The following is a 57,671-nucleotide window of genomic DNA, read 5'->3' on the forward strand; positions in this document are numbered from 1 at the left end:
TTTCTTTTTTCAAAAGCTTCCCTACCTTTACTCTCTCAGCCAGTTCTTAGAACGTCGCTTCGTTTTCAAAGCGGGTGCAAATATAAAACTACTTTCGCTCTCCAGCCAAATAAAATTTAAAGAAATTTAATTTTTATTTTTTTTGCCTTAGACCAACAATAGCCTACCCTTTACATATCTTTCAGTGAACTTTCGCCTTGCTCTCAAAGCGGCTGCAAATATACACTAACTTTTTTCTTTCCACCAAACTAAAATTTGAAAAATTTTAATTTAATTTTTGATCAGTCAATATCTATCAAACACCCCATCATCACTACTCTCAACGAACATTCGCCTTGCTCCGAAAGCGGCTGCAAATATACACCCCATTTTTAATTACACAATGACTTTCAGAAGAAAGTTTTCGATTTGCGATATTCCTAAACATTTCAGTCAAACACCAGCTAAATCAGCTTAAATAAATTCCTTTTAGATCGGATTCAGCAATAGAAACTGCAAATAGTCCTTAAATCTTCAGCAGTGATCTCGGATATCTTAAAGAAAAAGATCCCAAACCAAACCAAAACGCACGAGAAAATCGGTGTATGGATAATCTGGAGCAGCGAAATTATTATTGCCAGTGACCAGGGAGTTTAAATGTTCCAGTTTAAAAAAGATCCTCGCCTTGTCCACTTTTGCATTAAAAAAGTAATCTACTATTGGAAATCCACCAATTTCCTGCTCATTTTGAACATAGAATTCAGCAAGAATCGGATCATAGGCATTGGCTTCATACTTCGTAAAGTATTTAAAGGTAAATCCTGTTTGAAGATATAACGCCTTATCAAACCAGAAGTCTTTATAGTAGAGAGAATTTCTGGTAATTAAGTCTGGTACATTCAGCACACCCGCTCCTTCAAGCACATTCTGATACATCACGGTATTATAACTTCCGAATAGACCAAAATCAAATTCCTTTTCGGCTCTGAGTTTTAAGTGTCTTACCGGCTGATCATATTGAAAAGGCTTAACAGATCCCATTTCATTCTCTGCAAAGTATGTATAGTTATCGATTTGTGAGAGAGAAAAATTGATGTTTGCGTATTTTTCAGAAGAAATACTGGCGTATAATCTTTGTGAACTAACATTATCGAAATCGTTCTGCCAGTTATAATTGATATAGTCATTCTGATACAGTAGGAAATTAAAGTTAGGGAGACTACTGTTTTGATCGAAACCGAAACGAATACTATTTCGATCATCAAATTGATATCCGGCAGAAAGATTTAGAAAGTTACCTGAAAAAACATCATCCAGGTTCAACCTTCCTGCAGCTTTGAGATCAAAATCACCGATGCGTTCTTCATAACTGGCTCCAAGATGCAAAAGGTTTCCGAAGAGTTTATTCCCTACTATCGATTCTTCCGTAATATATACAGCGTTGTACCCGTAATCATAATTTGTGTGTCCGGCCTTAACGGAGAGTTTTCCCAGCAGATCATTTTTAAAATTTACAGCGGCTTCATTAAAGGTGGTATATAGTCGGGTAGATGTTTGCAAATTTGTTGCCTCGAAAGAATTTCCGTAGAGCTCATTCTCCGCAGATTCCTGATTAAAGACAAACTTTTTGTAACTGTAATCAAAAATATGTGAGATAGTGAGACTATTAGTGGAATCACGGGGATTCGTAATTTGATATTCGTGATCGATAAAAAGTCGTTTTCCGAAGAGAGTGCTTTCAGCATCTTCATATTTAACATCCAGGACAGATCGATCATCGAATTCTTCTTCCTCCGCAATGTATTGCAGTACTGCAAGACTGTCCAATCCACCATTTTCCTCATTCAACAGATCCTGAGAAACGAAGTGGGCTTTAATGCGGTATTTATCGCTGTTGGTATGATATGAAAATCCCATTCTTAGATTTCCAGTACTAGTCAAAATATTTTGATATTTGCCTAAAGCCCTGGTGCCCTTGTATGAGATAAACATATTCAAGTTCCTATAGGTATTTATGGTAAACAGCGCGTCCAGCTGCTGACCCTGTTCCGGGACGGTCTTAAAATACAGTTGAGTCCAGGGAGTTGGAACTTCATAGTAATTGATATCATCGACTTCCATAAAGTTAAAATGCCTTGCTCTTGCACCAAATTCAGGAAACGCCTTTTCATTTTCACCATTATAGCTAAGTGAGTTATAGGTTTGACCAGTATTCGAGAATGGCAATAACTCAAAATTGTCCCTTCTTAAATAATTGAATTTGTAATCCTTAAGTATAGTAAGTGTGGTATCGAGATGAGTTGTATCATTTTTTACTGAAATGATCTTATAAAGATCTACCGGAGGTATGCTATCCTGTTTCTCATCCTGTGATTTGGAGTCCTGTCCAAAATTTTCCTGGCTTAAAGCTGAAAAGGAAAGTAATAACGTTAATAAGGCGAAAGCTCTATACATATGGAATTAATAGTCTCACAAATTTATAATTAATAACGTAAGTATCTCTCTGAAATTGGGTAATAAAAAAAGCCGCTCTAAAAGAGCGGCTTTGAAATTGTCTAAGTTATAGAACTAGTAACCCTGGTTCTGAACAACGTTAGCATTTACACCAACTTCCGAAGTTGGAATTGGCAAAGCTAATCTAAAGTCTCCGTAAGGGATACCACTATGTAATTGTAGCACAGGATCTACTGCGTCTACACCCATACCAGTTCTCACCAAATCATGAAATCTGAAGCCTTCAAAAGCAAGCTCCTTACGTCTTTCAAGTAAAATATTATCTAAAGACGCATCATCGTAAGATTCAGCACCTCTGTTTTCAGGGATCATATTTAACCAATCCAATGCATCATCACCACCTGTTGCCAAGAGAGCTTCAGCGTAGATCAAAACAACTTCTTCGTAACGGATTACCGGTACATTATCCTCATACGGTGCAAATGATGGATATTTTCCAACGTTTCTAAAAGCACCATCAGGATGTAGTCCAATAACTGTTGAAGGCGTCACTGTGGTTGCAGGATCGTAATCACTAACACCACGTACATCATCTTCATCGTAAATATTGGCTAAATTTGGAAGCGCAATCACGTCTCCATAAGCACCTACCTGGTAGATATTTGCCAAACCATTGATTCCTGGGTTATCTGTAGCTGTGTTAGCAATCTCCCAGATCACATTTACACCACCATCTGTAGAGAAAGTACTTAAGAAAGCATCTTCACTTGCCACAGAATAATTACCTGAATCGATTACCATTTTAGAAGCTGTTAAAGCTCTATCATGATCACCAAAGTAATTAGCGATTCTAGCTTCAATCGCATAAACCGCGTTGGTAGAAATATATTCTTTAGCAGGGTCGTCTAGTCCAGCTGTCATAAGTGAAGCTGCCATTTCAAGATCTGCATATGCAAGGTTCTTAACTTCTCCAACAGTATTTCTTGCTGGGAAAAGATTTTCAGAATCTCTAAAGCTAGTTACATAAGGAACACCTAAGGCAGACTCCCCACCAGAAACATTTTGCTGACCGTAAAAAGTTACCAGATCAAAATGAGCTAGTGCTCTAATTGCGTAAGCCTGACCCTTCAGGTGATTAATTGTAGCTTCATCACCATCAATACCTTCAGCACCAATAACAATGTTAGCAGAACCAATAACCTGGTACCAGTTCGTCCATAAAGTTGCTGCAATTCCAGCTTCTGGAGTTAAAGAAAATTGAGCTTCGGTAACAAAACGGTTTGAATTAGCGTTCGAACTTGTATTGTCAGACATGATCTCTCCCATAACGATCTTGTCACGACCGTAATATGACGATTCCTGTAGTCTTTCGTAAGCACCAATTAATACTGCTTGAAGATCACCAGTAGCATTGATACTGGTTTCTATACTTTTGGACTGTGCCAGTGTTGGCTCAAGATCCTCTTCAGAACAGGATGTAGTCGCAAGACCAAGTCCTAATCCAAAAACAAATAAATATTTTAATTTCATTTTCATTTTTTAAAATTTAACATTAACGCCTACAGAGTAAGTCTTTACAGGTGGAGTAGTCAAAGTAGTATAACCATTAGCTCGAACCTCAGGATCTAATTTCAATCCATCTTCTTTAACCCAAGTATACAAGTTAGTACCTCTAAGACTAATCGTCAAAGCATCAATTCCTATGCCATCTGTTAAGTTAGAAGGCAGACTGTATCCAATAGTTGCATTTCTTAGACGAATATAATCTCCATCGTAAAGATGTCTTGAGCTCGTAGCATGGAAGTTATTGTTCGTAGCATAGTTTACAGCAGGAACGTCTGTAACGTCACCTGGCTGCTGCCATCTGTCTAATAATTCCTGAACCCCATTAAATGAACCTAAAGTAAAGCTATTTGTTCTAAGGTAGAATTGTGCAAACTGCTCGTAGATCTTGTGACCTCCAGCGGTGTAAAGAGTAGCATCTGCAAATAAACCTTTGTAGCTAATTCTTGTACTAAAACCTCCAGAGTAGGTAGGTAATGCACTCGCATCGTCTTGGAATACTCTTGCTGCAGAGTTATAATCTGAAGTTACCTCACCATCTACACCATTAACGTACCATGTTGGAAGTCCAGTCTCTGTATCTACACCAGCCCATGTTCTCATGTACCAAGCAGCAGCAGGCAATCCAGTAACTGTAGACTTGTATCCACTTCCTGCAAGAGGATCGATCTCATTTCCATCAGCACCAATAGCAAGTTCAGTAACCTCATTGTCTACAGTCGCATAGTTAGCAGATACATTCCATACGAAATCATTCGTTCTAATCACATCTACAGATAATTCTGCCTCAATACCAGAGTTTGTCATCTCTCCAAGGTTTCTAGCCTGTGAAGTAAAAGATGAAGTTGGAGATAGCGGCACATCCTGAAGAAGATCATATGTTCTTCTGTTAAAGTAAGTGAAAGTACCATTTACTCTATTATCTAGAAGTCCAAAGGTAACCCCAACGTCAAAGTTCTCACCTTTCTCCCAGGTTAGATCTGGATTACCAAATTGAGATGGTTCTGCACCACCATTATTAGAGTAATCTGCCCCATAAGCAAGTAGCGCCTGGTAGTTATTTAAACCTACAGCGTTGTTACCAGTAAGACCGTAAGAAGCTCTCAATCTCAAAGTGTTAAATAATCCACCTTCCATGAAAGACTCACGGTGAATATTCCAGGCGGCACCTACAGATCCAAATGTACCGAATCGATTTTCAGGAGCGAATCTTGAAGATCCTTCACGACGAATAGTAGCGTCTATTACATAGCGACCATCGTAGTTATAGTTCAACAAACCTAGGTAACCAACGTTCACCCAGTCTGTAAGACTTGAAGAAGCATCGAAGTTAGCTGAAGCTGAAGCGATATTAGTTAAACCGTCTGCCGGGAAGTTTTCACCATAAGCATAGATATAGTAGTTCTGGTTTTCCTGGTATTCGAATAAAGCTGTAAGATCAAAATTATGCGCATCGCCTAAAGTAAAACCATAGTTTAATGATCCCTGATACACATAGTTATAGTTTTTCTCATCACTAACAGTCGATGAACCATTTACTGGTGCAGAATCTCCCTCATATCTATTCTCATAGTTTCTGTATTCTGTCAACTGGTAGTCTAAACTTAAAGTATTTCTAAAAGTGAAACCTTCAAATAACTCCCAGTCCAATTGAGAATTAGAGATACCTCTAAGAAGCTTATTACGAGTAATGTTATTATCTAACACATAAAGTGTGTTGTGCAATGAACCATAAGACAACTCAGTATTTGGAGTTCCATCCTCATTGTATGGATTGTTCAATGGATTCATTAAGAATCTTGTGATGAATGGGTTTGAGAAAAATGAACCCTGCTCAAGAATTGGATTTCCCTGCTCAGTGTTAGAAACATTCACACTAGTAGAGAATTTTAGGTTATCTCTAAATTGTCTGTCAAAACTAACAAGACCGTTAATTCTTCGGAAATCTGACTTGATAACTGTAGATTCTGTATCATTAAATCCAATAGAGGCGTAGAAAGAACCTTTCTCACTACCTCCAGACGCAGAAAACGTATGATTTTGCGTTAAAGCATCATCATTACGAATGATCCCATCCCAGTCATAGTCAGTTCCGTCAAAATCCAGGTAACCAGCTGGAAGAAGACCAAAATCAACACCTAACTGGATTGCGTTATCCCGAGTAAATCCAAAATCACCGTTGGTTCCATTTGCTCCATAAGCATTAACGAATGCTTCACGAGTTAGATCCAATCTTTGAGCACCTGTTAAAGACTCTCTTTCATTGAAAGCGTCATTTTGAACACCAACTTGAGAAGTAAAAGTAAATTTAGTATCTCCTGAAGTTCCACTCTTAGTAGTAATAACGATAACCCCGTTAGAACCACGCGCCCCATAGGCAGCAGTAGCAGATGCATCCTTCAATACTGTAATACTCGCGATATCCTGGCTATTAATAGCAGCCAATGGATTCAAGGAACTACGGTTTGCACTACCTGAATTGTTATTGTTAACAACCGGCACTCCGTCAATAACATCTAGTGGTTCGTTCGAAGAGGCTAAGGAACTAAGACCACGAATACGTACATCCTGAGTAGAACCAGGTGTACCAGAAGAAGTAGAGATCTGAAGACCTGCAACTTTACCCTGTAATGCCTGATCTGCTGAAACTACAGGAACATCTGCAATTTCCTCACCTGTTACCTGAACCGATGAACCAGTTACTTCTTCAACTCCCTTTGTACTGTATCCCAATACAACCACTTCGTCTAACGCAGCAGCATCAACTTCAAGAGTAACATTCAATTGGTTTGAACTTCCTACAGGAATTTCCTGACTTTTAAAACCAACATAACTAAAAACTAATGTTTGAGTAGGTTCAACGAGAATACTGTAATTTCCATCGAAATCAGTCTGTTTACCGTTATTTGTACCTTTAACTACTACATTAACACCTGGCAATGGCAAGCCATCACCATCCACAACCGTACCTCGTACAGTTTTTTCCTGTGCAAAACCAATTTGCACGACTAACACCAGTAATAGTGTTAGAAATCCATGTAATCTTTTTTTCATTATTTCGTTAAATTTGAATTAGCCTGCGCCAAAAATGCTAATAATTCCTTAACATTCCAAAAAATCTTACACTTTAACTTATTAAAATTTTAACAGGGTCTAAGAAAACGTTGTAATTCACTGCATCCTTCAACCCTCAATTTGTTAAAAGATTAGAATCTTGAACCTATATGCTTAGATCTTATGATAAATCAAAACTGGTAGCAGGCACCGATGAAGCAGGTCGCGGTTGTCTCGCAGGGCCTGTCACAGCTGCTGCCATCGTTTTACCTAAAAACTTCAAAAACAAAGTTTTAAATGATTCCAAGGTCCTGAGCCATCATAATAAGATTTTATTAAGACAATTATTTGAGGATAATGCATTCGATTTTGCAGTAACTCATATATCTATGGAAGAAATTGATCGTATTAATATTTTGAATGCCTCTATCCTGGCAATGCAGCGTTCCATAAAGAGATTAAAGAATAAGCCCGATTGCATTATTGTAGATGGAAACAGATTTAAACCGGTTGGCTCCATCCCGCACAAATGCATCATCAAGGGAGATGCGAAATTTCTTAGCATCGCAGCCGCTTCAGTCCTGGCGAAAACACACAGAGATGAATACATGGAGAAAATTCATCAGGAATTTCCCATGTATAATTGGATCAAAAATAAAGGCTATCCAACCAGAGAACACAGGGCAGCCATTGAGAAATACGGAATTAGTAAATACCATCGGAAAAGTTTTAAACTACTTCCTGATCAATTGAAGATTGAATTCTAAGTTTATACTTTTGTAAGCCTACCTAATTACCATGAACAAGTTTTTGAGTCTTTTCCTTTGCCTGATCCTGTTTTCCTGTGCAGAAGAATCTGAATCCAACCTGACCCCTAGGGATCTTATTCCACATTCTTCGGAAGTGATCTTCGTTTCTCCTTCGAGCCAGCAACTTAAAAATGATCTTGCGAGGCACGTTGCGACTTTCAACAGCGCCAATCTGAAGGATATCATAGCTGAATCCATAGATATTCTACATCATATCAATTCTGATAAAGAGCTCGTCCTTTATTTTGATAAAGACAGCACTAAGGATAAAAAGCCAGTATTGATCATTCACAGAGACTCCACTTCCTTACTCCTTGACAGTATTCAAAATAAAGTAGTCGAAACTTTTACCGCCAAAGAGATCCAATACAAAAAGCTCAGGCTGGAAAAATCTGAATTTTATCAGCGTGATATGGCAAACCTAAGCATATTCAGCCATAGTAAAGAGGCGATTCTTCAGGTGAGGCCAAATGACAATCCTGGCAACCAACAATTCCGGAAAGCGCTCAATGCTTCAGATCGAACGAAGACTTCTATAGTCTATTCAGAAAATAATGAGGTGACCCTCTTTTCTAAAATGGATGCTCAAAATAAATTTCCGAAGAAAGAGAACCGCTGGAACGTGCTGGATATGGATGCGACCGAATCCAAACTTGTTTACAACGGAATTTCCATATATGCCGATTCTGAAAGTTCCGGAAAAAATCCAAGCCCATCTTATTTTAATCAGGAAGTCGCCAGGTTCTGTCCTGAAGACTTTATATCTATGATCTCCATAAGTCCCGCATTAAAATTTCAGAGCAAAGACACTATTGCCACATCCGGCATCTTAGACCAGGTTGTTCATTGTTCCAAAATAGAACTTAAGTCTGGAACTATTCATATCTGGAACAGTATTGAAACCGAAATAGTAAAAAATCGACTGTTCCCAGAATACGAGCTTCAGGAACGATTCCGCGAAGTGGAGATTCATAAGGGCTCATTCAGAGTTCCGGAGTTATTGCTAAGCCCAGATAGCGCGAGTCCGGAATTTCTCTTAACTATCGATCATTTTATAATTGCTTCTGAAGAGATCTCAGTTCTAAAGGAATTACTCGTAAGTTTTCAAAATGGCAAGACGCTTCTGGAAAAGGCGCAATATATAAGAATGATGAATTCCTTGTCATCAGAATCCAGCATGCTTAGCGTCACGAATATTTCAGCAGCCAGCGAAAGTTTGGGGATCGCAAAACAATCGAACTTTAAAAAAGGGAGCCTGGCCGCTTTCCAGATAATTTCAGAACAAAATTATAATCATTTACATGCTGTGATCGCTGAACCTACGGAGGCAGAACGACTTACCAAAGGCGCTGAGCAGATTGCGACCATTACTACCAGCAAACCCATCTCAGGAATTCTTCAGTTCTTCCGGAATCATGAAACAGACCAGATGGATATTCTGGTGGAAGATTCAGAAAATCAACTCAGCCTGTTTTCCAACAATGGCAGCATGTTCTGGACCAAACAACTGGACAGCCAAATTTCAGGAAAAGTACACGAAGTGGATCTCTTCAAAAATGGGAATAAGCAACTGGCATTTTCTACTGGTTTTCAGCTTGAAGTGCTGGACCGCAAAGGCCGCGATGTAAAACCCTTTCCTAAAAAGTTTAATGATGCGCTCACGCAGCCCCTGGCAGTGTTCGATTATGACAACAATCGCAAATACAGGTTTGTGCTTACCCAGAAAAACAAAGTCTACATGCTTGGACCAAAAGGCAACAGTGTTACTGGTTTTGATTTTGACGGAACAAAAAGTGACATCAGCAAAGCACCAAAGCACATCCGGCTGGGAACAAAAGATTATATCCTGGTTCAGGAGGAATCGGGGAAGCTTCAAATCCTGAGTCGGCAGGGTAAGGTTCGCGTTCCAACCTCAAGTAATTTTAATACTTCTGAAAATGAATGGTACGGCTACCAGTCTGATTTTATCACTACTCAACCTGAAGGCAATTTGATTGAAGTCGATCAAAATGGAAAAGCTGATTTAAAAAACCTCGATCTTGCAGAAAACAATCGTTTAGTAGCAAATACAAAACATCTGGTCTACCTTAACGAAAATGAACTTGTGATCGATGATTCCAGTGTCAATCTTGATTTCGGACTCTACACAGATCCTCAACTATTTGAAATTGGCCGGAAGACCTATATCAGTATTACCGACACCCAGGCGAAAAAAGTCTATGTATTTAATGCTGATGCTGATTTGCTTCCCGGTTTCCCGGTATATGGAACTTCAGAAATAGATCTGGCCAATGCAGACCTGGATAAGCGCCTGGAAATGATCGTTAAAGGCGAAGATAATGAGATATTGCTTTACAAATTGTGATCCTGAATTAACTCAGCTTCGAACAATTCACTAAAATGTTTCATCAGTTTCTGCTGAACTTCAGCCATATCAACTTCTTTTTGTCCAAGCTCCACATTTAAGGAAGTTACGGCCTTATCCCTGATTCCGCAGGGAATGATATGATCGAAATAACCAAGATCTGCGTTTACGTTCAGCGCAAAACCGTGCATGGTTACCCACCTGCTGGCCCGTACACCCATGGCACATATTTTCCTGGCAAATGGAGTTCCCACGTCCAGCCAGACACCAGTCTCTCCAGGACTTCTTTCAGATTTAATTCCGTATTCAGCTAGCGTGAGAATTACCATCTCTTCCAGAAGCCTCAGGTATTTATGAATATCAGTAAAGAAATTATCGAGATCTAGAATTGGATAGCCTACTATCTGTCCTGGCCCATGATAGGTAATATCCCCTCCTCTATTGATCTTATAAAAACTAGCATTCTTTTTCTCTAATTGCTCTGCAGATAAAAGTAGATTGGAAAGATCACCGCTTTTCCCTAAAGTATAAACATGAGGATGCTCGACCAGCAATAAGTAATTGCGAGTAGCGATATTTTCGTTCTGTCTCCGGTTCCTTATCTTTTGGTCCAGAGTATCCTTAAACAGCTGTTCCTGGTAATCCCAGGTTTCCTTATAATCCTTGCGGCCCAGGTTTCTAACTTCAACTTCCTTATTCATACTTTATGACTTGGGATTATTTAAAATGATGAGGGCTGCGATGACTCCGGGAACCCAACCCAGCAGCGTAAGAATTAATACGATCAAAATTGAACCACAACCGCGATCATAAACGGCCAGTGGGGGAAATAATACTGAAAGAATTACTCTCCAAATACTCATATTCACTTATTATATTAGCAAAGATAGAATTAATATTTCGGCTTTTAATTGCGTTGTATGGCAGGCTGATAGTCACTATATTTGCAGCTGCATTTTTGTTGAATGCATAAAAAAATTAATATGCAGCAGTTATCAGAACAAGAACAAATTAGACGTGAGAAATTATCGGCGATACGAAAAGCCGGAATCAATCCATATCCAGCCGATCTTTTCCCGGTTGATCATACGACTAAAAAGATCAAGGAAGAATTTGCTGAAGGTAAAAAGGTGGTAATTGCCGGAAGATTGATGTCGAGAAGAATCCAGGGAAAAGCATCTTTTGCTGAACTTCAGGATTCCAACGGTAAGATACAGGTATATTTTAACCGTGACGAGATTTGTACTGGTGATGATAAAGCGAAATACAACGATTTTTATAAAAAATGGCTGGACATTGGCGATTTTATAGGAATTGAGGGAGAACTTTTTAAGACTCAGGTAGGAGAAATGACCGTGATGGTGAAAGATTTCCAACTCCTAAGCAAATCTTTGAGACCATTACCACTCCCAAAAACAGACAAAGATGGAAATACCTATGATGGTTTTACAGATCCCGAGCACCGTTACAGACAACGTTATGCAGATCTCGCGGTTAATCCCAAGGTAAAGGAGGTTTTCGTGAAACGCACAAAGCTTTTCAATGCTATGCGTAACTTCTTTAATGACAAAGGATATTTTGAAGTGGAAACTCCAATACTTCAGCCAATTCCAGGTGGAGCCGCTGCAAAGCCATTTATATCTCATCACAATGCGCTCGACATTCCTTTGTATCTAAGAATTGCGAACGAACTTTACCTTAAAAGACTTATCGTAGGCGGATTTGATGGTGTCTATGAATTCTCAAAAAACTTCAGAAATGAAGGGATGGACAGAACTCACAATCCTGAATTTACGGCAATGGAAATTTACGTGGCGTACAAGGATTATAACTGGATGATGGAATTTACTGAAAACCTCCTAGAGCATTGCGCCATGGCGGTGAATGGTAAAACTGAGGCTACCTTCGGAAAGCATACCGTAGATTTTAAAGCTCCGTACAAGCGAGTAACGATGACCGACGCCATCAAGCAGTTTACAGATTTTGATATTACCGGAAAATCTGAAAAGGAACTATACGAGGCTGCCAAAAACATGGGGATCGATGTAGATGAAACCATGGGGAAAGGAAAATTGATCGATGAGATCTTTGGAGAAAAGTGCGAAGGTAACTTTATCCAACCAACGTTCATCACAGACTACCCGAAGGAAATGAGTCCGCTGTGTAAGACTCATCGTGATAATCCTGAACTTACAGAACGTTTTGAATTGATGGTTTGCGGTAAAGAAATTGCCAATGCCTATTCTGAGCTCAATGATCCTATCGACCAGAGAGAGCGATTCGAAGAGCAATTAAAACTTTCAGAAAAAGGAGATGACGAAGCGATGTTTATCGATAATGATTTTCTTCGAGCCCTGGAGTATGGAATGCCTCCAACATCTGGACTTGGAATCGGGATGGACCGGTTGATCATGTTTTTAACCAACAACCAGTCGATACAGGAAGTGTTATTCTTCCCTCAAATGAAGCCAGAAAAGAAACAGGTAGAACTTTCAGAAGAGGAGAAGTCGGTTTATACCCTACTAAAGGATGACCAGGTGCATGATATGAATTTAGTGAAGGAGAAAAGTGGTTTAAGCAATAAGAAATGGGACAAAGCATTAAAATCTCTCCGGAAACACAAAATGATCGAAGTTTATAAAGAAGGTGATGTACTTAGCATCAAGATCGCTTAGATCTGAAAATTATAATAATTAAAAAAAGAGGCTTTTCAGCCTCTTTTTTTGCATTGGGATACTCCAGAAGTTCCTATTTTCCAAACATTCCACCAAGCTTTCCAGCCATATCGCTAAGATTCCCAGCATCTCCATCGCCTTTCAAATAAGAATCAAGATGTTTAGACATTGTTTCAGGCATTCTATCCTTCAAAATTTCAGAAACCACCTGTACAGCAATCTTTGCCTGCGATTCAGTAATTCCAGCCTTTTCTGAAACCATCTTTACTATTTCTTCCATAATTTGAGTTGTTTTAGTTTTAAAATCACCTAAATATAAGAAAACGTCTAAAAAGTGATTGTTTCAAAAATATTAATTCTTTTAACTTAAATTTAAACCTTTCAGGAATCTGTGAGTCCTACCATCGCTGAACGTTGTAGATTTATTCTTTTCAGAAAAAGTAAATCTTCATCTTCAGCTCAACTTATTAACTAAAAACAAACTATTTATGATTAAGAATCAGAGCTTTAAGCTTATGCTTATCGCCCTTTCGTTATCGGTTTCCAGCTGTGCTGTTTTTCAGAAGCAGGATAAAAAGGAAGCTAAAACCGCTTCATCTGAAGAATCTAAAAAGGATAAAGATGGAATGAAGCCTTACGCAAAGGTGATCACCAAGGATGCGAAATCAGACGAAGGTCTGTTCACCGTTCATAAGGTAGACGAAAAGTATTTCTACGAAATTCCGGATAGCCTTTTCAACCGTGAAATGCTTACCGTAACCCGAATTGCAAAAACTGCCAGCGGAATTGGTTTTGGTGGTGGAAAACAAAACACACAGGTCCACAGATGGCAGAAAAAAGGAAACAAAGTTCTCCTGAGAGTTGTTTCTTATGACATCTACGCGGCAGATTCTCTTCCGGTACATGAAGCAGTAGTAAACTCCAATTTTGAGCCCATCATAGAATCTTTCGATATTCAGACTGTTGGTAAGGACAGCCTTTCAAAATCTACGGTAATTGATGTTACGAACCTGTATACAAAGGATGTTCAGGCTCTTGGCTTACCAGACAGAACCAGAAAACAGTACAAAGTTTCCAGGTTAGATGATAACAGGTCTTACATTGATACGATAAGATCCTATCCTGAAAATATTGAAATTAGACACGTAAAAACTTACAATGCCGGTGACCCGCCATCTAACGAAAGTCTTGGTTCCATTTCACTGGAATTCAGCAATTCAATGATTCTTCTTCCAAAGGTTCCTATGGAAAGAAGGTATTTTGATGAGCGTGTGGGATGGTTTACCACAGAACAGACAGATTATGGTCTTCCAGCTCAAAAAAGTGAAACCGTAGAATATCTTGATCGCTGGAGACTTGAAGTGAAGGATGAGGATATTGAGAAGTTCAAGAACGGTGAACTTGTTGAACCAAAAGAACAGATCGTTTATTATATCGACCGTGCCACCCCAAAACAGTGGGTTCCTTTTATCAAGCAGGGGATTGAAGACTGGCAGGTTGCATTTGAGGCTGCAGGATTCAAAAACGCGATCATTGCGAAAGATGCTCCAACAGTAGAGGAAGATCCAGACTGGAGTCCGGAGGACGTGAGATATTCCACGGTAAGATACCTGGCTTCTCCAATTCCAAACGCCAATGGACCTCACGTAAGTGATCCACGTTCCGGAGAGATCCTGGAATCTGATATCAACTGGTATCACAACGTAATGACTCTTCTTAGAAACTGGTTCTTTGTACAAACTGCAGCGATTAATGAAGATGCGCAGGGAGTTGCTTTTAAGGACGAAGTAATGGGAAGACTTATTCGTTTCGTATCTTCTCACGAAGTAGGACACACTTTAGGTTTACCTCATAACATGGGAAGTAGTGTCGCTTACGCGGTAGAGGATCTTAGAGATCCGGAATTTACGAAGGAGTTTGGAACAGCACCATCTATTATGGATTATGCACGTTTCAACTATATCGCGCAGCCAGAAGACGGCGATGTAGCTTTAATGCCTGAAATTGGACCATACGACAAGTATGCCATCAAGTGGGGATACAGACCAATTCTGGATAAAGAAGGTAAAGAAGAGAAAGAAATTCTTGACCAGTGGATACTTGAGAAAGCAGGAGATCCTAAGTATCGCTTCGGAAGACAGCAAAGCGGTGTGATCGATCCAAGTTCTCAAACTGAAGATCTTGGTGATGACGCGATGCTTGCCAGTGAATATGGTATCAAAAACCTAAAGAGAATCGTTCCAAAATTGATCGAGTGGACAGCTGAAGATGGTAAGGATTATGATGATCTGGATGATCTTTATGGCCAGGTTCTATCTCAGTACAACCGCTATATGGGTCATGTAACTGCTAATATTGGTGGTGTGTATGAATATTACAAAACTTACGATCAGGAAGGTGCTGTTTATACTCATGTTGACGCTGAAAAGCAGAAAAGAGCCATGAAATTCCTTCAGGAGCAATTATTCACAACTCCAGAATGGATGATTAACCAGGATATTTTCAATAAAATTGAATTTGATGGAAATATTGAACGAATCCGTGGAATGCAGGAGAGAACTCTTTCTAATCTTCTTGACTTCGGAAGAATGGCGAGATTGATGGAAAATGAGGAGATCAATGGCAAAAGCGCTTATTCCTTACTGGATATGATGACCGACCTTAGAAGAGGCCTTTGGAGTGAGATTTACAATGGCAGATCCATAGATCGTTACCGTAGAAATCTCCAACGTGCTTACGTTGAGAAAATGGGTGAGCTAATGACTGAAGAGCAGGATGAGATCCCGGCACGTTACAGAAGCTGGGTGACCAGAAGTAATTTGAACGTTTCGCAGAGTGATATTAGACCAGTTGTTCGAGGAGAACTTACCACGCTGCAAAGACAGCTTAGAAACACAGCAAATTCTGGAGATACGCTTACGCGTTACCACAAGCAGGATTTATTGAAACGAATCGATCTTATCCTTAACCCGATAAAATAGATTCATATTTCAATTTAGATAAAAAAGGCAGGATTATTGAATCCTGCCTTTTTCTATTTAAACCTTTTATAAAGAAGTAAGTCTTAATTGTATAACTAAAATTTTTGAAGATGAAAAAGATAATCACCGTATTATTCCTGGCACTGGGCTTGAGCACTTTTGCACAGGAAAGAGGCGAAGGCCGCAAGGATCTAAGCAATGAAGAGATGGCGACGCTTAGCGCGAAAAGACTGGCTATGCAGCTGGATCTTAATGAAGATCAGGAAATGAAGCTTAAAACGCTTTACATGTCCAGAATAGAGACTGCAAAAGATGCCCGCAAGGAGAATGCTGAAAAACGTGAGGAAATGAGAGAGAAGCGTGAGGAGATGAGGGAGAAGCGCGAAGAAATGCGTGAAAACGATGTGGAAGAGATGAAAACCGAGTTAAAAAAGATCCTTACTGCAGAGCAATACCAGAAATGGGAACAACTACAGGAAAAAAGACGTAAAGGCCGTAGATCTGGTAATGTTAGGATTCGGAACTAAAAGTTTAGGTGTTAAGTTAAGTGTTAGTTAGTTGAGAAAACGGGATCTGTGAAGATCCCGTTTTTGCATTATTATTCTTTCAGATCGGCTGTTTTTAATCTCAAAGCATTGGCAATCACTGAAAAACTGCTAAAGCTCATCGCCAGAGCTGCGATCATGGGAGAAAGTAATATTCCGAAAACAGGATATAGTACACCCGCCGCGACTGGAACACCTACCGTATTATAGATAAGAGCGAAAAAGAGATTTTCCTTGATGTTCCTCATTACTTTCTGGCTCAATAAAATCGATTTCCTGATACTGCGCAGATCTCCATTAACCAGTGTTAAGGCAGCACTTTCAATGGCGACGTCTGTCCCGGTTCCCATAGCTATTCCAACATCAGCTTTTGCCAGAGCAGGCGCATCATTAATACCATCGCCGGCAACCGCCACGATCTTCCCTTTTTTCTGAAGTTTTTCAACTTCTTCAAGTTTGTTCTGGGGAAGCATCTCAGCTTTGAACTTATGTATCCCAATGGCTTGTGCCACCGCAGCTGCAGTATTTTTATGATCTCCGGAAATCATGATCACCTCAACACCATGATCTTGCAGTTCCTGTATCACTTTCTTTGTGTCTTTCTTGATCCTATCGGTGATGACCACATAGCCCTTGACCTCTGTATCAATGGCAATATAACTTACTGTATTTCCTCTTTGCTGTTCTTCGGAAACACTGGCAACAAGATCTGAACTAATTTTTATTTGATTCGCGTCCATAAGCTTTTTGTTGCCAAGAAAGACGCGGCTCTTTTCGAGAGTTCCGGTTACCCCCTGTCCTGTTTCCGATTCAAAATCTGAAATTGCTAAAAGTCCAATTTCGTGCTTTTCCGCATAATCGACAGTTGCCTGCGCGAGGGGATGTTCGCTATGAGTGTTCAAACTGGCAATGATGGCTGTAAGCTTTCCTGAAGTATATTCCGAAGAAACCGACACTACCTTATCCACACTTGGTTTGCCTTCTGTAAGCGTGCCAGTCTTATCAATAATGAGCGTATCCACTTTGTTCAGCCGTTCCAGAGATTTCGCGTTTTTGATTAATATACCATTACTCGCACCGCGACCAATACCCACCATTACAGACATTGGAGTTGCCAGACCCAGTGCACAGGGGCAGGCGATGATTAATACAGCAATAGCATTTACCAGCGCGTACACTAATGCTGGTTCCGGACCGAAGATGGACCAGATGACGAATGTAACCGCTGAGATGATTACTACTACCGGCACGAAATAACCCGAAATCTTATCTGCTAGCTTCTGAATTGGCGCCTGTGATCTACTGGCTTCATTTACCATTTTGATGATCTGGGCGAGTAGGGTATCATCCCCTACCTTCTGCGCTTTCATGATAAAAGATCGATTCCCATTGATGGTACCTGAGCGCACTGCATCTCCTTTTTGCTTATCTACCGGAACAGGCTCTCCAGAGATCATCGATTCATCGATACTGCTTTCTCCTTCTATAATCTCGCCATCCACAGGAATCTTATCTCCTGGTTTTATTTTTAACAGATCATCTTTTTCGATTTTGCTGGCGCTAATTTTTTCTTCCTTTCCATTTTTGACTCTAAGTGCAGTATCGGGTTGTAATTTCAATAGTTCCTTAATGGCAGAGTTGGTTTTGCTGTGTGCCCGGGCTTCCAGGACCTGCCCCATCAGGACTAAGGTAAGTATGACAGTGGCGGCTTCAAAATAGACGTGCACGGTTCCCGATTCTGTTCGAAACTGCGCTGGAAAAAAATCTGGCACCAACATTCCGAAAACACTAAAAGTCCAGGCTACACCTGCCCCTATCCCTATAAGCGTAAACATATTCAGATTCCAGGTAATGATGGATCGCCAGGCTCGCTGGAAGAACATCCAGCAGGTATAGAACACAACTGGCAGCGAAAGTCCAAATTGTATCCAATTCCATGTTCTGGCATCAAACCAAGTTTGCAAGGTATTATTTGGCACCATATCAGACATGGCGATGATAAAAATAGGGATTGTAAAAGCCAGGGATAGCCAGAATTTCCGAAGTAGTTTTTGATAGCCTTTTTCCTCGGTAGAAGGTTCTGGCTGCTTGGGTACAAGATCCATCCCGCAAATTGGACAATCTCCGGGTTCATCCTTACTCACTTCCGGATGCATGGGGCAGGTAAATTCCACAGATTTCTTATTGGTATTGATCTCTTCGACCAGGTCCATTCCGCAAACCGGGCAGTCGCCAGGTTGATCATAAGTTTTATCCCCTTCGCAATGCATGGGACAATACCAGACACCCTTCCCGTTCTTCGCAGGATTTTTTGTTTGTGTTTTATCTTCAGGCCTGGTAGTCCCTGGTCTATGAATGGTATAGTTCCCTCCTGCCTGCTCTAGCGCTTTTTGTAATTCCTTCAGCGAAACTGGTTCTTTCATTTCAAGAATTGCTTCTTCATTATGAAGATCTACTTCTGCTGAAGCAACTTGATTCAGATTCCCAAGTGTTTTTTGCACATGCATTTTACAACCATTACAGGTCATTCCATGAACATCATACGTTTCAATGATCATCCCATCATCATTCCTTTGGAATTCCTCAATACCATAATTTCCGCCTTCCGACTCCAGTTTATTTCTGAGTATCGACATATGAAAATCCTGTTCTGCCGCTATAGTCGCAGTTTCATTCTGCAAATTGACTTCCACGAAATCAACACCGTCCACCTCTGCAAGTGTTTCTTCCACATGTTTGCGGCAGCCGTTACAACTCATTCCTGTAATCTTGTAAGTTTTTTTCATAAAGCATCAATCATTTACATTTCGCAAAAATACGGCTAGGTGTCGAACCTGAGCTTCAATGAGATGGGAATAACTTTCAAAAAGTAAAAAAGCTCTGTGGGATACAGAGCTTTCAATTTATGCCGCATAAGCCTCACAGGCTTCCACGCATTCTTTACAGGCTTTTGCACAATCCTGGCAATGTTTGTGTTCATGCTTTCCACATTCATCGGCACAGGCCTGGCAAACTTTTTTGCAATAATCTACTAAACCCTGCACGTCCTTATAATTAGTGGCAAGAACCTGGTTTAGGGTAGAACAAACTTCCGCACAAACCCTGTCGGTTCTAATACAGTCTTTCATCATTTTCACATTGTCTTCATCAAGACATGCATCAGCACAGTAATTACAATGGTTAATACAATTTCCAAGTGCGCTGATTAGCTTCTCATTTCTCATAACTTATTGATTTTATTGGTTTCCAACTAATTTAGTCAAGAGAAACGTTTAGCGGTTTTAAAATTATGCTAAGATCTTTCAGTTTTAAGATTACTTAAACAGAATCAAGTCGCTTTCTGTCCTTAATGTGAAGATTTTTATATTCGGAAGGAGTAAATCCTGTGGTTTTCCGGAAGGAAGTAGACAGATATGCCGGAGTTGAGTAGCCTAGGTTATCGGCGATCATGCCAATACTCCAGTCGTCATAATTAAGCAATTCCTTTGCTCTTTCTATGCGCACCGCGTTGTAGAATTTCTGAATGCTTTGCCCTTCACTTTCGGTAAAAGCATGAGTAATATGACTGTAGTCGTAATTCAATTCTGAACTGAGCAGACTAGATAGTTTTTGATTCGAAGAATTTTCAGAATAAACTTCCTCGATAATAAGGGATTTAATGTTATTGATGAGTTTTTCATTGCGATCCTGGATGATCTCAAATCCAACTTTTTCAAACTCCTTCTGAATTTGATGCCTTTCAATACTGCTAATTTCCCGCTCAAGAATGGCCTCACCAAGATCTACTTCAGAAAAAGGAATATCCAGCCTGTCAAGAATCTCCTCCACCGTCATGATGCAACGCTGGCAAACAACATTCCTGATATTCAACTTAACTTTTTCCAAATCTCAATTTTATCAATTAAATGGATCAGGCCGAACTGATTCCGGCCTGATCCTATGTATTTTTACATGATGGTATTATCAACTCTACCACATTTTAGCATCTTATCTCCAAAATAAGGATTTCTGATCTCTTCTGAATTAGAATACCAATAATCTCCTTTTCCTTCGAATGCCATCGGGCAAAATTGCTTGTAGATCTTCCCGGAAGAAATGGCTTCCTTCAGAACGGGTTCCATTGCTGCCGTTAGTTCTGAAAAAATCTCTCTTTGTACATTTACATCTTCAGTTTCTACCAGCTTTCCTGCGATTTCAGCGATCTCTGGCTGAGCTTCGGTTAGTGTGTTCTGAAGGTTCTGAGCAGATTTACCCGCAGCAGCAGCATTAGTTCTAACCAACGCATCTTTTACTGACAGGTATTCCTCGTAAGCCTGAGTTACATTCTGATCACTGAACTCTGCATTAGCCTCTTCAGAAACTTTTTCAGATTTCATATCTTCAGAATGATCGCTCATTTCAAGTTTCTCTTCAGAAACCTGCTCATTATTTTCTTTCTTATCATCTCCACAGGAAGTCAAAATTAAACTCCCGGCGATCAAACTCATAGTAATTAAACTTCTTACTTTCATTTTCATATTTATAATTATTAGGTATTGATATTTGACGTATCTAAACTGTTTATATAACAAATTACTTTTTCTCCAGTTTCTCAATTAGTTTTTTCATTTCGGCAATCTCCTTTTCCTGCGCTTCGATAATTTCTTCTGCAAGTTCTTTAACTTCCGGATCATCAATATCTGCTCTTTTACTAGTTAAAATCGCTATGGAGTGATGCGGAATCATCGCTCTCATATACATTACATCATCTACGATAGGTGCCTGCGCACGTACCAGTCCCAGAGCACCAAGAAAAAGAATCACACTTCCGGCATAGATCGCGATATTCTTTTTCCTGTTCTTATACATTTTTAGCATTAAAGACAGCATTATTACGGCCATCGTTGAAATCCCGAGACAGGTCATGTAAAATCTGGTCATACTAAAATACACGTGATCGACCTCATAGGTATTTAGGTACATGGTGATATACATCGCCATAAAAGAGAGACCTAACATCAGAAAAAATCTGGTGTAGTTATTACCGCTATGTTTCATTTGACTTTCTTTTGAATCCATTTTTTTAGTTTTTGATTAGTATTTATTTGAGTTCTGAAGTCACTTCCCCGCAGGTAAGCATCGCATTACCGTAATAAGGATTTTTAACTTCTGAAGATAGGCTTAACCAGTCGGCACCCCGATTATTATTAGCCATTGGGCAATGCTGAACATAAATAGTTTTGTCAAGATTATCCATATTACCAGCGATCGCTATCATTTGCTGAGATAAGATCCTGAAATTCTCCCGCTGGCTCTCCAGATTTCTATTTTCGGAAATCTTTTCAAGCATTTCTGTGATTTTATTTAGATGAGACTGAATTATTTTAGTTGAATTATTCAGATTAATTTTTTTGGAACTATTATACAGTTCTGAAGCTATTTCTGAAGTTTTCTCGGGGTTAGAAGCTATAAGTGCATCTTTCAATTTGAAATAGTCGCTCAGTAATTCTTTGAAGTCCTCCTGAAAAGATTCTGAAAGTTTCTTATCCATCTTCATTTCAGAAGATTTAGAGTAAGTCTGATTCATCATCGATCTTTTTCCCTGCAGTTGTGCCGCAGCATCTACCGTAAAAGTCCCGTTGGTCACAATCTCTTCTCCTGAAGAAAGTCCGTCAAGAACCTGGTAAGTTTCTCCGCTTGTATTTCCCAATTTCACCTCTCTCATTTCGAAAACTGGCTGAGATCCGGCTGCTTTTACGTAAACCAGCGATCGCTCACCTGTCCACATCACGGCACTTTTAGAAATTTCCAAACTTTCAGTTTCTGAAGCGGTCAAATTTTCTACCTCAGCTTGTACGAACATTCCGGGTTTTAGATCATTATTTCGATTATTCAGCACCACGCGGACTTCCACTGTTCTGGATTCCTGATTCAGAATAGGGTCGATAAATGAGATTTTTCCGGTGAAATCTTCATTTGGCAAGGCACCTACCGAAATTTCAAGATTCTGACCTTCTTTCAAATTCGATATCTGAGATTCGTAAGCATCAAAGACAGCCCAGACAGAATTCAGGTTCGAAACCTTTAAAATCGGCATCCCATCATTAATATGAGAACCTTCCTCAATCATGATCTCGGTAACCGTCCCGTTTACATGAGAATAAATAGGAATGGAATTTCTCACGTTTCCTGAACTTTCAATCTCATCCAGCATTGTATCGCTAATCTTCCAGTTTTTGAACTTATTTCGCACTGCATGATATAATTGAGGTTGAGAATTTTTCAGTTTCGCCGCAGTGATCAATTCCTGCTGTGCTGCTACAATTTCCGGAGAATAAATATTTGCAATGGTTTGTCCCGTACTCACTTTATCTCCAACAGTGTTTACATAGAGCTTTTCTACCCGACCATCGAAATGTGCCGGCATCGCTGCGTTCTGATCGTCGTTCACTTCGATCTTGCCAGAAAGATCTATTCTTCCATCCGTTCCGTTTCCTTCGCCAACTATCGTGGTCTGAATATTGGCAAGTTTCATCGCATTTTCGGTCATGCTGAATTGATCTGTACGCAATCCGTCTGAAGTTGCATCAGCAGGAATAAGATCCATACCGCAGATAGGGCAATCTCCCGGCTCAGGTTGCATAACTTGCGGATGCATCGAACAGGTCCACATTTCATTAGTTTCAGCTTCCTGGTGATCATGAACTTCTTCCGAAGAATTATTAAAAATCACGTATCCCAGTAACAGTCCGGCGATGATTAGCAGTAAATAAATTGTATATTTTTTCATCTTATTGATTATTAAGAGTAAGGTATTTCACAACGGCATCATGCTTGAACCAGCTGCTCACCGCTACAATGAGATTTATCTGAATTTTCAATCGTATTTCCTGAATATCCAGAACATCATCAAAATCTATGGTTCCGGTTTCATATTGTTTTAAAAGCAATTCTTCGACATCTTGAGCCTGAGAAAGGTTATCTGACTGTGTTTCGAATTTGATCCTTGCTGAAGTTCTTTCATTTAAAGCTGAACTTAATCTACTGTCCAGATCGTTTAAAGCTGCATCACGATCAAAAGAGATCTGTTCTTGCTTCAGTTCATTTTGCCTGGAAACTGAGCGATACTTTTTATTAAAGATAGGCACCGAAAACGAGACCATCGGCATCACAATGTCTTTTCCGTTATCTGAGAAATCCATGTCCGGTCTTTCCTGAACACTCACATAATCAAGACCAAAGCCCAATTTTGGTGCAGATTCCTGCTGATTTAGTGCTTCAGAATTGCTGATACTTTCAGCAAATTTATCATACCTCTGTAATTCGGGATGCAGGGTAATATCTATATTTTCGGTTTCCTGCATCGGAATGATCAAGGTATCCTGAACATCCACATTTTCATCATCAGTATTCAATAACTTATTGAAACTTATCCTCAACGCATCCAGCTGAAGCCTGATTATTTTAATTTGTTCCTCTAGATCATTCTGGCGCATTTTAAGTCTTAAAACCTCTACCGCCGAAGCTTTCCCGACTTCTATTGAATTTAGCGCAATCGTTCTATAAACTTCCAGCAGGTCGATATTCTGCTGTAAAACTTCCAATTTTTCTTTCAATTCATAGATATCGAAATAGACCTGCGAAACATTCAGTTTCAAATTTCTTCTGGCGATTTCAAGATCTGCTTCTTCCACGCTTACCATAGAACCTGCATAATCTTTTCTGGATTGAATAGTTCCAAACCAGGGAATCATCTGTCTAACAGAAACTCTAAATTTCTGGGCACCAGTCCTGGTTTCCGGCTCACTAATAAAATATCCAATACCGAATTCTGTATCAGAAAGTGCATTTACTTCATTGATCCTTTCCTCGGCAATTTCGATAGAAGAATTCATGGATTGAATCTCCGGATTGTTTTTTAAAGCGCGGTTTTGATAATCCTCCAATTTTTGGGCCTGCACTAGAACCGGAAGAAATAGTAATATTGCTATTATATTTTTCATGATCTGTGTCTTTTTAATTGAGCTTCTTTTCTCCAACTGAACAGCACCGGCACTACGAATAAAGTGATCAGCGCAATCAACATTCCTCCAAAAGCAGGGATCGCCATTGGGATCATAATATCGCTTCCACGACCTGTTGAAGTCAAAATTGGCAGTAAAGCGAGAATGGTTGTGGCCGTAGTCATCAAACATGGTCTGATTCGCTTTTCTCCTGCTTCAATCACCGATTGCCTGATTTGCTTTCTATTATCCGGAGAATTTGCATCGAAAGTCTGAGTAAGATAAGTTGCCATCACCACTCCATCATCTGTAGCAATACCGAAAAGTGCGATAAAACCGACCCATACCGCAACACTTAAATTAATCGTTTTAATTTGAAATAACTGCCTGATGTTTTCTCCAAATAAACTGAAATCCATGAACCAGTCCTGTCCATAGAACCAGATCATAAGAAATCCGCCACCAAAAGCAACTGCAATTCCGGCGAAAACCATCAGTGAGGTTGATACCGACTTGAATTGAAAGTAAAGGATCAGTAAAATGATCAATAAAGATAGTGGTACAACCAGTGATAGTGTTTTTTCAGCTCTCAACTGGTTTTCGTAATTCCCGGTAAAGCGATATTTAATACCGGCAGGAACTTTCAATTCTCCGGAATCTATCCTCTCCTGTATAAGATCCTGCGCATTTTCAACCACATTCACCTCAGCAAATCCATCAAGCTTGTCGAATAACACATAACCGGTGAGAAATGTGTTCTCACTTTTTATCACCTGAGGACCTTGCTCATATCTTATATTTACCAATTCGCCTAATGGAACAGGCGCTCCATTTTCTACAGGCACATAAATATCTTTTATATTTTCGGGGCTGGCACGAAGTTCCCGAGGATATCTAACCCTTATGCCATAACGCTCTCGACCCTCAACCGTTTCGCTCAATTGCATACCGCCAACAGCTACCTGGAGCACTTGCTGGACCTCATCTATGGAAATCCCATAACGAACCAGTTTTTCACGTTGAATGTCGATTAATAAATAAGGTTTTCCTACAATTCTATCGGCAAAAACTGCCTCTTTTTTAACACCTTCGGCTTGTTTCAGAATATCTTCTAGTTGCATTCCAAATTCCTGAATTTGTTTAAGATCCTGCCCCTGAACCTTAATTCCCATTGGTGCCCGCATACCGGTTTGCAACATAATCAACCGGGTTTCTATAGGCTGCAGTTTTGGTGCTGAAGTAACGCCTGGCAGTTTTGTGACCCTGGCGATCTCATTCCAGATATCTTCAGGAGTCTCGATCTCAGGTCTCCAGTTTCTGAAATATTCACCATCTTCATCTGGAATCAACTGCGCCGAATTTATTTTCAACGGATTTATAACTAAAGATTGCTGGTATTTCTCGCGATTTTCAACTTCAGAATTAGGATTAGCCGCCAGTTTTCCATTTTTCAGCACAAAGAATCCATTCTCGTTAACCTGATATTTTTGCCTTTTCCCATTCTCATTCTCCATGTATTCTGTCTTGTACTGGATGATATTTTCATACATGGACAATGGAGCAGGATCTAGGGCAGATTCTGTTCTTCCAGCTTTTCCAACCACGGTTTCAATTTCCGGAAGACTGGCCACTGCCATGTCCAGTTGCTGAAGAACTCTCTTATTCTCTTTAACTCCGGAATGTGGTAATGAAGTTGGCATCAGTAAAAAGGAGCCTTCATTGAGGGAAGGCATAAATTCTTTCCCGGTATTCTTCATAATAAAGAATCCGTTAAGGATGATCGCTGCAGGAATGGCCAGAAACAATGCTTTATTTTCCAGCGTCCAGGTTAATATCCGCACATAAAATCTTTTAAATAAAAAGAACACGGCAAGAAGTCCGAAACAGATAACGCCTACAAAAATTAGATTAAACAGAACACTGTTTTGAAGACCGAGTGGTCTCCAGTAGACTGACAGCAAAACTACAATCGTAACAATAGCAACAATGATCTTGAACATTTTACTCTGTACTTGATCTATCTTATCTAATTTCAATAATAGGTCCATAATTCCGAAAGCTATCAAAGCAAGACCTATTAGGTATCCGAAAATTATCGCTGCGATCCCCAATGTGATCAGAACAGCAGGAAATATGAAGCTGATTTCCTTTCGGAAATTTCTTTTCTTAAATAGAATAGCCGCAAATGGAGGGATAAGAAATAAAGCAACTAGTATTGAAGCAGTCAAAGCCATGGTTTTCGTGAACGCCAGCGGTCTGAATAATTTTCCTTCAGCACCAACCATGGTGAAAACCGGAATAAAACTGATGATCGTCGTTAATACCGCGGTAAGAATCGCTCCGGAAACTTCAGCAGTAGCTTCATATACTACCTGATTCACCGGTCGGTCATTTTGCATGTCCAGATGCCTTATGATATTTTCGGAAAGAATGATTCCCATATCCACCATGGTCCCAATTGCGATAGCAATACCTGAAAGAGCAACAATATTGGCAGAAACCCCGAATATTTTCATCGATACGAAAACCATCAACACGGCAACTGGTAATAATCCTGATATTAGGATCGACGCTCTTAAATTGAAAACCATGATTATGATTACCAGGATAGTGATCAGGATTTCCATAATTAAAGCCTCGTTTAATGTTCCTAATGTTTCCAGAATGAGTTCAGTCCTATCATAGAATGGAACGATCGTAAGTTGCGATTCGGTTCCATCGCTTAAAATTTTAGAAGGTAAACCTGAGCTGATCTCATTAATTTCATCTTTTACATTGTTGATCACTTCCATTGGATTTGCACCATAGCGAGCCACTACTAATCCCCCAACAACCTCAGCACCTTCTTTATCAAGGATTCCACGGCGAGAAGCTGGTCCCATGGAAACATTGGCAATGTCTTTGATCCTGATAGATGTAAAATTTTCTGAAGTCACCACGGCATTTTCAATATCTTCCACAGACTTTACGTAGCCAAGTCCTCGCACGAGGTATTCCGCCTGATTGATCTCCAGAGTTTGTGCACCTATCTCGCGATTACTTTCCTTAACCGCCATGACTACCTGATCCAAACCGATATTATACTGCCGCATCAATTCTGGCTTTACATCGATCTGGTATTCCTGAACATAACCTCCAATACTGGCAACTTCTGAAACCCCACTAACTCCTGATAGGGCGTATTTCACATAGTAATCCTGAATACTTCTTAATTCCTGAAGATCCCAGCCACCAGTCACATTACCATCTTTATCACGACCTTCCAGCGTATACCAGAATATCTGGCCCAGCCCTGTTGCATCGGGTCCAAGCTTTGGATTTACTCCTTCAGGCAATAGGTTGTCAGGAAGAGAATTCAACTTTTCGAGGATTCGGCTTCGACTCCAATAAAACTCTACATCCTCTTCAAAAATGATATAGATACTGGAAAACCCGAACATAGAAGAACTACGAATCGTTTTCACCCCGGGAATTCCGAGTAAACTCGTGGTTAAAGGATAGGTAATCTGGTCTTCGATATCCTGCGGAGATTGGCCAGACCATTCGGTAAAAATGATCTGTTGATTTTCACCAATATCAGGAATTGCATCTACGGCAACCGGATCGTTCGGAAGCAAACCCGTGTCCCAGTTAAAAGGTGAATTCATGATTCCCCAACTAACCAGTACTGCCAGTAATATAAAGGCAATGAGTTTGTTTTCGATAAAATATTTAATGCATTTATTCAGCATATAATAAGAGTTAAAAATTAGAATTTGGCGCATAAAGCGAGAAGCCACGGCAAAATATGCGTGGTTTAAAAACTAAAATCTAACTATCAAATAAGGAAAACCTGGTCTTCCAACTGAATATCGGAAACCAGTAAAGGAGGGGAATAATCTTTAAATGGAATGATCTGCTTTGGCAGACTTTCAAAAAGATTGAGATAAGCAAAAGAAAAAGTGGTAATGAATAATTGCTCATGGAAATCGAAAGAATCAAAAGATATTTTCAATTCATCCTGACCTTCTACCGAAACCTTTTCATTGGTACAACAATGAGATTCAGCATCAGCAGACATTTGCATTCCACAGGTCTTAGCTTTTGAAAATACGGCTTTATCAACAAGATGACTTCCGCAGAAATGTTTATCTACCGTAAAAGACATCGTAGATAGCAGGACCATAAAGGCCATGCTTAAAGAAACGATATGTTGAAAAGCTTTATTCACTAACGGCAAAGGTACAAATTTCTAAACATCGAACGTTTACTTCCTAATATTCAAATATTAATGGTAAAAATAAAACCGAAATTCTAGAGTAGATTTCAAAATTCAGGTTAAAACTTTCAACTTAATTTTTTATTGATTCTATAATAATAGAATGCGGGAAGCAATACCAACAGAAATAAAGGATGAATGAGAAATCTCCTAACATAAAACAACGCAAGATAATGTTCTCTTTCAATATTAAGCACCAGAAATATAAAAGCGCTCACAGCTCCTACATAAAGCAATGCATATAGAATCACAGAAAATTTGATCATGCTTCTGTTTCTAAACGCGATATAGATAATAGCGATCGAAATAATACTATTAAGTGTGAAACGTATGCTGAGATGTATCATGAGCTTTGCCATATTCATAGGTGGAATGATACCAAGCAGATAATCTGACCTGAAAAACGCTATTAATGGATCGTAGAATAGACTATCTTCAAAAAAACGTATCGCTGCAAGTAGCAAAACCATGAAGCCAATAAGAATTATCTTATATCTTTTCTTCATGCTTTTTTGTATTTAGTGAAGATGCGTATCCATACCAGCCAGAGCAGGAAAACCATTCCGTAGATCGCCAGTGGAAAAAATACGGTGTGCATAAAACCAGAATACTGCGGGTATTCAAGAATACTTACCGAAAGGATAACAATTCGCAAGATGTTAGTTGCATAAATAAGTGCCGAGCCGGCTAAAATATAGATCAATGTCGTGGAGGTCTTTCCGAAGAAAGCAAGAATAAAGGAAGTGAATAATATAATAATACTTGCCGAATTGCATCCTTCCACGATACCGGCCAGAAAATGACCTTCCACCATTAGTTTCATGGATAGTCCTGTATAATGCATTACCACTTCCACATTATCGTAGCCCAACGCATGCATGACATCTCCACTCTGGTAAGCAACCAATCTCGTGATGGCGTCTGGTACTGGCTGAGTTTGCTCATAAAACAGCAGAAATGCGTTGTAAGCACTGGAAAAAAGAAAATAGCTCCCCAGGAACACAAATATAAAACGCAATACCGTTCTGTATTTCTTGATGAGTTTCAGCAAAGTAGGACTCGGTTTTTAACAAATTTATAGATTTACATTCCATGCTGAACACAGCAAATTGAATACTTTTGCACCAAATATTGTTAATATGAATGTGCAGGACTTAAAACCGCAGGTAGAACAAATTCTACGCGACTCGAATAAGGATGTAAAACTAAGAATGACAGAGGTTTGTGAACTTCTTGAGAAAAATATCGCTTACTATGATTGGGTAGGTTTTTACTTCAGAAATGGCGATAAAGAAGAATTGAAACTAAAAGCATTTGCCGGTGAGCCAACAGATCATGAGATCATTCCGTTTGGCAAAGGTATTTGCGGGCAGGTAGCAGTAAGCAATCAGAATTTTGTGGTGCCAGATGTAAAAGCTCAGGATAACTATATCGCTTGCAGTATCAATGTAAAAGCTGAAATCGTAATTCCGTTATTTGTAAACGGTGAGAATGTAGGCCAGATAGATATTGACAGTCACACTGCAGATCCTTTTACTGCTGAAGATGAGGAATTCCTGGTATGGGTGAACGAGAAAGTAGCAGCAATCCTGTAGATTACATTAAACTATAAGAACAAAAAAACTCCTGATTTACCAGGAGTTTTTTTGTTCTTGTATCGAGTTCAAAATTACATTTGAAGTGCGATAATAAAGAAAAGAAATGCAAAAAAACCTACTAATTGTAGTATTGATAGCAGGTAGTTCTTTTCGATCTCATTTCCCATTTCCATAGCTTTTTGTTTTAAAATTACACAAGCTATGTCTTCGCAATCAGATCTTTAACGAACTTTAATTTATTTTACTATAATTTATGTGAAATAAACCTTCGTATACTGTTTTTATTAAGAAAAGTTTTACATCCCGGTACGAATAGCCTCCACAGGATCCAATTTTGAGGCTGACATGGCAGGAATAATACCCGACACCAATCCTATGACCGCTGACACTAGTGTTCCTATGAACATATTATATGGCGAGAGGACAAATTCAAAGTCACCCGTAAACTGTGAGGCTACGATTGAAACCAGCCACACGAAGAACAACCCAACCAATCCACCAATCACAGAAAGTATTACGGCTTCAAACAAAAATTGGGACAGAATAAATTTATTCTTTGCACCCAATGATTTTTGAATTCCAATAAGATTGGTTCTCTCCTTTACACTAACAAACATGATATTTGCGATTCCGAAGCCTCCTACCAGTAAAGAAAATCCACTAATTACCAGACCTATCACATTCAGCTGGCCGGTTATATTATCTACGAATTCTGTAAGACCTTTCAACTCATTCACAAAAAAGTTATTGATCTCCCCTGGCTTGATCCCACGCATATTCCGCAGGTTTTGCTCCAGTAAGGCAATGAATTCATCACTATCTGCTCCGCTTTCTGGCTTCATGACCAACTGCGGAAATACCATTCCCTTGGTGGTCCCATAAACCAGACGCGCAAAATTCGCCGGCACAAAAGCCTGCCCGTCCCTGGAACCTGTAAACAGGGATTGTCCCTGTTTTTTCAGGACTCCGATCACTGTAGCCCTACGTCCAAAAATTCTTACTTCTTCACCAATTCCGTTAGATCCACCAAACAGGGTTTGCGCCACTTCGTGACCAAGAACGACGACTCCAGAACCACTTACAGATTCAGATTCGTTGAAAAAACGACCTTCTTCCAGTTCCATTGCTTCAATATCATAGTATTCATGAGTCACCGCGCCAATGTCTACACCGCTACTGGTAACATCCTGGTATTTAATTGCTGCTCCGCCGGGAATGCCCAGGACGAAGCTAATTTCATCCAGGTCTGGAAGGCTCTTCTTTAGATTCTGGTATTCTTCATAAGTGACGTCTGGAAATTGCTGACTCTTCCACCTGGGAACATCACTAGGTCCAAAATTAAATCTCATCACGATCACCGTACTATTGTCCAGGGAACTCAAACTTCCGGTAATATCTTTTTTAAGGGAATCTACCGCTGCAAGAACGGCGATAATGGAGAAGATACCAATGGTCACCCCGAGCAGGGAAAGAAAGGTTCTTAGCTTATTATTGGTTAGAGCGCTAATCGCGAAATTAAAACTCTCTTTAAGTACCCGTAAATAGATCAGCATAGTTGAAAATCTGCTATTAACTCATGAATTTCAGATAGGACGCATAATCCAAAATTTCGTTACAAAATTTATCGATAATTCATTAGTGCCACTTTCAAATTTTTCGCTTTATTAATTACTTTTGCAGCTTTAACAAACACAACACAATGAGCGAATTAAAACAAGCAAAGTCTGCTTTGATTTCAGTCTTCAGTAAAGATGGTCTTGAGCCAATCGTAAGAAAGCTGGATGAACTGGGCATCACTATTTATTCTACAGGTGGTACCGAGAAATTTATCAGGGATCTTGGGATAGAGGTCGTTCCAGTAGAGGATGTTACCTCCTACCCTTCTATTCTGGGTGGCCGGGTAAAAACTCTTCATCCAAAAGTATTTGGTGGGATCCTTAACAGACAGGATCATGAAGGTGATGTGAAAGAGCTGGAACAATATGAAATCCCGCAGATAGACATTGTAGTTGTGGATCTATATCCTTTTGAGAAAACCGTTGCTTCAGGTGCTTCGGAACAGGATATTATCGAAAAGATCGATATTGGAGGAATTTCCCTTATACGAGCTGCGGCCAAGAATTTTAAAGACGTTACCTGCGTTTCTTCCGTAGATGATTATGCTGAATTTTTAGAACTGCTAAATGAGAAATCTGGAAGCACTGACATAGCCGATCGTAAAAAATTCGCTGCCAAAGCTTTCAATATTTCTTCTCACTACGATTCAGCTATATTCAATTATTTTAATGCTGAAGGAGAAATTAATTCTTTCAAACAAAGTGAACTGAAAGGTAAAGAACTACGATACGGAGAAAATCCTCATCAAAAAGGAACGTTCTTTGGCGATTTCGAAGCGATTTTTGATCAGCTGCATGGAAAGGAATTAAGCTACAACAATTTGCTGGATGTGGATGCCGCAGTAAATTTGATGAGTGAGTTCAAAGGTGAAGCTCCAACATTCGCGATTTTGAAACACAACAACGCCTGTGGTCTTGCGCAAAGAGATTCGATTTACCAGGCTTATGTAGATGCCCTTGCCGGAGATCCGGTTTCAGCTTTTGGAGGAATTTTAATTAGCAATGTGGAAATAGACGCCGCTACTGCTGAAGAAATCCACAAACTTTTCTGTGAAGTGGTCATCGCCCCTTCATTCTCTGCGGAAGCTGAAGAAATTTTAAAAGGCAAAAAGAACAGAATTCTGCTGGTACAAAAAGATGCCAAACTTCCGAAGAACCAGGTAAGAACCTGCCTGAACGGTGTTCTTGTTCAGGATAAAGATCTTAAAACCGATGCTATCGAAGATCTTAAGTTGGCAACTAGCAATAAAGCGACAGATTCTGAGTTATCTGACATGATATTTGCTTCCAAGATTTGTAAGCATACAAAATCAAATACGATCGTTCTGGCAAAGAATAAACAACTATGCGCAAATGGTACCGGGCAAACCTCCAGAGTAGACGCCCTTACCCATAGTATCGCCAAAGCAAGATCCTTTGATTTTGACCTGAATGGTGCTGTGATGGCCAGTGATGCATTTTTCCCTTTTCCAGATTGCGTGGAAATCGCCGGTAATGCCGGAATTACTGCTGTCATTCAGCCTGGTGGAAGCGTCAAGGATGAACTGAGCATCAACTATTGCAACGAAAATAATATCGCAATGGTGATGACCGGGACACGCCATTTTAAACATTAAATTCATTACATTTACCCAACCTCAACACTTAAAATAGACTATGGGATTTTTTGACTTTCTCATTGAAGAAATTGCAATCGACTTAGGGACCGCGAATACATTAATCATACATAATGATAAGGTCGTTGTGGACAGCCCTTCGATCGTTGCCAGGGATAGAACCTCTGGCAAAATTACCGCAGTTGGTAAGGAAGCTGCAATGATGCAGGGGAAAACTCATGAGAATATTAAGACCATTAGGCCTTTAAAAGATGGGGTGATTGCCGACTTTGATGCCAGCGAGAAAATGCTCACAATGTTCATCAAAGAAATTCCGGCACTTAAAAAGAAACTTTTTACTCCGGCATTGCGAATGGTTATCTGTATTCCTTCCGGAATTACCGAGGTTGAGATGCGTGCTGTAAAAGAAAGTGCAGAAAGGGTAAATGGAAAAGAAGTATACTTAATCCATGAACCAATGGCTGCGGCCATTGGTATTGGTGTAGACATCATGCAGCCAAAAGGTAACATGATCGTTGATATTGGAGGTGGTACAACTGAAATTGCGGTGATCGCTCTTGGAGGTATCGTTTGTGACAAATCTGTAAAGATCGCAGGGGATGTATTTACCAATGACATCGTGTATTACATGCGAACGCAGCATAACCTGTATGTTGGTGAACGTACTGCGGAAAAAATTAAAATCCAGATTGGTGCTGCGACTGAAGATCTTGAGGTTCCACCAGACGAAATGAGCGTTCAGGGACGTGATTTACTTACCGGTAAACCAAAACAGGTAAACATTTCCTACCGTGAGATTGCCAAAGCTCTGGATAAATCCATATTGAGGATCGAAGATGCTGTTATGGAAACTCTTTCTCAAACGCCTCCAGAACTGGCTGCCGATATTTATAATACGGGAATTTATCTTGCCGGTGGTGGTTCGATGCTTAGAGGACTGGACAAACGACTTTCTCAAAAAACAGACCTTCCAGTGTATATCGCTGAAGATCCCCTTAGAGCTGTAGTTCGTGGTACCGGAATTACCTTAAAAACACTGAATCGCTATAAAGGCATTTTGATCAAGTAGGAGAAGCTTAGTTTATGCAGCAGATTTTCAATTTTCTTATTAGGAATAAGAATTCAATTCTATTCCTGTTCCTGTTTGCTGTTTCTATTTTTCTCACAGTACAAAATCATTCCTTTCATAAAAGCCGGTTTATTAGTTCTGCGAACTGGGTTACCGGTGGCGTGTATTCGTGGTCCAATGGCATCAATACCTACTTAAATCTGGAAGAATATAACGAACGCCTTATTGCTGAGAACAACCAGCTTCGAAATATCATTTCTAACATGAATGATAGCATTTCGATCTCAAAACAACTGGACAGCACTTCATTTGAAGGTGATTATATTTTCCGGCCTTCTCGTGTGATTAATAACAACTTCGCCAAGATCGATAATTACCTTACTCTTAACCGCGGAGAGAATTCTGGCATCCAGAAGGAATTTGGTGTCATTACCAGCCAGGGGATTGTTGGAATCGTAGACAGAGTTAATAATAAATATTCCCGCGTAATTTCCATACTTAACAGCAGGTCCAGGATCAATGCGCAATTGAGTAGCACCAATCATTTTGGGAGTCTGGTCTGGAACGGGGAAGATCCAAACATTGTGCAGTTAATCGATGTGCCACGACAGGCACCGGTTCAAAAAGGAGACACGATCATTACAGGTGGACGTTCGCTCATTTTTCCTGAAGGTTTACCCATTGGAAGCATTAAGGATTTTACACTTGATCAAACGCAGAGTTATTATACTATCAACATCAAACTATTTAACGACATGACTAATATTGGTTATGTTTATGTAATAGAGAATATCAATAAAGACGAAATCAAGGAATTGCAGGAGCCAGATGAACAGTAAACTAGTATCAAATATCGCCCGCTTCGTGATCCTCATATTTCTGCAGGTTCTAATTCTGAATAATATTAATTTTCTGGGTTATATCAACCCCTATTTATATGTGTTGTTCATTCTGCTTTATCCCTTTGCCGGAAATCAAAGTTTATTTCTTCTTCTATCCTTTTTGCTCGGGCTGAGCATCGATATATTTGAAGATAGTGGCGGGATCAATGCCGCCGCATGCCTGGTAGCAGCTTTTGCCAGACCTAACCTGCTTCGATTCTCATTTGGTATCAGTTATGATCACCAGAATATCAGGCTGGCCTTTACTCCATTTGGAGCGAAATTTAGTTATGTATCACTGCTCGTACTTATCCATCATTTCGTGTTTTTTTCCTTGGAAATGTTCAGTGTAAATCATATACTTCTAATACTCAAGAAAACTCTTTTTTCAAGTATCTTTTCAGTAATTCTAATATTGCTGTCGTTAACACTTTTCAGTAGAAAACATCGATGAGAAAATTATTGCTGTATATCACGATCCTTACCACAGGAATCATATTCCTGGGGAGATTGTTCTATTTACAGGTGATCGATACTTCTCTGGCCATACGCTCCCAGGATAATGCCATCAAAGTGATCTACGATTACCCGCAGCGAGGTTACATTTACGATCGCAACGGAGAATTGATGGTTAGCAACCAGCCTTCTTATGATGTCATGGTTATCCCAAGGAACCTTAAACCTTTCGATACGACCGAATTTTGCAATATTCTGAATCTTTCCCGCGAAGACCTGGAAAAGAAACTGGATAAGGCAAAGATCTATTCTCCCATGTTACCTTCAGTAGTTATACCGCAGCTTACCAAAAGTGAGTACGCGATACTTCAGGAGAAAATGAGGAATTACCAGGGGTTCTATATTCAGAAGAGATCATTGAGGGATTACCAGGTAGACCACAGCGCCAATGTACTGGGTTATATTGCCGAAGTAAACCAGAAGATCGTAAATGATAATCCTTACTATATATCTGGTGATCTTATTGGCCGGGCTGGTGTTGAGAGCTATTATGAAGAACTTTTAAGAGGTGAAAAAGGCGTAAAATACATTCAGAAGGATAGATTCAATAGAGATATTGGACCTTATAAAGAAGGTATTTTTGACTCTTTGCCCGAAAAAGGAAAGGATATTACTTTGACTATCGACGCCGTGTTGCAGGATTACGGCACAAAATTAATGGAAAATAAGCGAGGTGGTATTGTGGCACTTGAACCTAATACCGGCGAGATCCTAACCCTGATCACGGCTCCAACTTATGATCCGGCAGATTTGGTAGGTAGAAAACGCTCTCCAAATTTTACGAAATTATACCTTGATGAAGATGCAAAACCGCTTTATGATCGTGGCCTTTTAGCCGAATATCCTCCAGGATCTCCTTTTAAAACTCTAAATGCATTAATCGGACTCCAGGAAGATGTTGTGGATACAGATGATGCATTTTCCTGTAATCATGGTTATCCTTATGGCCGCGGTAGAAAACTGGGCTGCCATGCGCATAGTAGTCCGCTGAGCATGATTCCTGGCATCGCGCAATCCTGTAACGCCTATTTCGCCAATGTCTACCGAAGAATTATTGAGAAGTATCCAACTCCGCAGGAAGGAATGGATGCCTGGAATGCACATTTAAAGAGTTTTGGACTTGGAGATTACCTGGGGTCCGACCTAAGTACAGGAAGATCAGGTAAAATTCCGGATTCTGAGTATTACAATAAGATCTACGACTATCCAACTTACAAATGGTATGCTACAGCGACTCTCTCAAATGCGATCGGGCAGGGAGAAGTTCTTATGACTCCAATTCAACTGGCAAATATGGCAGCAACCATAGGAAACAGAGGCTGGTTCTATACACCTCACATTTTGAAGGAGGTAAATGGGCAGCCAATTAAGGATGAGAAATACACCACGAAAAAAGTAACCACTATAGAAACAAGGCATTTTGAACCAGTTGTAGAGGGAATGCATGAAGTGTACAAGAGTGGAACAGCTTCTGCTCTAAGAATTCCGGGTATTGAAATAGCAGGTAAAACCGGAACCGCTGAAAACTTTACAAGAATCGACGGAAAGAGGGTACAGCTTACAGATCACTCGATCTTTGTAGCATTTGCCCCCGTAGACAATCCTAAGATCGCCATCGCGGTATTTGTTGAAAATGGATATTGGGGCGGTCGTTATGCCGGAAGAATCGCGAGCCTCATGATCGAGAAATATCTAAAAGGCACTATTACCAGAACAGATATGGAAGACTGGATCCTGTCGCATAGTCTTGAAGATGAATATGCCAAGCCATTGAGTGGCGAACCTTTCACAATAAACAGATAAATGGCGAGAAGCACTGGAGCCAGTTTTGACTGGATAAGTATTTTAATCTATTTAGCACTTATACTTTTTGGATGGGCCAATATATACTCAGCTTCATTAGGCTCTACCAGCGGTTCTTTTTTTGACCTGGATCAACCTTACGGAAAGCAGGCTCTTTTCGTAGGTCTAAGCATTTTTCTCGTTATAATTATTTTGTCCATTGAAGCAAAATTTTATCAGCGATTCTCCAGTATCATCTATTTAGTATCGCTACTATCCCTTGCCGGACTTTTTGTCTTCGGAAAAACAATTTCAGGAGCTACCTCCTGGTACTCGTTTGGAAGCTTTGGATTGCAACCATCTGAATTTGCTAAATTTGCCACTGCCCTGGCGCTGGCAAAATATCTAAGCGACATTCAAACCAACATTAAAAGACTCGATCACCAGGTCAAAGCTTTTATCATTATCGCCATTCCAGCGATCTTAATTGTACCTCAACCGGATCCCGGAAGCGCCCTTGTTTATGCCGCTTTCTTTTTCCCTTTGTACCGGGAAGGTCTTTCCGGGTTCTACCTGGTTACCGGGCTATCTGCGGTTACTGTCTTCATTTTAACGCTAATTATTGGACCTGTCTGGGTTGCTGCCCTGGTAGTGGCTATTGCAGGAATCATGTTTTTTATGAAATCGCGTAAAGGACCGGGTAAAGTATTGATCAGCATTTTCGCGATCATATCCATTGCCTTGAGTTTTTCAGTAAACTATATCTTCGAAAATGTCTTTGAACAGCGTCACCGGGATCGTTTCAACATTGTACTGGGAAAAGAGGTAGATTCCAGAGGTATTGGATACAATACTAACCAGAGTGAGATCGCGATCGGTAGCGGCGGATGGTTTGGAAAAGGCTGGACCGAAGGAACGCAAACTAAAGGACATTTTGTTCCAGAACAACATACAGATTATATATTCAGTACCGTAGGAGAGGAATGGGGTTTCCTTGGCAGCGCCATGGTTGTATTTCTATTCGTTGGTTTATTGCTGAGACTTATTGTACTTGCTGAGCGACAAAGAAATCAATTCTACCGCATTTATGGCTACTCGGTCATTGGTATACTATTCATTCACTTTCTGGTGAATATAGGGATGGTGATAGGTATTTTTCCAACCGTTGGTATTCCTTTACCATTTTTTAGTTATGGTGGTTCAGGTCTTTGGGGATTCACCATCTTACTATTTATATTTATCAAACTCGATAGCGACCGGCTATCCTACTAAGAACACTGTTCTGTCATAAGCAGGAGTGCTGCTACTAACAGAATGATAAATGGATAGATATACTTTCGTTTCATAGTATCAATTATATGCATAAAAAAACCCGGAATTTCTCCCGGGTTCTAATCATTTAGCTGAATTAGCTTTTCACTCTTTTGGACTTGTCTACACCTGCCATTTTGTTTCTGGTGATGTTATTCATTTTCATATCTGAAAGTACATTCACAGCTTCTTCGATATAAACATCTTTACTCAGGCTTTCATGCCATCTCAACCTCTTTTCCTTCAGAATGGTATCTGTAGCAAATAGCTGTTCTTCAAAAGGCAGGGAGTTGTAGGTGAGATCTGTTTTGTAATCTCTGATGGACTCAAATTGCTTGGCCATCTCTTTATCTTCCGTAGCCTGCGCAGCATATTCAGCATAGTTTAACGGGTAACTGCTTTCATCACTTTGGGTCTTCACCCATTTTGCATTCTCTTCAATCATTTTTAGCTGAGAGTTAGAGCTCATACGTTGCTTGCTGGCAGCAATCGCTTCATCATAGCCCACATAGCCGTCCCAGATATCATAATCTGCAGCATCGATCTTATCCCATGGTAATGGGTTTTCCTGGTCTTTTTCACCAATATCCACAAAGCTATAACGATCTGGAACTACGACATCACTCTTTACACCTTCCAACTGAGTAGAGCCACCATTTACACGATAGAATTTTTGCGTAGTGATCTTTAAAGCACCCATATCACCCATTTCATTATTTCGCAGCCATCTGTTCAGGTCGATCACATTTTGCACCGTTCCCTTACCATAGGTTTGCTTACTACCAATAATGATCGCTCTCTTGTAATCCTGCATTGCAGCGGCCAGGATTTCTGAAGCTGAAGCTGAAAGTTCATTCACCAGGATCACGAGTGGTCCATCCCAAAGCACCTGAGGATCTTCATCCCTAAGCACTTCCTTTCTCTGTCCATTTGATTTCACCTGAACAATAGGGCCTTCTTCGATAAACATCCCGGCGATGTCCACTACCGTCTTAAGTGATCCTCCACCATTATTTCTAAGGTCAAGAACCAGACCTTCCATTCCTTCCTGTTTTAATCTTATAATGTCTTCCTTGATATCTGAAGCAGCATTCCGGCTACTATAATCCTCCATATCAAAATAGAATTTTGGAAGATTTATGATTCCGAAGTTCTTACCATCTTTCTTTACCATGGAAGTTTTTGCGTAAGTTTCTTCGATCTCAATCACATCTCTAACCAGGGTGACATCTTCAATATTACCCATTACTTTCTTACGTACTGTAAGCGTTACTTTAGTGTCTTTAGGGCCTTTGATAAGGTCTACTGCATCATCCAGTCTCATTCCCACAATGCTTACCGCATCCTGTTCATCTTCCTGCTTTACCTTAAGAATCACATCACCTTCAGTGATTTCATCACTTCTCCACGCGGGACCTCCAGAGATTACTTCAGTAATAGTAATATTATCGCTATCCTTTACCAATCTTGCTCCAATTCCTTCCAGTTTTCCAGACATGGCAATGTCAAACCTGTCCTTTTCCTGAGGGGCAAAATAAAAAGTATGTGGGTCAAATTCTTCAACGATAGCATTGATGTATACTGAAAAGTAATCTTCTCTTTCAAGATCATCTGTAAAATCATAGTAGCGCTCCATATTGGAAAGCGTAGACTCTCTTGCCTCTTTTTCCAGTTCAGCATCAGATTTTATAGTATAGGAATCATCTGCTTCCTTTTTTGTTTCTTCATCCTGCTTAAGATCATGATACGTGATCAAAGTATTAAACTTCAGTTGTTCTTTCCATCTTTTGGTCAATTCGGCCTTGGAAGAAACATACTTCAGGTTATCATAATCTGTATCGATCTTCTCATTTTCAGTAAAATCGAATGGCTCTGCAAGTATTTTCTTGTAAATGGACCTGGCCTCTTCCATTCTTTGCTGAAGTCTTCCGTAGGTAAGATTAAAGAATTCGATATCTTTTCCTTTAATTTGATCGTCGATCTTATCCTTAAATGAACTGAAGTCTTCAATATCCTTTTGATAAAAGAACCTTTTTGAAGGATCCATTCCTTCAAGATAATCCTCATATACGTTCGCAGAAAATTCGTCATTGATCTCCTTTGCATCATAATGTCCCTGGTTAAGAACATAGGTGATAAGATCTATCAATAATTTGTCTTTATCTGGATCGTCAAAAGTCTTGGTTGTAAAACTACAGGACGCAGCTGCCATAAAGACCATGACCGCCAGTAATTTAAAATTCCTTTTCATAATTCTTTTTAATTTCGTCATCGCGTGGTTACATCTAGTACAGTAAAAACTATGCCAACAGACACTTAGAAACCTCCTAATTTGTCAAACCACTAATATAACGTTTCCTTATTTAAATTCTTATTTTAGCTGAACCAAATAAAACAGCATGAACAAGAAGAAACCACTGATTCTGGTTACTAATGACGATGGAATCACCGCTCCCGGAATTCGTACTCTAATCGAGGTCATGAAGGAAATTGGTGACGTGGTAGTGGTCGCTCCGGATAGTCCCCAAAGCGGAATGGGTCACGCCATCACCATTAGCGATACTCTTTTTTGCGAACAGGTGACTATCAAGGAGTCTTATAAACATAAAGAATACAGCTGCTCGGGAACTCCGGCAGATTGTGTAAAGATCGCAACCCAGGAGATACTTGACCGTAAGCCAGATCTTTGTGTAAGCGGTATCAATCATGGATCTAATAGCTCCATTAATGTGATATACTCTGGAACGATGAGCGCTGCGGTAGAAGCTGGAATAGAAGGAATTCCTGCAATTGGCTTTTCACTACTGGATTACTCGTTAAACGCCGACTTTGAGCCTGCCAGGAAGTATGTTAAAGCGATCGTTAAAAATACACTGAAAAATGGTCTTCCGGAAGGTGTTGTTCTCAATGTAAACATTCCCAAGCTAGGTTCTGCTGATATTAAAGGCATGAAAGTATGCAGACAGGCCAATGCTCATTGGGAAGAAGAATTCGATAAAAGAACGAGCCCGCAGGGTCGTGATTATTACTGGTTAACCGGAACTTTTGTAAATAAAGATGAAGGTAAGGATACAGATGAGCAGGCGCTGGCAGATGGTTATGTCTCCATTGTTCCTGTACAATTCGATCTTACAGCACATCACTTTTTAAAAGAACTGAATAACTGGGAGTTTGATGATTAAACAGGATATTCTAACTGGTTTTATTACCGGGCTGGCGGCCAACATTGCCGGAGTCCTGGTTTATACCGGATTATTCTCAAATGCCGGGATAGACGCTACCCTGGCCGATGCTGTCGCCAACGATTATTTAGGAAAGGTCTTTGCTCTGGGTGCTATTCTCAACTTCCTGCCATTCTATATTTTTCTACGGAAGAAACAGAATTACCATGCACGCGGAGTACTGTTGGCAACCATTATTGTAGCCGTCGCTGTAGCGATTTACAAATTCGTGTTATGAAGTATTATATTATAGCCGGCGAAGCTTCCGGAGACCTGCACGCATCCAATTTGATGAAAGCGCTGAAAGAAGAAGATCCTGATGCAGATTTCAGATTTTGGGGTGGTGATCTTATGCAGGCCCAGGGTGGAACAATGGTGAAACACTACCGGGAACTGGCCTTTATGGGTTTTGCTGAAGTTATTATAAACCTGCGTACGATCTTCAGCAATATTAAACTCTGCAAAACAGATATCAATGAATATAAGCCGGATGTAATTATATATATCGATTATCCTGGCTTTAATATGCGAATTGCTGAATGGGCTAAAAAACAGGGATATCAAAATCATTACTATATTTCCCCGCAAATCTGGGCCTGGAAAGAAAACCGAATTAAAAAGATCAAAAGGGATGTGGATCACATGTATGTTATTCTGCCATTTGAAAAACAATTTTATGAGCAGAAACATAATTTCCCTGTAGAATTTGTAGGTCATCCATTACTCGATGCTATTCAGAACAGGCAGGTGCCGCCACCTGAAGTATTTAGAAGAGAACATCATTTAGATAACAAGCCTATCATTGCGTTATTACCGGGAAGCAGGAAACAGGAAATAGAAAAAATGCTGAGTATCATGCTTAGCGTTACAGATCATTTCAAGGATTACCAATTTGTGATCGCTGGCGCACCCAGCCAGGACAAAGAATTCTACCAGGATTTCACCGACAGGAAGAATGTGAGCCTTATCATGAATAAAACTTATGATATCCTCAGTTTTGCGCATGCGGCTCTAGTGACTTCCGGAACTGCAACCCTTGAAACCGCACTTTTCAAAGTTCCCGAAGTAGTGTGCTACAAAGGCAGTTATATCTCTTATCACATTGCTAAGCGTATTATTAACCTGGATTATATATCACTCGTTAACTTGATCATGGATCGCGAGGTGGTAAAAGAATTGATTCAAAGTGAACTCAATACTGAAAATCTGAAAAAAGAACTATCTAAGATACTTCAGGATGAAAAACGAGAAGAGATCTTTAGAGAATATCATGAACTGGAACAAAAGCTTGGTGGAGCTGGTGCCAGCAAGAATACAGCCAAACTCATCATCAATAAAATGTAGGGAATGAAAACAGCGGTTTTTCTAAAATTAGTGTTGGTCTGCATGCTGCTGGCCATTCTCAGTTCCTGCGGAAGCAGATCCAGAGTCATCACAACCAAAGAAGCGCAATCCAGGGTTTTAAGAAACGAAAATAAGCCGGAAAGGCTGGTGAATGAGCGAGAGCATAAAACTGATGCCAAAGTCGCTGAAAAGATCGTAAAGCATGCCAAAGGTTTTGAAGGCACCAGGTATAAATTTGGTGGCACCACCAAAAAAGGAATGGACTGTTCAGGGTTGGTTTATGTAAGCTTTCTGGAAGAAGGTTTGTCGCTACCAAGAACATCACGGGCAATGTCCCTAAAGGGAAGAAGATTATATTTAAAAGAAGTCAGCACCGGTGATCTGTTATTTTTTGAAACGGACAAGAACAAAAAGGTTATCAACCACGTTGGTCTGGTTGTTCAGGCAGACAAAGACCATATTTATTTCATACATTCATCAACTTCCAGAGGCGTTATTATCTCCTCACTTTCAGAAACTTACTGGAAAGATAATTTTGTGCTGGCACGTCGCGTGATTTAAAAAATTAATTACTTTCAGGCGGTTAATTCTACAGCTTGAAAAGTTCAGGATTCGTTTTTATACGGCTTAGTTTGTACCTGTTAGCGGGAATTCTGCTGGGCTTCTCCATTTGGGTAGATCTGGTTCTAAGCCTGTTAATCAGCATGGGCTTCCTGCTCCTCTTTTTCATCGCCTATCACAGAAGTACGAAACCAGTATTTCCAGATAACTTCTTCGGAATACTCACCTTTTTATTAATTGCCAGCCTGGGATTTACTGCAGTTCAGCTTAGGCAACCGGAAAACATATCCTCACATTATACCAATTTTGAACTTGAAGATGGGCAAATTCTTAAAGCTGAAGTTTCAGAAGAATTAAAACCGAATCAGTATAGTTCCAGATATATTATTGAAGCCAGATCACTTCAGACTACAAATAAATCTTTCAAGCTTACCGGAAAAATCCTGCTCAGCATCAATAAAAACCCAGAGAAGCTGATAATTTTAAGGCCTGGTGATGTTTTATTGCTCCCGTTTAAGCCAGAAAACGTCAAACCACCATCGAATCCTTTTATGTTTAGTTACAAGGACTACCTGGAGGGTTTGAAGATCCATCGGCAGTTGCAATTAACTTCTTCAGAAGTAGAGGTTCATTCTTATAATAAGAGTTTGCATAGTTATTCCAGGTCTTTACGAAGGGACCTTATCGGCAAAGTTCGAAAACATGATTTTTCGCAAAACGAGCTGGCGGTATTTCAGGCATTAATACTTGGTCAACGCAGCGATTTGAATGACGAACTTTATAAAGACTACTCTGCGGCAGGAGCGGTGCATATCCTGGCCATTAGCGGACTCCATATTGGAATCCTTTTATTGATACTCAACTGGCTCTTACAACCTCTAAAAAGATCTAGATCCGGGAAATTCGCAGGCTTGCTTCTATCGCTTCTAATTTTATGGGCTTTTGCCATACTCACAGGGCTGCAGCCATCGGTAGTAAGAGCAGTAACCATGTTTAGCTTCCTGGCTGTGGGTTTAAATTTAAGAAGGAAAACCGGAGCTTTTAATAGCCTTGCTCTATCATTCTTCTTCCTCCTGCTTATCGATCCTTACTATATACTACAAGTCGGCTTTCAGCTAAGTTATCTCGCGGTATTCAGCATTTTGCTGATCCAGCCAAAACTATATAAATTAGTAAACATCGATGATAAGTTCCTTGATTATTTCTGGAAATTGAGTTCCGTGAGTATTGCTGCGCAGATTGGCGTCCTGCCCTTAAGTATTTATTATTTCCATCAGTTCCCGGGACTGTTCCTGCTTACGAACTTATTTATCCTTCCTTTTCTGGGTGTATTGCTCATTTCAGGTATTGTAGTGCTGGCGTTGGCATATTTTGGCTACTTACCAGATCTTTTTGTACGGATATTCAATGAAATGCTGGCAGGCATGAACTGGATTGTTACAGAGATCGCTTCTCAAAAGCAATTCGTGCTAAGTAATATTGACCTCGATCTTTATCATATGATGGCTCTGTACGTGGTTTTAGCAGGTTTATTGATGTTCTGGCAAAAAGCGAGCTTTAGAAATAGTACAGTTTTACTAATAGGAATCATATTTCTTCAGCTTAGCAGCATCGCCACTAGAATTTCAAATCCTTCAGCTGAAGTTATGATCATGCATCGCTACAAAACAAGCGGCATTACTTTTAAGGAGAACGACCATTTGTTAGTTGCTACAAGCACTTCCGAAGCACCACAACTAATCGATTACATACGCGAACGTAAGATCAAGAGACTCGAGCGAAAGGCGATAGAAAAGGCCTATACGACTCCGCGTGGTTTACTGTATGTCCAGAGTGATAGTATCATCCTGCCAGAGCTAGAGATTTCCCCTGAGTTACTTTTGCTTCGGAATTCTCCTAAAATCAATTTTGAAAGGTTGCTAATGAATTCCAAACCGAAACAGGTCATAGCCGATGGAAGCAATTATCCCTATCTGGTAAAAAAGTGGAAAGAGACTGCGCGTAATAAAAAAATCCCTTTCCATGCTACTGCTGAAAAGGGAGCTTATATCCTGAAGTAACTGGCTTGCTATCCAGAGAATTTGTTTTCAAAATTCTCCTGGTAGGCTTTCCAGTCTTCCTCTGTAGTAACAGTTTTATAGTCGTTGGAGGCAAAAACTTTTAAGAATATTTCGAGCTTTTGAGGAGTGAGATATCCCTTGAGTGGAGAAAGAAACTTGCCTTGTTCATCGAAAAACACCATCGTTGGGTAGGCATTTACGCCCATAGCCAGGGCAAACTCATGCACAGAATTCCTTCCTTTCCTGTCGGCTTGATAATTCGGGTTCTTAAATACCTTGTCTTTGTATCTCACTACCTCATTACCTTCTGCATTAAATTTTACAGCGTAGTAATGTTTATTGATATAATTCGCGACGTCCTTATTACCAAAAGTGTTTTTATCCAAAAGTTTACATGGACCACACCAGGTAGTATAAGCATCTACAAAGATCTTTCTTGGCTCTTTCTTTTGAGCTGCCAAAGCTTCATTCATACTCATCCACTTAATTTCCTGCGCCTGTACCGCTGATACAGCCATGATGAGAATGAGAAAAAAAATCAGTTTTTTCATATGCTAAAATTAATGAATTTAGCTAAGAGCAAAAAGCGTTCCTAAGCTAATAGAAACGCTTTAATATGGCTTTAATTATTTGATTCCGTGCATCAATTTCTTGAGCAATGGATTCAGCAAGGCTACCAGCAATCCACCTGCAATCGGAACTATGGTGAATATGAGGAAGAAGGTAGAAAGGTCATACTGTTCTGTGACAGATTCGATCATACCTCCAAGTGATCCGGCAAGTTTGTTTCCAATGGCGATCGCCAGGTACCACATCCCGAACATAAAGGCGATCATTCTTGCTGGCACCAGCTTACTTACGTATGATAATCCAAGTGGTGACAGACATAATTCACCAAGAGTATGAAGCAAATATGCCAGAATAAGCCAGATCATGCTCACTTTCGCTCCTGCTGCAAGTCCGCTTGACCCAAGAGCTAGTAGTCCAAAACCAAGACCGAGCAGTACAAGCCCAAAACAGTATTTGTAGGCTGCAGAAGGATTGTATTTACTTTCCCACCATTTCGAGAAGAAAGATGCAAAAACAATAATAAAGAAAGAATTCAGAATGCTAAACCACGACACCGTGATCTCGGTCGTAGTTGCTGAAAATTCACGCACTAACATCCAGATCACCAAAGCCCAGATCCCCGCAAAGCATATTCCCAGGATGATATTAGAACCTGGGATTTTAGAAAAAGTCTGCTTCCATAGTAGATACAGCACCCAAGTGATGATTGCCAGCGGCACTACGGTAAGCAGTGCATTCATAATATTGAAAACCATGGCAGAGTTTCCAGTGAGCACTCTGTCTACATTATCCCTGGCGAAAATGATCAGGGAAGATGCTCCCTGTTCGAATGCCAGGAAAAAGAATACTGTAAATACAGCAAAAATAATCACTGCGATCAGGCGGTCACGAACAATTGGCGCATATCGGGCAATTCTGGATATTACCAGAATCAAAAATAGTATTAAACCAATCAAAGCCATTCCAATAGGGCCGGAAAAAGGTTCGCCACCAAAATCGAAAGGCATCACCACGGGAAGTAAATTGAGATCTCCAATCCGGGACAATGGATCGTTGATCAAGTATAAAAATCCAATGCACGCAGAAGCAAAGACCAGTATCTTATCTAGTAGCGTAAAAGGATTTGGCTTGTGCTGTACTCCTTTGCTTTCCTCTTCTTGTAAATGTTTTGCCGCCAGTTCTTTATCTGGAACCCCACCAATCTTTCCGAAGAGAGGTTTCGCGAGCCAGAATTGTAAAGTCCCGAGAAGCATGAAGATTCCGGCAAGGCCAAAGCCCCAGCTCCAGCCAATCTTTTCGGCAAGATAACCGCAGAGCATCATTCCGAAGAATGCCCCTGCATTTACACCCATATAGAAAATGGTATAGGCACCATCTTTTTTATCGGTTTTACCTTCATACATTTCAGAAATGATGGAGGTGATATTTGGTTTAAAAAAACCGGTTCCAATCACTAATAAACCAAGTCCCAGGTAAAGAGAAGTTTCAGTCTCCAGTGCCATGGATGCATGACCCAGGGTCATGATCGCAGCACCTATGATCACTGCCCAGCGATAACCAGTAAATTTATCTGCGATGAGTCCGCCCAGAATTGGAGTGAGATAAAGCAATCCGGCATAGGTTCCGAAGAGAGCTCCGGCATTTTCAGCGGTCCAGCCCCAACCGGGATTATCGACGCCTACGATCGCCATGGTAAGAAAATTTACCAAAAGCACCCGCATTCCGTAGAAAGAGAAGCGTTCCCACATTTCAGTAAAGAAGAGGACAAAAAGTCCTGCAGGATGGCCTAATACTTTACTCTTAAAGAAATCATTTTCCAGGTTCACTGTTCCCTGCACACTCATAACCGGATGAGTTTAAGATTTGGTATTTGCCAGATCATACTCTTCCTGCTCAGGCAATTCTCTTTCGTTGTCTTCCACGCCGTGAGTAAGCCTTTTTAGTGGCTTTAGCATAATAAGAACAATCGCTGCAAATATCACAGTGAAAATGGTGATTCCTGAGAAAATAGCAATATCTCCTGCTTCTGAAGCAAATTCACCAATGATCCCAGCAACTTTGTTTCCAAGTCCTGTGGCCGCAAAGTAAACACCCATCATAAGCGATGCGTATCTTACCGGAGCCAATTTCGTGATAAAGGAAAGTGCAACCGGAGATGAACACAACTCACCTATGGTGTGGAATAAATAAGCCAGTACCAACCAGTACATGGCAGATGAACCATTAGACTCGAATTGTAGAGCTGCAAATACCATGAAAATAAAACCAAGCCCCATGATGATCACCCCTGTAGCCATCTTGAAAATGGAAGAAGCCTCTTTACTTTTAAGTTTACGCTTAGCCCAGTAATTTGCCACCACGAGACCAAAAACAATAATAAACAGGGCATTTAAGGACTGGAACCATGATGCTGGCACCTCATTTCCAATTAATGGTAAACTAAATGGCAATGATCTATCTGTATTATCCAGAGCGTAAATATTCATCAATCCACCGGCCTGCTCAAAAGCTCCCCAGAATACAATTACCAGGATAAAAGATAGTAACATTACCACATAACGGTCTTTCATCACCTTGGTTGTAAGATCTTTATAAACCATCATCATCATACTGATCACAAGGGTTAGGAAAATGAACAGCAGGCCGTAACCTATTCCTATAAAGAAAAATCCTGCAATTGAAGCTACAAGTAGAATTCCGGTGATTGCTAATTGAACCGGAGACTTAAATAAGTCGGCAAACAAATTACCAAGAGAAGCACCTTCATCCCGCTCCACTTTGGAAAGCAGGTTTCCAACGTTCACCAGGTGTTTTTGTCCAACGAGGTAAACAATCAATCCAAGTGCCATTGCGATCCCGGCCAGACCAAAACCATAATGCCATCCTATGTTTTCTCCTACATATCCCACAATCAAACTTGAGAGGAAAGCTCCCAGGTTAATACCAATATAGAAAATCGTAAATCCTTTATCTCTTCGAATATCACCTTCTTTGTAAAGACCTCCCACCATGGTTGAGATATTCGGTTTTAAGAAACCAACACCGGCAATAATTAAACCCAGACCTGTATAGAATGCCCACATTTCTTCCACTGCCAGTATACCATGTCCCGCAACCAGCACAATACCTCCTATAAGGACGGCTCGTTTTTGCCCAAATACTTTATCGGCCAGGATTCCTCCCGGTATCGATGCGACATATACCAGCATGGTGTACCAACCGTAGAGCGCCAGGGCCTCAGCCTGGGTCCATCCCAGTCCTGCGTTACCTTCAGTAGTTGCACTTACAAGGTAGAGTACCAGAATAGCACGCATTCCATAATAGGAAAAACGTTCCCACATTTCAGTGAAAAATAAAATATAGAGACCTACCGGGTGGCCAAATAATTCTTTTTGTTTAACGCGTACGTCTGTAGTTGCCATTTATTAGAGGATATTAAATTAAAGTTTTTCGAGTATAAAGTCTGTCATCATCTGGTATAGATGAAGTCTGGTGTTTCCACCATAAATTCCATGATTTCTGTCTGGGTAGATCGCCCAGTCAAATTGTTTGTTCGCCTGCACGAGTTCTTCCACCATGCGCATGGTATTCTGCACATGTACGTTATCATCACCGCCACCGTGTATCAACAAATAATCACCTTCGAGTTTATCTGCATGGCTTAACGGGGAATTCTCATCGTATCCGGAAGCATTCTCCTGCGGAGTACGCATATATCTTTCAGTATAAACCGTGTCGTAAAATCTCCAGCTGGTAACCGGGGCTACGGCAATCGCCATAGAGAACACATCATTACCTTTTAATATTGCGTTGGTAGACATAAATCCACCGTATGACCAACCCCAGATTCCAATACGATCTGCATCCACATAACTCATTTCAGCTAACTGTCTGGCTGCTGCGATTTGATCTTCCACTTCAAATTTTCCAAGTTCCTGGTAAGTTACTTTTTTAAATTCAGCTCCTTTGAAACCTGTTCCTCTACCGTCAATACAAACGATCATATATCCTTTGTTCGCCAGTAATTGATACCAGTAATCATTACTTCCAAAGTATGAATTGGAAACCGACTGTGATCCGGGACCGGAATATTGAAACATTAAAACCGGGTACTCCTTATTCTCATCAAAGTTTGCTGGTTTGATCGTCCACATGTTCAGCTCATTTCCATTCACATTGATACTGGAAAGTTCTTTTGGTGAAAATTGATAAGCTTCATTATTTTTTAGGAGCTCGTTGTTATTAAGGATCTCACGCACCTGCTTACCATCTTTAGCCTGGTGCAGCGTATAAACCGGTGGCGTATTCACATTCGTAAATGTGTTGATGAAGTAGGTGTAATCTGCACTGAAGTCGGCTGAATTTGTACCATCTTTCCTGGTTAGCCTTGTTTTTGATTTTCCATTGGGCTTGATAGAATAAATATCCCTGTTCACACTTCCATTTTCAGTACTTTGAAAATAGATGCGTTTAGCCTTTTTGTCAAAACCATAGTAATTGGTCACTTCCCATTCTCCTGAAGTAATCTGATCGATCAACTTTCCATCTTCAGCATAGTGGTAAATATGATTCCAGCCATCTTTTTCGCTGGTCCAGATAAAACTATTGTCTTCAAGAAACGTTAGATTATCTGTGATATCCACATAAGCCTCATCAGTCTCGTTCAGGACCACTTTGGCTTCATTGGTTTCAGCATTTACAAAGATAAGATCCAGATTATTCTGATGCCTGTTTAAAACCTGAACGCTTAGCAGCATCTCTTCTGAAGACCATTTGATTCGTGGGATATAGAAGTCTGCATAATCTCCCAGTTTAATTTCTTCGGAAGAGTTCGCTTCTACATCGTACATATGCAGGCTAACTTCTGAATTGGACTCACCCGCCTTTGGATATTTAAAAACCTGTTGTGTTGGGTAAAGGTCTTTTCCGAAGAGATCCATAGAGAATTCCGGTACTGCTGATTCATCAAACCTTAAGTAAGCGATCTTTTCACCGGTTGGGTTCCAGGCAAAGGCTTTTACAAAAGAAAATTCCTCTTCATAAACCCAGTCTGTAATACCATTAATAACACTGTTGATCTCCCCATCCATGGTCACTTGTGTTTCTTTCATAGATTCAAGATCCAGCATATAAATGTTGTTTTCGAACACATAAGCAAGCTTGGAATTATCTGGGGAAAAAGAAGCTTCCTGGATTTTCTTGTCGCTAACTTTTGTGAGTTTTTTAGAAGCTATATCATAGACGTGAACGATTTCTCTCGATGAACGCCTGTAAATAGGCTCAATTTCAGTAGAAAGTAAAATTTTATTCTCGTCTTCGCTGAATTTGAAACTTTGAAAACTTTTAATTTCGGTAAGGTCTTTACTGTCCAGAAGTGTACGGGTTTTTTTACCAGTCTTATAACTGTAAATATCGATGCTCACCGTACCGGTCTCGCGATCGCGGTTCATCACCACATATTCTTCTCCGTTATTGAGAGATTGCAGGGATTGAAGCCTTTCCTGGCGGAAACTACCATTCCAGATCTCTTCAAGACTAACTTCCTTCTTTTGTGCAGATAGCACTGAAGTCGCCATGAGTAAAAAGGCAACAAAAGTATAGGGGAATTTCATAAAATTTGTAGAATAATTAATGCAGGCCAAGTTTACTAAAATTTAACCAAAAAATGACTATCATATCTTGTAAATTACTAAGTAAGTGTTAAAGAGACAGGGCTATCCCGGGGCATGAAACCACTTTATACAGGTCTTAAATTAGCTTCGTATCTTTGTGCTCCTGAAAACTACTCAAATGACCAAACCCGTTAACGGATTCTCCAGGCTCAGTAAGCAAGAAAAGATCGACTGGCTGGCAGAAAACTACCTGTCAAAATCTCCTGAAGCTGTAGCTATACTCCAGAATTACTGGAATACAGACGAAAGCCTTCAAAAGCTGCATGACGAATTTATAGAGAACACGATCTCCAACTACTATCTTCCCTTTGGGATTGCTCCAAACTTTAAGATCAATGACCGGCTATACGCCATACCAATGGCGATTGAAGAAAGCTCGGTAGTTGCTGCCGCGAGCAAAGCGGCGAAATTCTGGGGAGAACGTGGAGGGTTTAAAGCTGAAGTTTTAAATATGACCAAAATTGGCCAGGTTCATTTCATGTTCAGGGGCAGTAAAAAAAATCTGGAACGTTTTTTCGAGGAAAATCGTCAAAACCTGCTCGATGCTGTAGCTCCTATCACCAAAAATATGGAAAAGCGTGGCGGCGGAATTCTGGATCTTGAGCTAGTAGATAAAACTTCAGAACTCGAGCATTATTATCAGCTATTCGCAAAGTTCGATACACGTGATTCCATGGGTGCGAACTTCATTAATTCATGCCTCGAGAAATTCGCAGATGTCCTGCGGAACCAGGCGCGAGTCACCAACTATTTTTCAGAAGATGAAAAGCAGCTGGAAATTGTAATGAGCATACTTTCCAATTATGTTCCTGAATGTATTGTAAGAGCAGAAGTTTCCTGTCCTGTAGATCAATTATCAGACAACCCAGAGATACAGGGAAGAGATTTCGCAGAGAAATTCATACAGGCGATTAAAATTGCTGAAATTGAGCCCTATCGCGCAGTGACACATAATAAAGGAATCATGAACGGGATCGATGCCGTGGTACTGGCTACCGGGAATGACTTTCGCGCGGTTGAAGCTGGTATTCATGCCTATGCCTCCAGAAATGGACGCTATACAAGCCTGACGCATGCGAAGCTGGAAGATGGTATTTTTCACTTTTGGATGGAAATTCCTCTTGCTCTTGGTACGGTTGGCGGCCTTACCTCACTACATCCATTGGTAAAACTTGCACTGAATATGTTGCAGGATCCGTCTGCTGAAGAATTAATGAAAATTACAGCCGTTGCCGGATTAGCGCAGAATTTTGCCGCGGTTAAATCTCTTACCACTACAGGAATTCAGCAAGGACACATGAAAATGCACCTTATGAATATCCTTAACCAGCAACAGGCTACCGAAGAGGAAAAACAACTAATGATCGCTTACTTCACCAAAAACACAATTACGCATAGTGGAGTGATCGAACAACTTGAAAGAATACGAGGCTAATGCAGCAATATCATAGTAACGGCAAATTATTGCTTACGGGAGAATATGCCATTCTGGATGGCGCGAAATCTTTAGCATTACCAACCAGAAAAGGCCAGTCCTTACTGGTGGAAGCCAATGATTCTTCCATTATTTCCTGGCAAAGTCTGGACAAAGACAAGCAAAGCTGGTTCCAGGCAGATTTCAAAATAAACGATGGTGAGTTTTCAACAGAAAACTCTGTTCTTGCAAATCCCGAACAAAAGGAAATTGCAAGACGCTTACAGCAGATCCTGAAGTACGCCTACGCTATAAAACCGGAAAATTTCAGGAATGGTTATGATATTAAGACTTTACTGGAGTTTAATAGAAAATGGGGCCTGGGAACCTCCTCTACCTTAATCAACAATATTGCGAACTGGCTGGATCTTGATGCCTATAAACTTCTGGAGGCCACTTTTGGTGGCAGTGGTTATGATATTGCTGCAGCAAATAACGATCATCCCATCAGCTTTCAACTAACTGACCGGGAAGCTTCAGTATTTACGGTAGATTTTGATCCTCCATTTAAGAATGAACTTTTTTTCGTGTATCTCAATCGTAAACAGAATAGCCGAGAGGCGATCGCCCATTACCGCAAGCAGAGCACCTCCAACAGAACAGCGCTAATTGAGAAGATCTCTGGCATTACTGAACAGGTACTGAGATGTGATAACCTGATAGAATTCAAAATGCTTTTAAAGGCGCATGAAATCCTGATTTCAAAGGCAATAGCTACTCCAAGGATACAGGATCAATTGTTCCCGGATTATAAAGGATTTGTAAAAAGTCTTGGCGGCTGGGGAGGAGATTTTGTAATGGCGACCGGTGATGAACTATCGAAAGAATACTTTAGAAATAATGGATATCGTGACATCCTAAGCTATTCTGAAATGATCAAATAAAAAAATCCTCATCTTTCGATGAGGATTTTTTTACAACTGTAATTGCTAAGCCTTAGTAGAACTTAGCCCTGTTATCCTGAATATCTGCTTTCTTCTTCAAAGCTTCAAAAACTCTGGAAGTAGCCTGAGCTCTTCTTGAAGCACTTTCCTGGTTAGCAAAGGCTTTATAGGATTCCATTTTTGGAGCTTCGAACTTACTTACAAGCTCTGCAATATACACACCCTTTTCGCCAGCGATAGGCTCACTCATTTCTCCTTTTTCGAGTGAAAAAACAGTACCCACTACTTCCGGCTCTTCACCTGCTCCTGCCAGAGTAGGACTGTTAAGGTTCACCGCATCTGCAGTTTGAACACTTACACCTTGATTTCCGGCAATCTCTTGTAGAGAATTTCCTTTAAGTCTTTCCTTAATAAGTTCCGCTTTCTTTTGCTTAACCAAAATTGGAGTAACTTCAGCTGAAGCTTCTTCAACACTCATAAGACCTTTGTCCTGCTTGGAAGTAAGCTGTGCAACAACGTAGCCATTGTTCGTATCAAATCTTCTTACGTCCCCAACTTTGGCATCATCTTCAAATGCCCACTGGATCACTCTTCTTTGAGCACCAGCACCAGGAATGTTCTCATCAAGCGCTTTTACATCTTTTACAGTACGTACTTCATAATTGCTTTCCTTTGCTACTTTACCAAAGCCTTCAGCCGCAGCGATCTCAAACTTCGTTACTTCGTTGAACTGTTCGTTCATTGTTTTTTCTGAAGCCTGTATCTCTCTGGCAATGGTCGCAACTTTCACCGCTCTGGCAGCTTCAGTTTGATCATCTATGGAAATTACATGATATCCAAGTGGAGTTTCCACAACACCTATATCTCCGGTTTTATTTTCAAACACGTAATTTTCAAATGCTGGGATCATCATTCCAGGAACGAAGTATCCAAGATCACCAGCCTGTTCTTTATTGGAAGTATCGGCTGAAAATTCAGAAGCAAGTGCTGCGAATTTACCGGAGTCTGATCTTACAACTCCAGCAATACTATCAGCTAAAGCTTTAGCATCAGCCTTTGTTCTATTACCGGCTGCACCTAACTGAGAACCGTTGTAGCTAATTAGAATGTGACTTGCTTTTACAGAATCTGGAATATTTTTGGTCTCCACAACCTTACTAAGTTTCCAGAATCCGTTTTCCTTATAAGGACCAAAAGATTCTCCCTCGTTAAGATTGAAGATCTGCTCAGCGTTCTCACCTTTCAGATCATTTCTGAATCTAAAGATGTTCTGATAAGGAAGATCTGAGTTGTTGGCAATAAAATCTGCATAGTTATCTGTACTGTCAAATCCTGGAAGAGTGTCATTCGCACCTATCGCTGCGTTATATTCAACTCGCTGACTTCTTAATTTTGAAAGTGCTTCTTTAGCTTCAGATTCATCATCCATGGAAGCGGCTTCTTCAAAAATCACATACTGCATGCTTCTGGAAGCATCAGATTCATATTTGGAAGCATGTTTTTCGATATATGACTTGATATCAGATTTAGAAACTTCAACTTCACTATCTGGAATTGAAGAATAAGGAATCTGGACAAATTTCATATTAATATTATCATTCTGCATCTTGTAAGCCTGCTCACCTTCCAGTAATGTTGCTCCAACACCAGCGCTAACCATGTTGTAATAAGCATTCATCTTGGCGGTTTGCGCAAGATTAGAAGTAAACTGCTGCCACTGAGCATAAGCCTCTGGAGAGGTTTCCTTTAAATTGGCAACATATTCCCTTAGTCTGTTCTCATCAAACATTCCAGCTTCATTAGAGAAGTTTGGATTTCCAGCCATTTGAGTACGCACAAGTTCAGTTACCTGATCTTCTCCCGCTCTTAAACCTAATTTCTCCACTTCTTCTTCAAGAATTACCTGGCGTAATTTCTGGTCCCAGATACGGTTTACCGCCTGGGTAGTACTAATATTATTACCCATATTTCTTTCGAAAGCCTCCACTTCACGGGCAAATTCCTCTCTATCCACATCGTTCCCGTTCACGGTTGCGATTACATTTTGGGAATCCTGGCCACTAAAGCCTCCATTTCTAATCACATCGGCCAATACAAAAGAGAAAAGAGCCAGTGCAATGATAATAATCAGGAAAACAGAACGCTGTCTGATTTTGTTTAATACTGCCATTTGAATATAAAATTTGTCAAAATATAGGGGGCGAAAATAAGGTTTTTAGGCTAATAATAAAATTTAAAATTAGCAAATTCTTAACTTTCAATTTTTAGTCTTCCGGATTGATTTTCAGCTCTACCAATTCGATTTTGGTGTTGGAAGTTTCCAGGATTTTGATCTCGAAATCCTCGATCTTAATGACTTCTCCCTGCTGCGGAATTTCTTCGGTATGGTTGACTATAAATCCGCTTAAGGTTTCGTAGTTTTCTCCCTCGGGAATTTCAGTCCTGTAATTCTCGTTTAAATAATCTACTTCCAGCCGGGCTGAAAATTTAAAGTGATTATCTGCCAGTTTTTCCTCGATCAATACTGCTGAATCATGCTCATCTTCAATCTCTCCAAAAAGTTCCTCCACAATATCTTCAACCGTCATCATCCCACTGGTACCTCCATACTCATCGATAACCACTGCAATACTTTTTCTTTTTTTGATCAGTATATTCAGAACATCCTTGATCCACATGGTTTCCGGCACAAAGATTACTGGTAAAAGGATTGATTTGATAGATCTTGGTCTTTTAAACAACTCGAAGGAATGTACATAACCAATAATATCATCAATGGTATCGTTGTAAACCAGCAATTTCGATAGTCCGGTTTCTGTAAAGGTTTCAAC

General features: G+C 40.1%; 44 protein-coding genes (1 of these 44 running past the window's edge). 19 read left to right on the forward strand and 25 right to left on the reverse strand.

The features are described from left to right. Positions 1–534 precede the first annotated feature (534 nt). The 3 genes from G529_RS0105080 to G529_RS0105090 form a co-directional block, all read right to left on the reverse strand. A complete protein-coding gene (locus G529_RS0105080; protein WP_026914515.1) occupies positions 535–2,433 on the reverse strand; it encodes a putative porin in 1,899 nt (632 codons plus the stop codon). Between the two features lie 114 nt (positions 2,434–2,547). Beyond that, positions 2,548–3,969 (reverse strand): RagB/SusD family nutrient uptake outer membrane protein, encoded by a 1,422-nt coding sequence (locus tag G529_RS0105085; RefSeq protein ID WP_026914516.1) that lies wholly within the window; start codon positions 3,967–3,969, stop codon positions 2,548–2,550. Positions 3,970–3,972: 3 nt separating this feature from the next. Beyond that, positions 3,973–7,050, reverse strand: coding sequence for a SusC/RagA family TonB-linked outer membrane protein (locus G529_RS0105090; RefSeq protein ID WP_026914517.1), 3,078 nt, complete (start codon positions 7,048–7,050; stop codon positions 3,973–3,975). A 170-nt stretch (positions 7,051–7,220) separates the two neighbouring features. On the opposite strand from G529_RS0105090, the gene G529_RS0105095 reads away from it, so the two are divergent. Next, positions 7,221–7,817, forward strand: a complete 597-nt coding sequence (locus G529_RS0105095) for a ribonuclease HII (protein ID WP_026914518.1) — start codon at positions 7,221–7,223, stop codon at positions 7,815–7,817. A gap of 31 nt (positions 7,818–7,848) precedes the next feature. Then, positions 7,849–10,224, forward strand: coding sequence for a hypothetical protein (locus G529_RS0105100; RefSeq protein WP_026914519.1), 2,376 nt, complete (start codon positions 7,849–7,851; stop codon positions 10,222–10,224). On the opposite strand, the gene lipB is transcribed toward G529_RS0105100, so the two are convergent. Both lipB and G529_RS16335 read right to left on the reverse strand, forming a co-directional pair. Beyond that, positions 10,212–10,925 (reverse strand): lipoyl(octanoyl) transferase LipB, encoded by a 714-nt coding sequence (gene lipB, locus G529_RS0105105; protein ID WP_026914520.1) that lies wholly within the window; start codon positions 10,923–10,925, stop codon positions 10,212–10,214. The two genes, G529_RS0105100 and lipB, sit on opposite strands and share 13 nt — an antisense overlap. A gap of 3 nt (positions 10,926–10,928) precedes the next feature. Further along, complete coding sequence (locus tag G529_RS16335) at positions 10,929–11,087, reverse strand: YqaE/Pmp3 family membrane protein (RefSeq protein ID WP_084509746.1); 159 nt, start codon at positions 11,085–11,087, stop codon at positions 10,929–10,931. Positions 11,088–11,207: 120 nt separating this feature from the next. Between G529_RS16335 and lysS the strand changes: the two genes are divergently transcribed. Beyond that, entirely contained in the window at positions 11,208–12,899 is a 1,692-nt protein-coding gene (lysS, locus tag G529_RS0105110; protein ID WP_245566889.1) for a lysine--tRNA ligase, read from the forward strand. A gap of 73 nt (positions 12,900–12,972) precedes the next feature. On the opposite strand, the gene G529_RS15510 is transcribed toward lysS, so the two are convergent. Then, on the reverse strand, positions 12,973–13,179 hold the full coding sequence (locus tag G529_RS15510; RefSeq protein ID WP_035695586.1) for a DUF2267 domain-containing protein: 207 nt from the start codon (positions 13,177–13,179) through the stop codon (positions 12,973–12,975). 208 nt (positions 13,180–13,387) lie between these two features. Between G529_RS15510 and G529_RS0105120 the strand changes: the two genes are divergently transcribed. Together G529_RS0105120 and G529_RS0105125 are read left to right on the forward strand one after the other, a co-directional pair. Beyond that, complete coding sequence (locus G529_RS0105120) at positions 13,388–15,880, forward strand: zinc-dependent metalloprotease (protein WP_026914522.1); 2,493 nt, start codon at positions 13,388–13,390, stop codon at positions 15,878–15,880. Between the two features lie 110 nt (positions 15,881–15,990). Further along, positions 15,991–16,407, forward strand: coding sequence for a hypothetical protein (locus tag G529_RS0105125; RefSeq protein WP_026914523.1), 417 nt, complete (start codon positions 15,991–15,993; stop codon positions 16,405–16,407). Positions 16,408–16,478: 71 nt separating this feature from the next. Here G529_RS0105125 and G529_RS0105130 read toward each other — a convergent pair whose 3' ends face one another. The 11 genes from G529_RS0105130 to xrtF form a co-directional block, all read right to left on the reverse strand. After that, positions 16,479–19,211, reverse strand: a complete 2,733-nt coding sequence (locus G529_RS0105130) for a heavy metal translocating P-type ATPase (protein ID WP_026914524.1) — start codon at positions 19,209–19,211, stop codon at positions 16,479–16,481. A 117-nt stretch (positions 19,212–19,328) separates the two neighbouring features. After that, positions 19,329–19,649, reverse strand: a complete 321-nt coding sequence (locus G529_RS0105135) for a four-helix bundle copper-binding protein (protein WP_026914525.1) — start codon at positions 19,647–19,649, stop codon at positions 19,329–19,331. 94 nt (positions 19,650–19,743) lie between these two features. Further along, positions 19,744–20,310, reverse strand: coding sequence for an AraC family transcriptional regulator (locus tag G529_RS0105140; RefSeq protein ID WP_026914526.1), 567 nt, complete (start codon positions 20,308–20,310; stop codon positions 19,744–19,746). A 62-nt stretch (positions 20,311–20,372) separates the two neighbouring features. After that, complete coding sequence (locus G529_RS16125) at positions 20,373–20,942, reverse strand: DUF3347 domain-containing protein (RefSeq protein ID WP_051201359.1); 570 nt, start codon at positions 20,940–20,942, stop codon at positions 20,373–20,375. Between the two features lie 55 nt (positions 20,943–20,997). After that, positions 20,998–21,483 (reverse strand): DUF305 domain-containing protein, encoded by a 486-nt coding sequence (locus G529_RS0105150; protein WP_026914527.1) that lies wholly within the window; start codon positions 21,481–21,483, stop codon positions 20,998–21,000. 22 nt (positions 21,484–21,505) lie between these two features. Next, the gene (locus G529_RS0105155; protein WP_026914528.1) at positions 21,506–23,194 is read right to left on the reverse strand and encodes an efflux RND transporter periplasmic adaptor subunit; all 1,689 of its coding nucleotides are present in this window, start codon (positions 23,192–23,194) and stop codon (positions 21,506–21,508) included. Between the two features lies 1 nt (position 23,195). Next, complete coding sequence (locus G529_RS0105160; protein WP_026914529.1) at positions 23,196–24,407, reverse strand: TolC family protein; 1,212 nt, start codon at positions 24,405–24,407, stop codon at positions 23,196–23,198. Beyond that, positions 24,404–28,138: an efflux RND transporter permease subunit gene (locus tag G529_RS0105165; protein WP_026914530.1), complete on the reverse strand. Its 3,735-nt coding sequence runs from the start codon at positions 28,136–28,138 to the stop codon at positions 24,404–24,406. Before G529_RS0105165 ends, G529_RS0105160 begins: the two co-directional genes overlap by 4 nt. A gap of 86 nt (positions 28,139–28,224) precedes the next feature. Beyond that, a complete protein-coding gene (locus G529_RS0105170; RefSeq protein WP_035695588.1) occupies positions 28,225–28,617 on the reverse strand; it encodes an HYC_CC_PP family protein in 393 nt (130 codons plus the stop codon). A gap of 116 nt (positions 28,618–28,733) precedes the next feature. Continuing rightward, positions 28,734–29,171, reverse strand: coding sequence for an exosortase F system-associated membrane protein (locus G529_RS0105175; protein ID WP_026914532.1), 438 nt, complete (start codon positions 29,169–29,171; stop codon positions 28,734–28,736). Then, positions 29,168–29,716 carry an exosortase family protein XrtF gene (xrtF, locus tag G529_RS0105180; RefSeq protein ID WP_026914533.1) on the reverse strand — a complete coding sequence of 183 codons (549 nt, stop codon included), beginning with the start codon at positions 29,714–29,716 and terminating at the stop codon, positions 29,168–29,170. The genes G529_RS0105175 and xrtF overlap by 4 nt, the downstream gene beginning before the upstream one ends. Before the next feature lie 88 nt (positions 29,717–29,804). Between xrtF and G529_RS0105185 the strand changes: the two genes are divergently transcribed. Beyond that, positions 29,805–30,260 (forward strand): GAF domain-containing protein, encoded by a 456-nt coding sequence (locus tag G529_RS0105185; RefSeq protein WP_026914534.1) that lies wholly within the window; start codon positions 29,805–29,807, stop codon positions 30,258–30,260. Between the two features lie 299 nt (positions 30,261–30,559). On the opposite strand, the gene G529_RS0105195 is transcribed toward G529_RS0105185, so the two are convergent. Further along, entirely contained in the window at positions 30,560–31,816 is a 1,257-nt protein-coding gene (locus tag G529_RS0105195; protein ID WP_026914535.1) for an ABC transporter permease, read from the reverse strand. 146 nt (positions 31,817–31,962) lie between these two features. Here G529_RS0105195 and purH point away from each other — a divergent pair, with 146 nt between their 5' ends. Genes purH through rodA form a run of 6 tightly spaced genes read left to right on the forward strand, consistent with a single transcriptional unit; the run spans position 31,963 to position 39,015 of the window. After that, complete coding sequence (gene purH, locus G529_RS0105200) at positions 31,963–33,495, forward strand: bifunctional phosphoribosylaminoimidazolecarboxamide formyltransferase/IMP cyclohydrolase (RefSeq protein ID WP_026914536.1); 1,533 nt, start codon at positions 31,963–31,965, stop codon at positions 33,493–33,495. Between the two features lie 40 nt (positions 33,496–33,535). Next, complete coding sequence (locus G529_RS0105205) at positions 33,536–34,564, forward strand: rod shape-determining protein (protein ID WP_026914537.1); 1,029 nt, start codon at positions 33,536–33,538, stop codon at positions 34,562–34,564. A gap of 14 nt (positions 34,565–34,578) precedes the next feature. Beyond that, positions 34,579–35,403 (forward strand): rod shape-determining protein MreC, encoded by an 825-nt coding sequence (gene mreC, locus G529_RS0105210; protein WP_026914538.1) that lies wholly within the window; start codon positions 34,579–34,581, stop codon positions 35,401–35,403. Further along, a complete protein-coding gene (locus G529_RS0105215) occupies positions 35,393–35,899 on the forward strand; it encodes a hypothetical protein (RefSeq protein ID WP_026914539.1) in 507 nt (168 codons plus the stop codon). The genes mreC and G529_RS0105215 overlap by 11 nt, the downstream gene beginning before the upstream one ends. After that, the gene (mrdA, locus tag G529_RS0105220) at positions 35,896–37,764 is read left to right on the forward strand and encodes a penicillin-binding protein 2 (protein WP_026914540.1); all 1,869 of its coding nucleotides are present in this window, start codon (positions 35,896–35,898) and stop codon (positions 37,762–37,764) included. The genes G529_RS0105215 and mrdA overlap by 4 nt, the downstream gene beginning before the upstream one ends. Continuing rightward, entirely contained in the window at positions 37,765–39,015 is a 1,251-nt protein-coding gene (gene rodA / locus G529_RS0105225) for a rod shape-determining protein RodA (RefSeq protein ID WP_026914541.1), read from the forward strand. It begins immediately after the preceding gene. Positions 39,016–39,151: 136 nt separating this feature from the next. On the opposite strand, the gene G529_RS0105230 is transcribed toward rodA, so the two are convergent. After that, entirely contained in the window at positions 39,152–41,305 is a 2,154-nt protein-coding gene (locus tag G529_RS0105230) for a carboxy terminal-processing peptidase (RefSeq protein ID WP_035695711.1), read from the reverse strand. A gap of 148 nt (positions 41,306–41,453) precedes the next feature. Between G529_RS0105230 and surE the strand changes: the two genes are divergently transcribed. Genes surE through G529_RS0105255 form a run of 5 tightly spaced genes read left to right on the forward strand, consistent with a single transcriptional unit; the run spans position 41,454 to position 46,240 of the window. Beyond that, positions 41,454–42,236, forward strand: coding sequence for a 5'/3'-nucleotidase SurE (surE, locus tag G529_RS0105235; protein WP_026914543.1), 783 nt, complete (start codon positions 41,454–41,456; stop codon positions 42,234–42,236). Next, positions 42,229–42,513, forward strand: coding sequence for a hypothetical protein (locus G529_RS0105240; RefSeq protein ID WP_026914544.1), 285 nt, complete (start codon positions 42,229–42,231; stop codon positions 42,511–42,513). The genes surE and G529_RS0105240 overlap by 8 nt, the downstream gene beginning before the upstream one ends. Further along, on the forward strand, positions 42,510–43,619 hold the full coding sequence (lpxB, locus tag G529_RS0105245; RefSeq protein WP_026914545.1) for a lipid-A-disaccharide synthase: 1,110 nt from the start codon (positions 42,510–42,512) through the stop codon (positions 43,617–43,619). Before G529_RS0105240 ends, lpxB begins: the two co-directional genes overlap by 4 nt. 3 nt (positions 43,620–43,622) lie before the next feature. Continuing rightward, complete coding sequence (locus tag G529_RS0105250; RefSeq protein WP_035695591.1) at positions 43,623–44,180, forward strand: C40 family peptidase; 558 nt, start codon at positions 43,623–43,625, stop codon at positions 44,178–44,180. 35 nt (positions 44,181–44,215) lie between these two features. After that, positions 44,216–46,240, forward strand: a complete 2,025-nt coding sequence (locus G529_RS0105255; protein ID WP_026914547.1) for a ComEC/Rec2 family competence protein — start codon at positions 44,216–44,218, stop codon at positions 46,238–46,240. 8 nt (positions 46,241–46,248) lie between these two features. On the opposite strand, the gene G529_RS0105260 is transcribed toward G529_RS0105255, so the two are convergent. From G529_RS0105260 to G529_RS0105275, 4 genes are all read right to left on the reverse strand, one after another. Further along, positions 46,249–46,791 (reverse strand): thioredoxin family protein, encoded by a 543-nt coding sequence (locus G529_RS0105260; RefSeq protein ID WP_026914548.1) that lies wholly within the window; start codon positions 46,789–46,791, stop codon positions 46,249–46,251. Positions 46,792–46,866: 75 nt separating this feature from the next. After that, complete coding sequence (locus G529_RS0105265) at positions 46,867–48,654, reverse strand: peptide MFS transporter (protein ID WP_026914549.1); 1,788 nt, start codon at positions 48,652–48,654, stop codon at positions 46,867–46,869. A gap of 12 nt (positions 48,655–48,666) precedes the next feature. Then, on the reverse strand, positions 48,667–50,232 hold the full coding sequence (locus G529_RS0105270) for a peptide MFS transporter (RefSeq protein ID WP_026914550.1): 1,566 nt from the start codon (positions 50,230–50,232) through the stop codon (positions 48,667–48,669). Between the two features lie 18 nt (positions 50,233–50,250). Beyond that, entirely contained in the window at positions 50,251–52,422 is a 2,172-nt protein-coding gene (locus G529_RS0105275; protein WP_026914551.1) for a S9 family peptidase, read from the reverse strand. 178 nt (positions 52,423–52,600) lie between these two features. Here G529_RS0105275 and G529_RS0105280 point away from each other — a divergent pair, with 178 nt between their 5' ends. Together G529_RS0105280 and G529_RS0105285 are read left to right on the forward strand one after the other, a co-directional pair. Next, positions 52,601–53,917, forward strand: coding sequence for a hydroxymethylglutaryl-CoA reductase, degradative (locus G529_RS0105280; RefSeq protein WP_026914552.1), 1,317 nt, complete (start codon positions 52,601–52,603; stop codon positions 53,915–53,917). Then, positions 53,917–54,840, forward strand: coding sequence for a GYDIA family GHMP kinase (locus G529_RS0105285; protein ID WP_026914553.1), 924 nt, complete (start codon positions 53,917–53,919; stop codon positions 54,838–54,840). The genes G529_RS0105280 and G529_RS0105285 overlap by 1 nt, the downstream gene beginning before the upstream one ends. Positions 54,841–54,892: 52 nt before the next feature. Here G529_RS0105285 and G529_RS0105290 read toward each other — a convergent pair whose 3' ends face one another. Further along, the gene (locus tag G529_RS0105290) at positions 54,893–57,010 is read right to left on the reverse strand and encodes a peptidylprolyl isomerase (RefSeq protein ID WP_026914554.1); all 2,118 of its coding nucleotides are present in this window, start codon (positions 57,008–57,010) and stop codon (positions 54,893–54,895) included. 94 nt (positions 57,011–57,104) lie between these two features. Then, positions 57,105–57,671: the 3' portion of a hemolysin family protein gene (locus tag G529_RS0105295; protein ID WP_026914555.1), read on the reverse strand. 720 nt of this gene lie beyond the right edge of the window; 567 of the gene's 1,287 nt are visible here — the last part of the coding sequence; its start codon lies off the right edge, out of view — the gene reads right to left on this strand; the stop codon is at positions 57,105–57,107.

This window comes from Christiangramia portivictoriae DSM 23547, assembly GCF_000423045.1.
Taxonomy (GTDB): Bacteria; Bacteroidota; Bacteroidia; order Flavobacteriales; family Flavobacteriaceae; genus Christiangramia; species Christiangramia portivictoriae.

Coding starts and splice junctions, on each gene's coding strand:
- G529_RS0105080 (WP_026914515.1), bottom strand. CDS start 2,433: ATGTATAGAGCTTTCGCCTTATTAACGTTATTACTTTCCTTTTCAGCT.
- G529_RS0105085 (WP_026914516.1), bottom strand. CDS start 3,969: ATGAAAATGAAATTAAAATATTTATTTGTTTTTGGATTAGGACTTGGT.
- G529_RS0105090 (WP_026914517.1), bottom strand. CDS start 7,050: ATGAAAAAAAGATTACATGGATTTCTAACACTATTACTGGTGTTAGTC.
- G529_RS0105095 (WP_026914518.1), top strand. CDS start 7,221: ATGCTTAGATCTTATGATAAATCAAAACTGGTAGCAGGCACCGATGAA.
- G529_RS0105100 (WP_026914519.1), top strand. CDS start 7,849: ATGAACAAGTTTTTGAGTCTTTTCCTTTGCCTGATCCTGTTTTCCTGT.
- lipB (WP_026914520.1), bottom strand. CDS start 10,925: ATGAATAAGGAAGTTGAAGTTAGAAACCTGGGCCGCAAGGATTATAAG.
- G529_RS16335 (WP_084509746.1), bottom strand. CDS start 11,087: ATGAGTATTTGGAGAGTAATTCTTTCAGTATTATTTCCCCCACTGGCC.
- lysS (WP_245566889.1), top strand. CDS start 11,208: ATGCAGCAGTTATCAGAACAAGAACAAATTAGACGTGAGAAATTATCG.
- G529_RS15510 (WP_035695586.1), bottom strand. CDS start 13,179: ATGGAAGAAATAGTAAAGATGGTTTCAGAAAAGGCTGGAATTACTGAA.
- G529_RS0105120 (WP_026914522.1), top strand. CDS start 13,388: ATGATTAAGAATCAGAGCTTTAAGCTTATGCTTATCGCCCTTTCGTTA.
- G529_RS0105125 (WP_026914523.1), top strand. CDS start 15,991: ATGAAAAAGATAATCACCGTATTATTCCTGGCACTGGGCTTGAGCACT.
- G529_RS0105130 (WP_026914524.1), bottom strand. CDS start 19,211: ATGAAAAAAACTTACAAGATTACAGGAATGAGTTGTAACGGCTGCCGC.
- G529_RS0105135 (WP_026914525.1), bottom strand. CDS start 19,649: ATGAGAAATGAGAAGCTAATCAGCGCACTTGGAAATTGTATTAACCAT.
- G529_RS16125 (WP_051201359.1), bottom strand. CDS start 20,942: ATGAAAATGAAAGTAAGAAGTTTAATTACTATGAGTTTGATCGCCGGG.
- G529_RS0105150 (WP_026914527.1), bottom strand. CDS start 21,483: ATGGATTCAAAAGAAAGTCAAATGAAACATAGCGGTAATAACTACACC.
- G529_RS0105155 (WP_026914528.1), bottom strand. CDS start 23,194: ATGAAAAAATATACAATTTATTTACTGCTAATCATCGCCGGACTGTTA.
- G529_RS0105160 (WP_026914529.1), bottom strand. CDS start 24,407: ATGAAAAATATAATAGCAATATTACTATTTCTTCCGGTTCTAGTGCAG.
- G529_RS0105165 (WP_026914530.1), bottom strand. CDS start 28,138: ATGCTGAATAAATGCATTAAATATTTTATCGAAAACAAACTCATTGCC.
- G529_RS0105175 (WP_026914532.1), bottom strand. CDS start 29,171: ATGAAGAAAAGATATAAGATAATTCTTATTGGCTTCATGGTTTTGCTA.
- G529_RS0105185 (WP_026914534.1), top strand. CDS start 29,805: ATGAATGTGCAGGACTTAAAACCGCAGGTAGAACAAATTCTACGCGAC.
- G529_RS0105195 (WP_026914535.1), bottom strand. CDS start 31,816: ATGCTGATCTATTTACGGGTACTTAAAGAGAGTTTTAATTTCGCGATT.
- purH (WP_026914536.1), top strand. CDS start 31,963: ATGAGCGAATTAAAACAAGCAAAGTCTGCTTTGATTTCAGTCTTCAGT.
- G529_RS0105205 (WP_026914537.1), top strand. CDS start 33,536: ATGGGATTTTTTGACTTTCTCATTGAAGAAATTGCAATCGACTTAGGG.
- mreC (WP_026914538.1), top strand. CDS start 34,579: ATGCAGCAGATTTTCAATTTTCTTATTAGGAATAAGAATTCAATTCTA.
- G529_RS0105215 (WP_026914539.1), top strand. CDS start 35,393: ATGAACAGTAAACTAGTATCAAATATCGCCCGCTTCGTGATCCTCATA.
- mrdA (WP_026914540.1), top strand. CDS start 35,896: ATGAGAAAATTATTGCTGTATATCACGATCCTTACCACAGGAATCATA.
- rodA (WP_026914541.1), top strand. CDS start 37,765: ATGGCGAGAAGCACTGGAGCCAGTTTTGACTGGATAAGTATTTTAATC.
- G529_RS0105230 (WP_035695711.1), bottom strand. CDS start 41,305: ATGAAAAGGAATTTTAAATTACTGGCGGTCATGGTCTTTATGGCAGCT.
- surE (WP_026914543.1), top strand. CDS start 41,454: ATGAACAAGAAGAAACCACTGATTCTGGTTACTAATGACGATGGAATC.
- G529_RS0105240 (WP_026914544.1), top strand. CDS start 42,229: ATGATTAAACAGGATATTCTAACTGGTTTTATTACCGGGCTGGCGGCC.
- lpxB (WP_026914545.1), top strand. CDS start 42,510: ATGAAGTATTATATTATAGCCGGCGAAGCTTCCGGAGACCTGCACGCA.
- G529_RS0105250 (WP_035695591.1), top strand. CDS start 43,623: ATGAAAACAGCGGTTTTTCTAAAATTAGTGTTGGTCTGCATGCTGCTG.
- G529_RS0105260 (WP_026914548.1), bottom strand. CDS start 46,791: ATGAAAAAACTGATTTTTTTTCTCATTCTCATCATGGCTGTATCAGCG.
- G529_RS0105265 (WP_026914549.1), bottom strand. CDS start 48,654: ATGAGTGTGCAGGGAACAGTGAACCTGGAAAATGATTTCTTTAAGAGT.
- G529_RS0105270 (WP_026914550.1), bottom strand. CDS start 50,232: ATGGCAACTACAGACGTACGCGTTAAACAAAAAGAATTATTTGGCCAC.
- G529_RS0105275 (WP_026914551.1), bottom strand. CDS start 52,422: ATGAAATTCCCCTATACTTTTGTTGCCTTTTTACTCATGGCGACTTCA.
- G529_RS0105280 (WP_026914552.1), top strand. CDS start 52,601: ATGACCAAACCCGTTAACGGATTCTCCAGGCTCAGTAAGCAAGAAAAG.
- G529_RS0105285 (WP_026914553.1), top strand. CDS start 53,917: ATGCAGCAATATCATAGTAACGGCAAATTATTGCTTACGGGAGAATAT.
- G529_RS0105290 (WP_026914554.1), bottom strand. CDS start 57,010: ATGGCAGTATTAAACAAAATCAGACAGCGTTCTGTTTTCCTGATTATT.